This window comes from Stenotrophomonas sp. 24(2023), from assembly GCF_030913365.1.
Lineage (GTDB): Bacteria > Pseudomonadota > Gammaproteobacteria > Xanthomonadales > Xanthomonadaceae > Stenotrophomonas.
In genome coordinates this window covers 2,164,252-2,220,037 of the sequence record NZ_CP133160.1, presented here as the reverse complement: position 1 = coordinate 2,220,037, position 55,786 = coordinate 2,164,252, and the positions used below count along the sequence as shown (strand labels likewise).

Genomic DNA, 55,786 nt, shown 5'->3' with positions numbered 1-55,786 from the left:
ACCCTCGACCTCGACGACACGCTGTGGCCGTTCGCCCCGATCGGCGCCCGCATCGACCAGGTCCTGCACGACTGGATGCGCGAACACAGCCCGGCCACCGCGGCGATGTACCCGGTACCGGCCATGCGCGAACTGCGCGAGCGCTCCTTCCGCGACAACCCGCACCTGCACTTCGACCTGAGCGCGCTGCGCCGGCTGACCCTGCGTGAAGCGCTGGAGAACAGTGGCGCCGACCTGGCGCTGCTGGAACCGGCCTACGAGGTGTTCTACGCCGCGCGCAACCAGGTCGAATGCTATCCGGATGCCCTGGATGCCCTGGCCCGCATCGCCGCGCGCGTGCCGGTGGCGGCGCTGAGCAACGGCAACGCCGACCTGCAGCGCATCGGCCTGGCCCATCACTTCACCTTCCAGCTGGGCGCGCGCGAACACGGCGCCGCCAAGCCGGAGGCCAGCATCTTCCATGCCGCCTGCCAGCGGCTGGGCGTGGCGCCGGCCCAGGTGCTGCACGTGGGCGACCACATCGAGATGGACGTGGCCGGGGCGATCGCCGCGGGCCTGCGGGGCTGCTGGATCAACCGCGACGCGGCCACCTGGAACCACCCCACCCTGCAACCGGACCTGCAGTTCGACACCCTCACCGGCCTGGCCGACTGGCTCGATGCCAACGCCACCGAACCCGGAGCACCTGACGCATGAGCGAGATCACTGGTTTCACTTCCGAAGCCGCACAGGCCCTGCCGCTGTATGTGCTGGACCGTCACCAGTACGACGCCTGGCACGCCGCCCAGCCGGCCGCGGTGCAGGCCTGGCTGAAGGCACAGGGGTTTGCCGGCGGCCAGCAGAGCGCGGCGCTGCTGCCGGGCGAGAACGGCATCGCCGGCGCGGTGCTGGGCATTGGTGACCGTGCCGATGCCTACAGCTACGCGCATGGCCCGCACGCGCTGCCGGCCGGCACCACCTGGCAGCTGGCCAATGACCTGCCCGAGGCCGAGCTGGCCCTGCTGCAGCTGGGCTGGGGCCTGGGCAGCTACCGTTTCGACCGCTACCGCAAGCGCAACCGCGCGCCGGCGCAGCTGGTCGCCCAGCCCAGCGCCGAGGTGGCCGACCTGATCGCCGCCAGCCTGCGCGTGCGCGACTGGGTGAACACTCCCACCGAGGACATGGGCCCGCAGCAGCTGGAAGACGCCGCCCGCGCCCTGGCCGATGCGCACGGCGCGCAGATCGAGGCGATCACCGGTGACGCCCTGCTGGCGCAGAACTTCCCGGCCATCCACGCTGTCGGCCGCGCCTCGCACCGCGCACCGCGCCTGATCGTGCTGCGGTGGGGCAAGGACACCGACCCGGCGCTGGCGCTGGTCGGCAAGGGCGTGTGCTTCGACACCGGCGGTCTGGACATCAAGCCGGCCGACGGCATGCGCAACATGAAGAAGGACATGGGCGGTGCGGCCCACGCGCTGGCCCTGGCCGGGCTGGTGATGGCCCAGCAGCTGCCGGTGCGCCTGACCCTGCTGATTCCGGCGGTGGAAAACGCGATCGGCCCCGATGCCTTCCGCCCGGGCGAGATCATCGCCACGCGCAAGGGCCTGAGCATCGAGATCGACAACACCGATGCCGAAGGCCGGGTGATCCTGTGCGATGCCCTGACCTTTGCCGGTGAACAGAAGCCGGACCTGGTGCTGGACTTCGCCACCCTGACCGGCGCGGCGCGCATCGCGCTGGGCCCGGACCTGCCGGCGCTGTTCAGCAACGACGATACCGTGGCCCACCAATGGCTGCAGGCCGGCGATGCGACCCGCGACCCGGTCTGGCGCATGCCGCTGTGGCGTCCGTACCTGCGCTACCTGAGCAGCGGCGTGGCCGATCTGGCCAACGCCGGTTCGCGCATGGCCGGTTCGGTCACCGCAGCGCTGTACCTGGAACGCTTCCTGGAAGACGGCCAGCGCTGGGCGCACCTGGACGTGTATGCCTGGAACGACGGCGAACGCCCGGGCCGCCCGGCCGGTGGCGAAGCCCTGGCACTGCGCTCGGCCTGGGCGATGCTGAAGGCACGCTACGCCTGAGCAGCGCTGCCGCCTCGGCGGGGCCGCAGCAGGCGCGGCCCCGCCTGCTGCGGCAATCTTGACGGAAATTTGAATACCGCCCCCCGCACGGTTCTGCGAGGATGGACCTGACCCGACCCACACACCATGTGAAGGCAGGTACCCGACCATGTCGCTCTTCCGCTATACCCGCGCCGGGCAGGAGCCCGGGGCACCGCGCCCGACATCGCCGCTGCTCTGGATTGGATTGATCGCCCTGATCCTCGGCGCCCTTGCACTGACCTTCGCCTGGCTGGCCGGCTGGATCGGCCACCGGCTCACCGCCCAGCGCTTCACCGACACCATCGAAGCCACCGGCGCCAACCATCCCGGCTTCCGTCGTGCGCACAGCAAGGGCGTATGCGTGGCCGGCTGGTTCACGCCCAGCCCGCAGGCGGCGGCGCTGTCCAGCGCGCGGGTGTTTCGCCAGGCACGCGTGCCGGTGCTGGGGCGGTTGTCGATCGGCGGCGGCGACCCGCATGGCGCCGACGGCAGTGCGCGGGTGCGCAGCATCGCCGTGCAGCTGGTCAGCGATGACGGCCAGCAATGGCGCATGGCGATGAACAGCTTCCCGTTCTTTGCCGTGCCCACCACCGAAGCGTTCTTCGAGCAGACCCGTGCACAGCTGCCCGATCCGGCCACCGGCAAGCCCGACCCGGCGAAGATGGCCGCGATCCTGGACCGCTACCCCAGCGCGCGCGCGTTCCAGCAGTGGGCGAAGACCGCGCCGTGGACCGACAGCTGGGCCAACACCGAATTCAACAGCGTCAACAGTTTCTGGTTCACCACGGCACAGGGCGAGCGCCGCGCGGTGCGCTGGCGCTGGCAGCCGCAGGCGGCCGTGCGCGAACTGGATGCCGCGGCACGCGCGCAGGCCGATGTCGATTTCCTCAGTGCCGATCTGGCCAAGCGGTTGGCCGAGGGCCCGGTGCGCTGGAACCTGGTGGTGACCCTGGCCGGCCCGGGTGATGCCATTGATGATCCTTCGGTGCCCTGGCCCGCCACGCGCGAGCAGGTCACTGCCGGCGTCCTGCGCCTGGAACGCATGCAGCCGCAGGACGAAGGGGCCTGTGGCGAACTGAACTTCGATCCGCTGATCCTGCCCAGCGGCGTGGAAGGCAGCAACGACCCGATCCTGGCCGCGCGCTCGGCGGTGTACTCGCAGTCCTTCAACCGCCGCGAGCGCGAACGCGCCAGCGGTGCGGCCGCCCAGCCGAAGGAGCCCGCACGATGAGCCACGGCCACTTCAACCTGCTTGCCCGCGTGCTGCACTGGACGATGGCGGTGATGATCCTGGCGATGCTGTTCATCGGCGTGACCATGGTCGCCTCGCTGCACCTGCGGCCGCTGCTGATCGACCTGCACCGGCCGCTGGGCGCGGCCATCTTCGTGCTGGTGCTGCTGCGTCTGTACAACCGCCTGCGCCACCGCGCGCCGCTCCTGCCGGCGGACCTGCCGGCCTGGCAGGTGCTGGCCGCCAAGGCCTCGCATGGGCTGCTGTACGCGCTGATGCTGGCGATGCCGCTGGTGGGCTGGGCGATGCTGTCGGCCGGCGGCTACCCGATCGTGCTGTGGGGCGATGTGCACCTGCCGGCGATCGTGCCGCATACCCCGGCGCTGTACACCGCCCTGCGCAACGCGCACAGCCTGCTGGCCTACGTGCTGTTCGCCACGGTGCTGATGCACGTGGGTGCCGCCCTGTTCCACCTGTGGGTGCGGCGCGACGGGGTGTTCCAGGCGATGGCGCGCGGGAAGGAATGAGCGGGACTGCGAATCAGCAGCGCCCGCCCCCATGCTCGGGCGGCGGCGCGCAGTGCCGAAAGGCAGCCGGGCGTGGGCTCGGCTGTACAAGAGCAACACTGCTCAGCCCGGAACACCTTCGCCGCTGAACTGTTCGACCAGGGCGCGATAGCGCTGCGCATGTTTCGCGCATTTGGCCAGCACGCCGGCCGATCTGCCCTGGGCCATGCGCTCGCCCTTGCCCAGCAGGTAGGCACTGTCGACCAGATGCTCGCGACGGCGGCCCTGCGCATCCACCCAGAATCCCGGCACCGCCAGGAAGGCTTCCAGCGGCAACGCAGCGGCGTCCTCGCGAGGGTCGATGACGCGCTGATTCTCACCGCACAGTACGAACGGCTCACGCACCGCACCCTCGACTCCAGGCAGCCACGCCTGGATGCGCGCGAAATCCTCCAGCGGCAGCTCGGACATGCTGAAGTGCACCTTGCGCAGCTTCGGTACGCGCAGCAGTGCACCGGGCATGCCGGACAACAATGGGCTGCGGAACCAGGTGATGCTCACCGCCTCCAGCGCCGGCAGTTGCGCCAGGAAAGCCGGATCGGCAACCGGCTGGTTCCAGTCCAGCGTGCCCATCACGGCCAGGCTGCGCAGCGCGGGCGCGCCGGCCAGACCGGAAAAATCACTGACCCGACGCAGGTTTTCCAGATGCAGTGCGCGCAGCGCAGGCAGCCGCCCCACGGGCGAAAGATCGTTGAACCCCGACACGTACTCCAGCACCAGCTCGCGCAGGGCCGACAGACCCTCCAGCATCGCCAGCGATGTCGGACGCGCATGACTGATGCGCAACGCGGTCAGTTGCGGCATCTGGGCCAGCGCGAGAAGCTGATCCGGGCGGGGCTCGTGCAGAGTCAGTTCGCGCAACTGCGGCAACTGCAGCATCCGCTGCCAGTTGCGATCGCCTGCGGTGACGGTCAGACGCTCGGTGTCCTCCGGCACGTCGGCCAGGTCATCGACATGGCAGGACCAGCGCTGCGCGTTCGGCGTGATGGTCCAGGTATCGCCGGTGCGATCCAGGAAATCGGCAAAGTGGTGTTTCAACGTGACAGCCCCGTCCATGAGAGGGCCAAGAATACGGCAGCAGGCGAAGCCGCGCCGGGCATCGCCCGGCGCTACCCATCGTGCCCTACAACCACCCCTTCTGCCGTGCCAGCCGGTAGGCCTCGATGCGGTTGGCCACGCCCAGCTTGCCGATGCATTCGGACAGGTAGTTGCGCACGGTGCCGTGCGAGAGCCCCAGCTGCTCGGCGATCTCGCTGGCCGAGCGGCCTTCGCCGGCCAGGCGCAGCACGCGACGCTCGCGGTCGGTCAGCGGATCGGCCTGTGACCATGCATCCAGCGCCAGCTGCGGATCGATCGCACGCACGCCCTGGTTCACCTTGCGCAGCGCATCGGCAAGATGCTCGGCCGGTGCATCCTTGAGCAGGTAACCCAGCACCCCTGCATCCAGTGCGCGGCGCAGGAAACCGGCGCGGGCGAAGGTGGTGACGATGACCACGCGGATCGGCAGTGCCTGGCGGGCAATGCGCTGGGCCAGTTCCAGCCCGGTCAGGCCCGGCATCTCGATATCCGTCACCAGGATATCCGGCGTGGTCTGCTGCAGCAGGCGCCACGCGGCTTCGCCATCGGCGGCGGTGCCGACCACCTCGATGTCCGTCTCCAGGTTCAGCAACGCCGACAGCGCGCCGCGCACCATCGCCTGGTCTTCGGCCAATACGATGCGGATCATGCCGGGTCTCCGGGTGGGGCGGCCGGTGCCGCTGGAACAGGAATGCTGGCGGCGGCCAGCGGAATGCGGGCACCCAGGCGGGTGCCCTGGCCACGTGGGGAGTCCACACTGAACACGCCGCCCAGCGCGGCCACGCGCTCACGCATGCCGGCCATGCCATTGCCATCGGCCTGCACCCCGCCCCGGCCATCATCGCGGATCTGCATCACCAGCTGTTTGCCCTCGCGCAGGAACTCAACGTGCGCCTGGGTGGCACGGGCATGGCGGGCGATGTTGGTGGCGGCTTCGCGCAGCACCAGCGCCAGTCCGCGTTCCACATCGGCCGGCATGGCCGGTGGCGGCGCGTAGTGCAGGTGCACCTGCTGGCATTCCAGCAGCAACCGTGCCGAGGCCAGTTCACCGGCCAGGTCGCTGGCACGGATGCCGGTGACCGCGCTGCGCACCTGCGCCAGCGCCTCGCGGGCGATCGCCTCGGCCTCGCCCAGCTCCAGCCGCGCGCGCGCATCCTCACGGTCGTACAGCTTGCGGGCCAGCTCCAGCTTCAGCGTGATCAGCGACAGCGTGTGGCCGAGCAGGTCGTGCAGGTCACGGCCGATGCGCTCGCGCTCGGCGGTGGTGGCCAGCCGGCGCAACTCGTCCTGCGACAGCTGCAGGGCCGCATCTTTCTGCGCATTGAGGTTTTCCACGTTGACGATGATGCCCACGATGTAGGACAGCACCGGAATCCACACCAGCGCCTGCCAAGGATACCCGTTGAGCACGGCCACCAGGCTGAAGACCACGTTCAAGCCGGTCAGCTGCAGCAGGTAGCGCCACCAGCCTTCGCGGCCACCAACGCGCAGCATCACGCAGCCGAACACGAAGTAGCTCAGCCCGGCCGGATACCACGGCAGCAGCACCAGCGCCATGGCGATCATCCCCAACGCATAACGCGGCCCGTGGTGGCGCGGCGCCAGCAGCACCCGTGCGAACAGGAACAGGAACAGCGGGTAGGTGACCAGGGTGATCAGCCCCCAGCGCAGGTCGAAACCGCGCCCCAGCAGCGGGGTCAGCACGATCCACACCGACCACAGCAGGTGGATGGCGTGGATCCATGGCGACTTGCCACGGCGCAGGGTGTCGGCAACGGTCGAATCCGGCGCTGGGCGCAGCAGGGAAGGCCAGTTCGATGGCACGGGAGCGTCCAGGCGTGGGGGATCGGTGCCGATCATGCCAGTTCACCCGATGCGGCGCAGGCGCCGGCGTGCCAGCGACAGGGCAACGCCGGTGATGGCCAGCAGCACCAGCACGTGGCCGGCGAAGCTGCCCGCTGCCGGCTGGCCGACCACCGGCAGCGCCAGCTGTGCCAGGTGCCAGGTCGGCCACAGCGGGGCAACCGCGGAAAACACCGGGGGCAGCGCCGCCAACGGCAGCCACAGGCCCGACAGCAGGGCCAGCGGCAGGTACACCAGGTTGATCACCGCCGGTGCCGCGCTGCCACTGACCAGGCTGCCCACCCACAGGCCGATGGCCCCCAGCGGCAGTGCGGCAAACACCGCCACCGACAGCAGCTGCGCTGCCTGCAGCGGCAACAGCACCACACCGCCCAGCACCACCGCCACGGCCATCAGCAGCAGGCAGACCACCGCCGCGAACAGCGCCGCCATCAGCAGGCGCGCCAGCAGCGGTGCCGCCGGTGGCAGCGGCAGCGCGCGCTTCAGGGTCAGCAGGCCGTTTTCGCGGTCCAGGGCCAGCTGCACGCCGAACCCGAACAGCGCCGGTGCCATCGCACCGAACACCGTGTAGGTGCCCAGCAGGTACTGCGGTGCCTGGCCATGGCCCAGCAGTACGCCGAACAACAGGTAGAACAGCACCGGGAACATCAGCGAGGGCAGCACGAACGCCGGGGTACGCCAGGCACGGCGCAGTTCGGCACGCAGCTCGGCGCGGTACGGGCGCAGCCAGGCCATGCGGGCCGGCGCGGTGGGCGATGCGGTCAGGGTGTTCATGCGGCCTCCCGGGTCAGATCGAGGAAGGCGTCGGCCAGGCCGGCGCCATGGACTTCCAGTTCCTGCAGTTGTGGATCGCTGGCCAGCAGGCGCGCCACCACGGCCTCGGCCGGTTCGGCCAACAGCTGCAACCGCTCGCCATCGTGTTCGGCCTGCTGCACGCCCGGCCACTGCCGCACCTGCTCGGCCGCCAGCGCGGTGCGGCAGCGGATGCGGCGCGGGCGGCTGCCCTGGCGGAAGGCGGCGATCGGCTGGTCGGCCAGCACCCGGCCCTGTTCCAGCACCACCACCTGATGGGCCAGCGCGTCGGCCTCTTCCAGGTAGTGGGTGGTCAACAGCACGCCCACGCCTTCGCCGACCAGTTGCCTGACCGCCTGCCACATCGTCTGCCGCGCATCGATGTCCAGCCCGGTGGTGGGCTCATCCAGGAACAGCACGCGCGGCCGGCCGCAGATGGCGATGGCGAACTGCACCCGCCGCTGCTGGCCGCCGGACAGCTGGCCGTAGCGGCGCTGGGCGATGTCCTGCAGGCCGGCCAGCGCGAGGGTCTGGGCCAGCGGGCGCGGGTCGGGATAGCTGGCACTGGCCTGTTCCACCAGTTCATCCACCTGCAACATGGCCGGCAGCGTGGTGCTCTGCAGCATCACGCCCAGGCCCATGCGCTGGCGGCGCTGCTGCGGGTCGCCGCCCAGCAGCTGCACAGCGCCCGCATCGGCCCGGCGCAGGCCCAACAACACGCTGATCGCGGTACTCTTGCCTGCGCCGTTACGGCCCAGCAATGCCAGCACCTGTCCGGCACGGACCTGCAGGTCGATGCCTTTCAGCGCAGCATGCCCGGCGTAGCGCACCTGCACCTGCCGCAGGCAGGCCAGGGGGAAAGCAGTGTCGTCCATCGTCGCGCCCTCCAGTGGGAATGGCTGCAGCGTGCGCCGCGCCGGTCACATCCGGCAGTCGCCCACGTCAGGTGCTTGGGATGACAGCTGTCACTGCCCGCCCCGTGGCCTGCGGGTCATGCTGTCGCCGTGCCCTGAATCATCTGCCGCCCCGGTACCGCACTGCCTGCCGCTACCGGTCACAGTCCGCTTGATCCGCCGTGATGGAACGCAATGAACGCTTCTGCAGAGCTGTTGAAGGAACTCCGCATCGACCGCACATCCGCACCGCCGCCGTCTTCGGGCGGGGGCCGCAAGGGGCTGTGGATCGCCCTGGCCATCGTGGCGCTGCTGGTGCTGGCCGTGGTGGCCTGGCTGCTGCTGGGCCGCGACAGCGCCATCGAAGTGGACACCGCGCCGGTGGTGGCCATCCAGCAGGGCAGCGCCAGCAGTTCGGTGCTCGATGCCAGCGGTTATGTGGTGGCCCGGCGCATGGCTACGGTGTCGGCCAAGATCACCGGCAAGGTGCGCGAGGTGATGATCGAGGAAGGCATGCGCGTGGAGCAGGGCCAGGTGATGGCCACGCTGGACCCGATCGATGCCGACGCGCAGCGCAGCCTGTACGCCTCGCAGCTGCAGGCCGCGCGCAGCCAGGTGGCCGGGCTGGAGGCACAGCAGCGACAGGCCAGCGCCGAAGCCGCGCGCCTGCAGGCACTGGTCGGCCAGCAGCTGGTCTCGCGCTCGCAGTACGACCAGGCCGTGGCACAGCGCGACAGCCTGCGTGCGCAGCTGGACACCGCGCGCCGCAACGTGAAGGTCGCCCACGACCAGCTGTCCATCGCCGACCTGGGCGTGGACAACAACATCGTGCGTGCCCCGTTCTCCGGCGTGGTCACCGCCAAGGCCGCGCAACCGGGCGAAATCGTCTCGCCGCTGTCGGCCGGCGGTGGCTTCACCCGTACCGGCATCGGCACCATCGTCGACATGGATTCGCTGGAGATCGAGGTGGAAGTGGGCGAAGCCTACATCGGCCGCGTGCAGCCGAAGATGCCGGTGGAAGCCGTGCTCAACGCCTACCCGGAATGGAAGATTCCAGCCGAGGTGATCGCCATCATCCCCACCGCTGACCGCGGCAAGGCCACGGTGAAGGTGCGCGTGGCGCTGAAGACGAAGGACCCGCGCATCGTGCCGGAGATGGGCGTGCGGGTGAGCTTCCTGGAGAATGCCGCCGCGCAGGATGCCGCGGCCAAGGCACCGCAGGGCGTGCGCGTACCGGAGACCGCGCTGGTTGAACGCGCGGGCAAGCGCGTGGCCTTCGTGGTGGGCGATGAGCAGCGCGTGCAGCAACGCACTGTCGAGGCCGGCCAGGCGATGGGCAAGGACCGCCAGGTCAGCACCGGCCTGCGTGCCGGCGAGCAGGTGGTGGTCAACCCGCCCGAGACGCTGCACGACGGCAGCAAGGTCAAACAGAAGACGCAGTAAGGCGCCGCCGCGCGCCTGCGCGCGGCCCGCCGGCAGCACCGTTCCACGTTCCGCCCGGGCCCCGCCCGGCGCGTATCCCCGTACCTGCCTTCCGTGGAGAAGCACCATGTCGACCCTGGTTTCACTGCGCAACATCACCAAGACCTACCAGCGTGGCCCTGAGAAAGTGCAGGTGCTGCACGGCATCGACCTGGACATCGCCCGGGGCGATTTCGTCGCCCTGATGGGCCCGTCCGGCTCGGGCAAGACCACCCTGCTGAACCTGATCGGCGGCCTGGACAGCCCCAGCGGCGGCGAGATCAGCATCGAGGGCGACCGCATCGACCAGATGAGCGGCGGCCAGCTGTCCACCTGGCGCAGCCACCATGTCGGCTTCGTGTTCCAGTTCTACAACCTGATGCCGATGCTGACCGCGCAGAAGAACGTGGAGCTGCCGCTGCTGCTGACCCATCTCAATGCTGCCCAGCGGCGCCGCAATGCGGAGATCGCGCTGACCCTGGTCGGCCTGGCCGAGCGCCGCAACCACCGCCCGAACGAACTGTCCGGTGGCCAGCAGCAGCGCGTGGCGATCGCCCGCGCGATCGTGTCCGACCCGACCTTCCTGATCTGCGACGAACCGACCGGCGACCTGGACCGCACCTCGGCCGAGGAAATCCTGCAGTTGCTGCAGCAGCTCAACCGCGAGCACGGCAAGACCATCATCATGGTCACCCACGACCCCAAGGCCGCCGAGTACGCCACGCACACGGTGCACCTGGACAAGGGTGAACTGGCCGACGCGCCGCTGGCGCACTGACGGAGGCCACGGCGATGAAATACTTCTCCCTGGTCTGGGCGCAGCTGTTCCGCAGCCGCACCCGGACCCTGTTGACCCTGCTGTCGGTGGTGGCCGCGTTCCTGCTGTTCGGCATGCTCGATTCGGTGCGCGTGGCCTTCAATTCCGGCGGCAGCGTGGAAGGCGCCAACCGGCTGGTGGTGGCTTCGCGGCTGTCGATCACCCAGACGCTGCCGATCCGCCTGGAAGACCAGATCCGCCAGGTCGATGGCGTGCGCGATGTGACCTACGGCATGTGGTTCGGTGGCATCTACCAGGACCCGAAGAACTTCTTCCCGAACTTCTCGGTCGCGCCCAACTACTTCGATGTCTACCGTGAACTGCAGATCGACCCGGCGCAGCTGAAGGACTGGCAGCAGACGCGTACCGGCGCCATCGTCGGCGAAACGCTGGCCAGGGAGTTCGGCTGGAAGATCGGCGACACCATCCCGCTGCAGGCCACCATCTTCCCGCGTGGCGGCAGCAACGACTGGCCGCTGGAGCTGAAGGGCATCTTCCGTTCCAAGGACCCCACGCAGGCGGCCAACGAAGAACGCCAGCTGATGATGAACTGGAAATACTTCGACGAATCCAACGACTACATCAAGAACAAGGTGAGCTGGTACACGGTCACGCTGGACACCCCCGACCATGCCTCGCGCGTGGCGCAGGCCATCGACGCGATCTCGGCCAATTCGGACCATGAAACCAAGAGCCAGACCGAATCGGCCTTCCAGCAGGCGTTCCTGAAGCAGTTCGCCGACATCGGGATGATCGTCACCTCGATCATGGGCGCGGTGTTCTTCACCCTGCTGCTGCTGACCGGCAACACCATGGCCCAGGCCGTGCGTGAACGCATTCCCGAACTGGCCACGCTCAAGACGCTGGGGTTCAAGGATGGCACGGTGCTGGCGCTGGTCATGGTCGAATCGCTGCTGCTGATCGGGCTGGGCGGCGTGCTGGGCATGAGCCTGGCGGCCGCGGTACTGCCGGTGGTCGCCGCCCGGGCACGTGGCCTGCTGCCGCCCCAGGTCCCCACCGCCACCTGGTTGACCGGTGCTGTCCTGGTCGTGGTGATCGGCATCGTGGTCGGGCTGCTGCCCGCACTGCGCGCCAAGCGCCTGAAGATCGTCGATGCGCTGGCCGGCCGCTGAGGAGAACCCACTGATGAACAACAGACTGAAGAAGTGGCTGGGCAACGCGCTGAGCGTGCTGCTGCTGGCCGTGGGCCTGGTGGTGTGGATCGGCCTGCCCTGGTTCGGCGTGCTGGCCGCCGCGGTGCTGATCGTGCTGTGGCTGCTGCTGGCCCGTACCGGGCGCCTGGCGCTGGCCGCCACGCGCATCGGCGTGGCCAGCCTGCCGCAACGCTGGGGCGCGTCCTCGGTGATCGTGGTCGGCATCGCCGGCGTGGTCGGCGTGCTGGTGGCCATGCTGGCGATGGGCGAAGGCTTCCAGACCACGCTGAACAACACCGGCGATGACACCACCGCCATCGTGCTGCGTGGTGGTTCGCAGGCCGAAACCAACTCGGTCATCACCCGCGACCAGGTGCCGTTGCTGTCCACGCTGCCCGGCGTCACACGCGATGCACAGGGCCGGCCGATGCTGTCCCCGGAGCTGTCGCAGGTGGTGAACCTGGTGTCCAAGGCCGATGGCACCGACGTCAATGCACAGTTCCGCGGCGTGGGCGAACAGGCCTGGGCCGTGCATGACAAGGTGAAAGTGATCGAAGGCCGCACCTTCGGCACCGGCCTGCGCGAGATCGTGGTCGGCCAGGGGGCCAAGGGCCAGTTCCGCGACCTGGAGGTCGGCAGGACGCTGACGCTGGGCAACCAGGCCTGGACCGTGGTGGGCGTGTTCGCATCCGGCGATGCCCACGATTCGGAGCTGTGGACCGACGCCGATACGCTGGCCACTACCTACCAGCGCAGTGCATGGCAGTCGATCAGCGTGCGTACCGATGGCAAGGCCGGCTTCGAGCAGTTCAAGGCGGCCGTGGCGGCCGACCCGCGCCTGAAGCTGGATGTGGAAACCACCCGCGCCTACTACGGCAAGCAGGGCGGTGGGCTGACCACGCTGATCGGCATCCTGGGCAAGGTGATCGGCACGATCATGGCGGTGGGCGCGGTGTTCGGTGCGCTCAACACCATGTATGCCGCCGTGGCGACCCGCGCACGCGAGATCGCCACCATGCGCGCGATCGGCTTCCGTGGCCTGCCGGTGGTGACCGCGGTGATGCTGGAAACCATGCTGCTGGCCCTGCTGGGCGGCCTGCTGGGGTGTGCCATCGCCTGGCTGCTGTTCAACGGCTACAGCGTATCGACCATCGGCAGCAACTTCAGTGCCGTGGTGTTCAAGTTCCACGTCTCGCCGGAACTGCTGTGGAGCGGGTTGAAGTGGGCGCTGGGCATCGGCCTGGTGGGTGGCTTGTTCCCGGCACTGCGCGCGGCGCGGCTGCCGATCACCACGGCGCTGCGGGAAACCTGACAGACCCCATCCGGCATGGCACGCCGGCAAAGGGACGGGGCCAACGCTCCGTCCCTTTTTTTATGCGTGCGCTGCAGGCAGGACAGCGCCCTACAGAAAACGGACAGGCCGCCGCTAACGCCTCCTGCGCAGGCCAACCGGGGCAGGTGTGGCCAGCTGTGGATTGTTGGTTGGCATTCATTTTCAAGCCATTTCGAGCATCGCGCAGCGGACAGTTGCCGATGAAAACACTCTAGAATCGCGCCCCCCACGTTGGTTTGCAGTACCGCGCCCGGTATGGGCGATTGTTCGTCTTCGCAATACGAGATCCACGGATGTCCCTGAAAACCACCCCGCTGCGCAACGCGATCGTCTTCGCGCTGGCCACCACTTCCGCCGCCCCCGCCTTCGCGCAGAACGCCGGCGATACCCCCACCAACCTCGACCGCATCGAAATCACCGGCTCGCGCATCCGCCAGGCCAGTGTCGAAACCGCACAGCCGGTGGTCGCGCTCAACCGCGCCGAGATCGAGAAGAAGGGCTACGTCAACGTCGCCGACATCCTGCAGGACGTCACGGCAGCCGGTTCGCCGAGCATGAGCCGCGCCTCCTCGCTGACCTCCTCGCGCGACTTCGGTGGCATGTATGTCAGCCTGCGCAACCTGGGCCCGGAACGCAGCCTGGTGCTGATCGACGGCCGCCGCATGGGCGTCAGCGCCGGCGGTTACTCCGACCTGGCTTCCATTCCCTCGGCGATTGTCGAGCGCGTGGAAGTGCTGACCGACGGTGCCTCGGCGCTGTACGGCTCGGACGCCATCGCCGGCGTGGTCAACATCATCACCCGCAAGAATTTCGACGGTGGCGAAGCCAGCGTCTATGTCGGCCAGTACGGTGAAGGCGATGGCCAGAAGCGCGCCTACAGCGCGACCTTCGGCAAGACCTTCGAGCGCGGCTGGTTCAGCGTCGGTGCCGAGCGCACCAAGGAAGACGAAGTGCTGGGCGGCGAGCGCGAGTTCAGCCGCTACACCAACGGCCCGCGCCACCCCACCGAAGGCCTGAACGGCAACACCCCGTGGGGCACGGTGACCGTGGGCGGCAGGAACCTGACCGTGGGCCCGGGCGGCGACCCGACCCAGGCCGGCAACTTCCGTGCACCGGACCCGGCCAACGGCGCCAACACCAAGACCAACATGAGCCTGCTGACCGGCCTGGAGCGCACCTCGGTGTTCGCCAACGGCGGCTTCTCGATCACCGACAACCTGCGCATCGTCGCCGATGCGCTGTACAGCAAGCGCGAATCGACCAAGCACCTGGCCGGCTACCCGTATTCGGTCACCGCCGCGCAGGCGCGCTCGGGCAGCCGCGTCGCCCTGTCCAAGGACAGCATGTTCAACCTGTGGGGCCAGGACGTGACGTTCTCGCACCGCACCGAGGAACTGCCGCGCGGTACCGAGAACAACCTGGAAACCAAGCGCGCCAGCCTGGGCCTGGAAGGCACGTTCGAAACCGGTTCGCGTTACTGGGACTGGAACGTGAACTACATGTACAACCGCAACGAAGGCGAGCGCATCGGTACGGGCAGCATGTACCAGCCCAACGTCAACCTGGCGGTCGGCCCGTCGTTCATGGATGACAACGGCGTGGCGCGCTGCGGCACCCGCGACAACGTGATCGCCGGCTGCGTGCCGTGGAACCCGGCCGCGCCGATGGGCTACAAGGGCCCCGGTTCGCTGAGCAACCAGGATGTGCAGGACTACCTGTTCACCCGCTACGTGGACAAGAGCCGTACCACCACCAAGGTGGCCAGCGGCAACATCTCCGGTTCGCTGTTCACCCTGCCGGCCGGTGACATCCTCGGCGCGATGGGCTTTGAACACCGCAGCGAGCAAGCCAGCTACACCCCGGACCTGATGGTGCAGAAGGGCCAGATCGCCGGCACCACCGGCCAGTCCACCAACGGCCGCTATTCGCTCAACGAGGTCTACCTGGAACTGCAGGTGCCGGTACTGGCCGACCTGCCGTTCGCCCGCGAACTGTCGCTGGACGTGGCCGGCCGCTACTCGGACTACAACAACTTCGGTTCGACCACCAACAGCAAGTTCGGCATGAAGTGGAAGCCGATCGACAGCCTGCTGGTGCGCGCGACCTACGGCACCGGCTTCCGTGCGCCGACCGTGGATGACCTGTACGGCGGCAACGTCAGCAGCCGCGATGCGTTCACCGACCCGTGCGATACCTCCTTCGGTACGGCCGCCACCAGCGCTGCCGTCGCCGCACGCTGCCGCGCCGCCGTACCGGCCAATTTCCGCCAGCTCAACAGCGATGGCACGGCCGCCAGCAAGCCCGGCCAGCAGGCCACGGTGGACTTCAACTCCGGCTCCAACGCCGCGCTGAAGCCGGAAACCGCCAAGACCTGGACCGTGGGCCTGGTCTACAGCCCCGACTTCGTGCCCGGCCTGGATGCCAGCCTGGACTGGTGGAAGATCCGCATCAACAACGCCATCGTCGGCGAATCGGCCACCGACATCCTCAACCAGTGCTACGTGCAGGGTGTGGATGCGGCGTGCAAGCGCTTCACCCGCGCCGCCAACGGCCAGGTCAACAGCCTGGACCGTTCGCTGGTGAACGCTGGCTACCGCGAAACCGCCGGCTATGACATCAGCCTGCGCTACCGCCTGCCGGAAACTACCTTCGGCAAGTTCGCCGTGGTCTGGAACACGACCTATACCGACTACCAGGAACAGCGCAACGACAACGCGGCCACCACCCCGGTCGAACAGCGCACGGGCTGGGCGGGCGACTTCCGCGTGCGTTCCACCTTCAACCTGGACTGGCAGTACGGCGACCTGGGCATCGGCTGGACCGCGCGCTACTACTCCAGCATGAAGGAGAAGTGCTCGTACCTGGACGAATGCAACATGCCCGGCTTCATCTCGTCCTACACCGACGCGTCGCCGACCAACAAGGTGGGCTCCAACACCTTCCACGACGTGCAGGTACGCTATGTCCTGCCGTGGAATGGCACCGTGTCGCTGGGCGTGAACAACGTGTTCAACCACCAGGGCCCGATCATGTACAGCCAGCCCAACAGCAGCTTCACCTACTACGGTGGCTTCGACATCGGCCGCTTCATGTACATGAAGTACCAGCAGCGCTTCTGAGCCCTGCCCCCCATTCCTGCCCCGGCCATCCTCTCTCCTGGCCGGGGATGGAAGCAGGACGGCGCCCTTCGGGGCGCCGTTCTTTTTTGTTCACTGCCCTGTGCCCGGCACGCCGGGCGCTACCGCCTGCGCAGGGTGCGGAGGTTGTCGCCGATGAACAGCACCAGGCCGGCCCAGATGGCGGCAAAGCCGATCGCCTTGCCGGTGTCGAAACCTTCCTGGAAGAAGAACACGCCCAACAGCAGCTGCAGGCTGGGCGCGATGTACTGCAGGATGCCCACCAGCGACAGCGGGATGCGCTTCACGCCGTAGGCGAAGCCGATCAGCGGCACGGCGGTGACCACGCCACCGAAGACCAGCAGCAGGTCGTTGCGCCAGCCCCAACCGCCGAAGAAACCTCCCCCATGGCCACTCTCGGCCCACAGCGCGAAGCCCAGCGCCGGCAGGAACAGGTACAGGCTTTCCACGCCCAGGCCGGCCACCGGGTCCACCGACACCAGTTTGCGCAGCAGGCCGTACAGGCCGAACGAACAGGCCAGGCCCAGCGCGATCCATGGCGGCGTGCCGGCATCGATCGTCAGCCACAGCACGCCCACGGCCGCCATCGCCACGGCCACCCACTGCAGGTTGCGCAGGCGCTCCTTCAGCACCAGCACGCCCAGCAGCACGTTCACCAGCGGGTTGATGAAGTAGCCCAGGCTGGTCTCGATCACATGGCCTGCGTTGACCGCCCAGATGTACAGGCCCCAGTTGAAGGCGATGGTCAGGCTGGACAGCGCCAGGATCGGCAGCGCGCGGGGCTGCGCGGCGATCTTCTTCCACCACTGCAGGCGCGCGGCCAGCAGCAGCCAGGCCACCACCAGCACCGTGGACCAGATGATGCGGTGGGCGATGATCTGGAACGATGGCACCTCGATCAGCAGGTGCCAGTACACCGGCACCAGCCCCCACAGCACGAAGGTGGAGGCAGTGACCAGCAACCCGCGGCGCTGTTCCTGCGCGGCATCCAGGGCAGGGTTCATCGGCGCGTCCTCGCCAGGGTCAGCACCAGCACGCCGACCAGGATCACCGCCATGGCCACCATGTCGCGCCAGCCGAAGCGCTCGCCATTGAGCAGCGCGCCCAGCAGCACGGCAATGACCGGGTTCACGTAGGCATAGCTGCCGACCAGTGCCGGGCGCACGTTGTGCAGCAGCCAGACGTAGGCGGTGAAGGCCACGATGGAACCGAACACGCACAGGTAGGCCATGGCCAGCAGGCCGCTGGTATCGGGCAGCGTGGTCGGGCGTTCGCCCGTGAGCAGGCCGATCACCACCAGCAGCACGCCGCCGCAGAGCATCTGCCCGGCCGCGGTCATGAACGGGCCCGGCAGGTCCAGCCCACGTGCCCAGACCGACCCGAAGGCCCAGCCGATCGGTGCGATCAGCAGCAGCACCAGCCCGGTGGGCGTGCCGGTCAGGCTGCTGCCGGCGTTGAGCCACACCACGCCCAGGAAGCCGATGGCGATGCCCAGCCATTCACCACGGCTGGCATGCTGGCCGCGGAAGGCTGAAAACAGCGCCATCCACAGGGGTACGGATGCCACCGCCGTGGCCGCCAGCCCCGAGGACACCTCACGCTCGGCCAGCACCACCATGCCGTTGCCCAGCACCAGCATGGTCACGCCCATGATGACCAGGTTGCGCCACTGGCGCAGGGTGGGCCGCGGCATCTTCCAGAACAGGCGCAGCGTGGCGTACATCAGGGTACCGGCGATGATGAAGCGGCTGCCGGACACCATCGTCAGCGGCAGCGCGCCCCCGTGCAGTGCCTTGGCGATACCCAGATAGGTGGACCCCCAGACCACGTACACCAGCAACAGTGCCAGCACGACAAGGCCGCCCCGTGGGGCAGCCGTGGACGAAGGGGATGCAGCAGACATGTGCCACCAACAGAACCGGGGGAACAGGGATTCTAGGGGCTGGGGCCAAGTGAAATCACTCCGGATCACGGCAAGCTGATTTTCACCACCGGCGCAGACGGCAGCTCCCGCCCTTCCCGGCCATGGGACCTATGGGTTATGGCCCTGCCGCGCCTGCGCTGCCACCCTGTCCTGCCCCGCCCGCCAAGGTGCCCCGGCACCCGGCGTTGACGTGGAATGCAGTACCTAGGAGGCTGGCGGGCGACGCCTGCGCGCGCCCGGCACCGAACGTTCCCGCAAGGATGCGCCCGTACCGAGGATTTCCGCCCCGATGAGCACCCCGTCCCCCCACGCTGTCCCCAGCACCGACGGCGCCGCCCTGCGACGCTCGATCTCCAACACCCTCAAAGGCTCCGCCGGCAACCTGGTGGAGTGGTACGACGTCTACGTCTACTCGGTCTTTGCCGTCTATTTCGAATCGCAGTTCTTCTCGGCCGAAGACAAGAACTCCACGATGTATGTCTGGGCGATCTTCGCCGCCACCTTCCTGATGCGCCCGATCGGGGCGTGGTACTTCGGCCGCTTTGCCGACCGCTACGGGCGACGCCTGGCCCTGACGGTGTCGGTGACGATGATGGCCACCTGCTCGTTCCTGATCGCCATCACGCCGACGGCCGAATCGATCGGCCTGTGGGCGGCGGTGGTGCTGCTGTTCGCACGCCTGCTGCAGGGCTTCGCCACCGGTGGCGAATACGGCACCAGCGCCACCTACATGTCCGAAGCGGCGCTGCCCGGCCGGCGTGGCTTCCTGTCCTCCTTCCACTACGTCACCCTGGTCGGTGGCCACGTGCTGGCGCAGCTGACCCTGCTGCTGATGCTGACCTTCTGGGACAAACCGCAGATTTCCGAATGGGGCTGGCGCATCGCCTTCGGCTTGGGCGGGGTGGCGGCCATCGTGGTGTTCTGGCTGCGCCGGACCATGGATGAATCGCTGGAGCAGTCCTCCATCGATGCCGCCCGCGAAGGCAAGGCCAAGGCTTCCGGTTCGATGTACGAACTGTTCGTGCACCAGTGGCGCCCGCTGCTGCTGTGCTTCCTGATCACCGCCGGCGGCACCGTGGCGTTCTATACCTATTCGGTGAACGGCCCGAAGATGATCCAGAGCGCCTTCGCCGGCGATGACCCGATGACCGGCACGCTGATCAACCTGGGCGTGCTGGCGTTCCTGATGGTGCTGCAACCCGTGGGGGGCTGGCTGTCGGACATCATCGGGCGCAAGACGCTGCTGGTGTTCTTCGGCGTGGGAGGCGTGCTGTACAGCGGCTACCTGATCACCCAGCTGCCGCACCAGCATGACGCGGTGCTGGCGTTCCTGACCCTGGCCCTGGCCTTCGTCATCCTCACCGGTTACACCTCCATCAATGCCGTGGTGAAGGCCGAGCTGTTCCCCACCCATGTGCGTGCGCTGGGCGTGGGCTTCGGCTACGCGGTGGCCAATTCGCTGTTCGGCGGCACCGCACCGCTGCTGTACCAGGGTGCCCTGAAGACCGGCCACGTGGACTGGTTCGCGATCTACGTGACCGCCACGATCGCGGTATCGTTGGTGGTCTATGTCTTCTTCCTCACCAACAAGGGCCCGAACTGGCTCGACGGTACCCGCAGATAAGGGTGCTGTCCTGATGGCGGCCACCGGCGTGATGCCGGTGGCCGCGGTGTCGCCCGCTTCGCCCCTGATGGGCATCGCGGTGACGATTGCGGCAGCCACGGTCCTGGCCTGGCTGCTGCGCCGCCCCAGCGCGCAGGCCACCTGGCCACGCATCGGCCTCGGGAGTGCACTGGCGGTGTTCTGCGCCGCATTGGCGCTGCAGCTGGCGGTGGACCTGGGCAGCGGCCACAGCTCCCTGCAGCTGCGTGCAAGCACCCGCCCGGGCCCCTTGCAGGCCGTGGGCATGCGCACGATGGTGGTGTGCTACCTGGCCGCGATAGCCGCCAGCGGCTGGGGGGCGTGGGCGCTGTTGCGCCGGCGTGGGTAACCTCGACGGGGCAGCGTCGTTCCCGACGTCACCCCCCGCCCATCAGCGGCGCGTGCCTTCGCTCTTCTCGCGCGCGCCGTGGAATTCCGATTCCTTTTCCCAGTGCGGCCAGCGCCGGCTGTTGGCCAGCTCAGCGCCCAGGTCGTAGACCAGCAGGGTATCGGCGGCATGGCCGGCCGGGTCCCAGGCCGGGGTCCAGGCATCGCAGGCCTGGTGGTAGCAGTTGGCGAAGTACTTCTCGCGCAGCGCGCGGCCGGCCTCCACGCCACCGTCCAGCTTGTCCAGGCCCGGGCCGATGGTGATCGCCGGCACGCCCAGGCGGGCGAAGGCGAAGTGGTCGGCGCGGTAGAAGAAGCCCGCTTCCAGGTTCGGGTCGGGGCTGTAGCTGCGGCCACGGGCCTTGGCCACGCGCTCCAGGTCGCCTTCCAGCGACACGCGGCCCTTGCCCCACGAGGCGATGTCGCGGGTCGCCCCATCCGGGCTGAACATCTCGATGTTCAGTACCGCAGCGGTCTTTTCCAGCGGCGCCAGCGGGTGGGCGGCGTAGTAGCTGGCCCCCAGCAGGCCCTTTTCCTCGGCCGTCAGCGCCACGAAGTACAGCGTGCGCTGCGGCCGCGGGCCGGCGGCGAACACCCGGCCCAGCTCCAGCACGGTGGCCACGCCGGTGGCATTGTCGATGGCACCGTGACGGATGCGGTCGCCCTGCGCATCAGGCTGGCCGATACCGAAGGCATCCCAGTGCGCGGAGAAGATCACCGATTCATCGGCATGGGTGCCACCGGGCAGCTTGGCCACCACGTTGCGGGTGACCACCTGCTCGCGCTTGACCTTGAAATCCACGCTCAGGCGGGCATTGTCCAGCGCCACCGGGCGGAAGTCGGCGCGCATCGCCTTGCGCTTCTCGGCTTCGAAATCCAGCCCGGCGTCGGCGAAGATCGCCTCGGCCAGCGAGCGCTGCATCCAGCCACGCAGCGGCGTGTGCTGGACCATCGCCTCGCGGTCGCTGCGCTCGATATCGAACAGCGGCGAGGTGCCCGAACTTTTCACCGTGGCCCAGCCGTAGGCGGCCGGGGCGGTCTCGTGCACGATCAGCACGCCCTCGGCACCGCGGCGCGCGGCCTCCTCGAACTTGTAGGTCCAGCGCCCGTAGTAGGTCACCGCCTTGCCATCGAATGCGCCGGCAGCATCGCTCTCGAAATCGGCATCGTTGATCAGCACCACGGCGATCTTGCCGTGCAGGTCCACATCCTTGTAGTCGTTCCAGTGGCGCTCGGGGGCATCGATGCCGTAGCCGACGAACACCAGCGGCGCATCCTTGATCTGCACGCGGGCACGTGGCTGCAGGCTCTGCAGGGTCACGTCCTCGCCATTGGCCAGGGTACGCCTGCCCGCCTTCAGCTGCAGGCTGGCCGTGGCCGGGCCATCGAGCTGCGCGCGCACCAGCGGTACCGGCTGCACCCAGCTGCCATCCACGCCACCGGGCTGCAGCCCGTAACTGCGGAACTGCTCGATCAGGTACTGCACGGTGCGCTCTTCGCCAGGGGTGGCCGGTGCGCGCCCCTCGAAGTCATCCGAGGCCAGGATCCGCACATGCCGCGACAGTGCCTGCGGGTCGATTCCGCCCCCGGGCAGGTCATTGGCCGCCTGTGCAAGGCCGCCGACGAACAGGCAGGAAGACAGCAACAGCACGCGCATCGGATTCACGGCAGCACCACGGCACGACGGAAGAGAAGCCTGAAGTGTAACGTGACAGCGCGATGACGGCGCGCCGTGCGGTTCAGCGCCGGGCGCGGTCCAGCCAGCAGGCCAGGCCCTGTGCGTTGAGCTCGATGTCCATGGCCAGCACGGCGGCCACCGCCTCTTCATCCAGGCCACACCCATGAGCCTGTGCCCGTTCCAGGTACAGCGCGCGCAGTGCCGCCAGCAGGCAGCGGTGGCGGTCGGCGCGGCCATCGCACTGGCGGCCGATGGTGGCCATGGCATCGATCTGCTCCAGCAGGTCGGCAGCCAGCTTCGGCACCTGTTCAACGCGGTCGAAGTGGGTCACGTACATCGCCTGCGGGCCGTAGGCCATCAGCCGCTGGATCGAGGCCTTCATCGCTTCCGGGTCGAACTGCACCGGCGAGGACGTGGGGAAGATGAAGGCCCCCTGCGCACTGTCCAGTTCACGGTAGGAAATACCGAAGGTATCGCCGGTGAACCAGCTGCGGCTGCGTGCATCCCACACGCAGTAGTGGTGCAGCGCATGCCCCGGGGTATGCAGCAGCAGCAGTTCACGGCCGGCCAGGTCGATGCGGTGCCCATCCTCGGCCACCACCACGCGCGCAGCCGGAATGGCCTCGATGCGGCCATAGCTGCGGGCGATTTCCTCGGCACCGTAGACCTGCGTCGCACCGGCGATCAGCCGGGTCGGGTCGATCATGTGCGGGGCACCGCGCGGGTGCAGCACCGCGCGTGCATTGGGCAGGTGCTGCATCAGCAGGCCGGCCCCCCCGGCATGGTCCAGGTGCACATGGGTCAACAGCAGCCAGTCCACGGCTTCCACCCCCAGCCCGGTATCGGCCAGGGCCTGCAGCATGCGTGGCACGGCCAGCCCGGTACCGCAATCGACGAAGGCGGCACGACCGTTTTCCACGATCAGGTAAGCGGCATCGAAGCGCTCACGCTGGAAACCGGTATCGATGGTGTGGATGCTGGGGTCGGCGGTCATCGGCGCGCACCTGGCGGAATCGGAGACGGACCCCCATGGTAGGCGCGCCAGCGGCACCGGTTCGATGCGGCTTTGGTCGGACGCCGCCCGCCTGGCACCGGGACGGATCGCGGCAGCGGGCTGCGGTGGCAGCAGCGGCTGTCAGTCGCGCGGGGCGCGGGGTGCTGCACGTTACCGGCACGCGTTGCCGCGCAGCAGCACCGCCAGTACCAGCACTGCCAGGAACGCGCCATAGGCGTACAGCACCGCCAGCACCTGTGGCCAGATCGGCCCAGCGCCCTGCTCGGCCAGGCCCATGCGGTAGCCCCAGTGCATGGCCAGTACGCTCAACACCAGGGCCAGCAGCAGCGTGCCCCCGTCGAACAGGCGCCGCCGCGCGGTGCGCGGCTGGCGCGGGAACAGCCAGAACAGGCTGCCCAGCAGCAGGAACCAGGGCAGGAACAGCAGCAGCGACAACCAGGCCATCGCAGACTCCATGTCAGCACGCCATCGGCGTGCCGGCATCATGCCATGGCCCCTGCTGCCCGGGTGTACCGGCCCCGGCCGGCACCCTCACCTCAGGCGTCTTCGCGCAACACTGCCAGCGCCGCCAGCACCGCATCCACCTCGGCCTCAAGCGTGAACAGCTCGCTCTGCAGGGCATCGCCGTGCTCGGCCTGCTTGAGCACGGCAATCAGCTGGCCGGCATCACGCGGCGAATCGAAGCCTGCGCTCTGGATCAGCAGCGTGCCATCGCCAGCGGTCAGCTTGAAGTAGAAGCGGCCGTCCTTTTCGCGGTACTGCTTGAACAGCGGCGGCGCCACGCGGGCCACGCCGGCATCGTCGCTGGCGATGTCACCGGCACTGGACAGGTCGCGCAGGCCCACGGCCTGACGCAGTTCCGCCAGCAGCGGCACCGCAAAGGTTTCGCGCAGCTGCTGGCCACGGCGCTTGAGCAGCGCTTCGATCTTTTCCGGCTCGGCCATCAGCGCGTTGTAGCGCTCGCGCAGCGGGGCCAGTTCGCTGTCGATGCGCTCGAACAGCTGCTGCTTGGCATCGCCCCAGCTGATGCCCGCGGCGAACGCCTGGGCGAAGGCCGCCGTCTGCTCGGCCGTGGCGAAGGCCTGGTACATCTGGAACAGCGCCGAACCTTCGGTGTCCTTCGGCTCGCCCGGTGCGCGCGAATCGGTCAGGATCGAGAACACCAGTTTCTTCAGTTCATCGCGTGGGGTGAACAGCGGAATGGTGTTGTGGTAGCTCTTGCTCATCTTGCGGCCGTCCAGGCCCGCCAGCGTGGCCACCTGCTCATCGATCACCACCTCCGGCAGCGGGAAGTATTCCTTGCCGTACACGTGGTTGAAGCGCTGGGCGAAATCGCGCGCCATCTCGATGTGCTGGATCTGGTCACGGCCCACCGGCACGTGGTTGGCCTTGAAGATCAGGATGTCGGCGGCCATCAGCACCGGGTACATGAACAGGCCGGCGCTGACGCCCGCATCCTCGTCCAGGCCTTCCTCGCGGTTCTTGTCCACCGCCGCCTTGTAGGCGTGGGCACGGTTGAGGATGCCCTTGCTGGCGATGGCGGTCAGGAACCACATCAGCTCGGTGGTCTCGCGGATGTCGCTCTGGCGGTAGAACCACACGTGTTCCGGGTCCAGGCCACAGGCCAGCCAGCTGGCGGCGATTTCCAGGGTGGCGCGCTGGGTGCGTGCCGGGTCCTGCGACTTGATCAGGCTGTGCAGGTCGGCCAGGAAGAAGAAGCTCTCGATGCCAGCGGCACGGCTGGCGGCGATGGCCGGACGGATCGCGCCAACGTAGTTGCCCAGGTGGGGCGTGCCGGAGGGGGTGATGCCGGTAAGGACTCGGGTCGTCATGACTGCGTGAGGAAACCTTCGATGAACGGGTCCAGTTTACCCTGCATGCCGCCAACCCCGCCTGCCGTGCTGGCCCGTTGTACCGGGCAACCCCGCCGGAGAACGCCCATGAAACGCCTGCTTGCCCTGCTGCTGGTCCTGCCCCTGGCCGGCTTCCGCCCCGCGCCGATGCCCCCGGCACCACTGCCCGAAGGCCAGCCGGTGCGGTTGTCCCTGCTGGACCGTGACAGCGGCCAGCTGCTGCCGGCCTACCCGGCCCAGGGCCAGTACTGGGTACCCGGCGAACGGGGCCACCGCTACGCGGTACGCCTGTACAACGACAGCCCGCGCCGGGTGCTGGTGGTGCTGTCGGTGGATGGGGTGAACGCGATCAGCGGGCAGACCGCGGCCCCGGACCAGACCGGCTACGTGCTCAACCCATGGCAGAGCGCGGATATCACCGGCTGGCGCAAATCGCAGGATGAGGTGGCCCAGTTTGTGTTCAGCACCCCCGGCGGCAGCTATGCCAGCCGCACCGACCGCCCCGACAATGTCGGCGTGGTCGGCATCGCGGTGTTCAACGAGCGGCCGCGCTCGCGCCTGGACTATGCCCCCATCGCGCCCGCCGCCCCGGCACCACCGGCACCGGTGGCCGAAGCGGCCGTCATCAGCGACCGCGCCGCCGGCACGATGGCCCGCGCGGCGCGGCCGGCCCCCTCGCTGGGCACCGGCCACGGCGAGCGCGAGGCCTCATCGGTACGCGATACCGATTTCCAGCGCGACACGCGCCAGCCCATCCAGGTCGCCCAGCTGCGCTATGACAGCGTGCGCAACCTGCGCGCGCGGGGCATCATCCTGACCCCGCCGCGCCCGGCAGACCGCACGCCGCAGGCCTTCCCGCAGCGTTATGTGCCGGACCCGCCGCTGCGCTGAGTGCAGGCATGAAAACGCCCGGGCCTGACCGGCCCGGGCGCTACTGCACTCCGCTGACCCGGGGGATCAGTGGAAATCCGGGTAATCCTTGCGCATGGCCTTTTCGAAGTCGCGCACTTCGGTCTCGGCCCGGTCGCGCGCCCAGCCATAGCGTTCCTGCAGGCGGCCGGCCAGATATTCGGCGTTGCCTTCGGCCACATCGAAGTCGTCATTGGTCAGGTCGCCCCACTTGGCCTTGGCCTTGCCTTTGATCTGCGACCACTTGCCGGAAATGATGTCTTTGTTCATTGCTGGGCTTCCTTCATTGCAACGGCGTTGTTACCGCACGCACAGGATCGCGCGGGGGCCGTTGGATCGCAGTCAACCGGCGATGAAAACCGCGATCACCTGCTTGAATGGTTCACGCCCCCTGTACGTGCGGGCCGCAGCCCAGGCAAAGAAAAAGGCCGGGAAACCCGGCCTTTTCCAGCGTTGCACAGCGCTTGGCGTCAGTTGCGCTTGGCAGCGCCTTCCACCTTCTCGCCGGCCTTCTGCACATCCTTGCCGGCACCGGCAACGGTGTTGCAGCCGGCCAGCATGGCCACCGAGAACATCGACAGCAGCATCAGGGCAATTACACGCTTCATCTGGTTTTCTCCTAGGGGTTCGCCACTACACCGTTTCAATCACACGGTCCCGCTGAGCAGGGCGATGGGATCAGCACTTTCCGTCGCGGCAATCGTTGGCCGCGCCTTCGACGGCCTGCCCGGCACGCTGCACATCCTTGCCGGCACCGGCAACGGTGTTGCAGCCACTGAGCACACCGGCCGAGAACAGGGCCAGCAACAGTACGGGGATGATCCGCTTCATCGTCTTCTCCTCTTCGTCGCGCGGCGCGCCCCGGAACGGGACGGCAGCCGCGTGAAGTGCAATCTGGCGGCTGCCACGTGGAGCGGGCGTGAACGGCCCCCGGGTTCATTCAGCCAGCGAGCAGCAGGATCAATCGCGCATCAACGTGGACTTGCCGAACAGGCTCTCCACCAGATCCACGGCCAGCTCGGCGGTGGCGTTCTGCTTGTCCAGCAGCGGGTTGAGCTCGACGATGTCCAGCGACCCCATGCGTCCGCTGTCGGCGATCATTTCCATCACCAGCTGCGCTTCGCGGTAGTTGACCCCGCCCGGCACCGTGGTGCCCACGCCCGGGGCGATGCTGGGATCCAGGAAATCCACGTCGAAGCTGACATGCAGGTGGGTGTTGGCATCGATGCCCTCCAGGGCCGCCTCGACGGTGCGTTTCATGCCGTTCTCGTCGATGTAGCGCATGTCGTAGACATCGACCCGGTGGGTCTTGATCAGGCGTTTTTCCTCCGGGTCCACCGAACGGATGCCGATCTGGTGCACCTGGCTGGGCTGGATCGCCGGGGCATCGCCGCCCAGCCGGGTCAGTTCATCCGGCCCCAGGCCGCACAGGCAGGCCACCGGCATGCCGTGGATGTTGCCCGAGGGCGTGACATCGCTGGTGTTGAAATCCGAATGCGCATCCAGCCACAGCACGCGCAGGTCCTTGCCCTGTTCGCGGCACCAGCGCGCCACGGCGGTGATCGAGCCGATGCCCAGGCAGTGGTCGCCGCCGAGCATGATCGGCAGCCGCCCGGCCTGCAGTTCGCCGTAGGTGGCCTCCATCAGCGCGCGGTTCCACGCCACCACTTCATCCAGGTGGCGGTAGCCGGCCACCGGTGCGGTCCACGGGTTGCGCGGGCCATCCAGGTTGCCCAGGTCGCGCACGTCCACGCCACGGCCCACCAGCGCCTCCGGCAGGCCCGCCACGCGCAGCGCCTCCGGCCCCAGTCGTGCGCCCCGGTGGCCGGCACCGATATCCGTGGGAACGCCGATCAACGAGACGGCATGCTGCGGGGACTGCGTGGCCATGGGGGCCTCCTGTTGTTGCGGAAAAAGAAGCCCAGTCTAGCCAGCGGCATGTGACACCACTCGCGGCGTTGCAGCAGGAAAATGCTCAGGGCAGCGCGCAGGCCTGCTGCACCTGGCCGATATGCTGCTGGCAGAACGCAAGGTAGGTGCGCACCAGCGTGGACGGTGGGCGCCGCGGCGGGTGCACCAGATGCAGCGCCCAGGTTGGCAACGGATGTGCGGGCAACAACGGCACCAGGCGGCCGCTGCGCAGGTGCGGCGCGGCCAGGAACGGCGGCAGTTCGGTCACCGCGTGGCCGGCCAGCGCCCGTTCGCACAGCTGGTGGTAATCGTTCACCGCCAGCACCGGGCGCGGCCGCACCTGCTGCGTACCTAGCTGCCATTGCGCGCGGCTGTCCACCCGCGTGGCCCACACCGCGCACGGGTAATCCAGCAGTGCCTGCGGGCTGGCCGGCGCGCCCAGCCGTGCGATCAATGCCGGGCTGGCCACCAGCACGTTACGGAACTGCATCAGCGGCAGCGCGATCACGTCCTCATGCAGCAGCGGACCCACGCGCAGCGCCACGTCGATGCCATCTTCGACCAGATCGACCCGGCGCTCGGTGGCCAGCACATACACCTCCACCTGCGGGTAGCGCTGCTGGAAGGCATCGAGCAGATCCCACCAGGGCCAGAACGTCTGCGGCAGCGACAGCCGCAGGCGGCCGCTGGGCTGTTCCTGGCGGTTGCGCAGGGCCTGTTCGGCCTGCAGCAGTGATTCCACCCCCGGCTGCAGCTGCGCGTGCAGGCTGGCACCGGCGTCGGTCAGGGCGATGCCACGGGCCGAGCGCTCCAGCAGCTGCACCTGCAGGTCGCGTTCCAGCTGGCGCATGCGCCGGCTCAGCGTCGGCAGCGGCAGGCCCAGCCGCTGGGCGGCGGCAGACAAGCTGCCGGCCTGCGCCACGGCCACGAACAGGCGGGCATCGTTGAAGTCCATGACCCTTTCGGAATTGAGAGGACAACTCTCATTTTCCGCGCTTCGCAGGCGGGAATGGAAGACCTAGGCTGGCTCCCCGTTTCCGCTGGAGTTCCCGGTGTCCCCCACGTTTGCCCCCCTGCCGCCATTGCTGGCCCTGCTGCTGGGCATCAGCCCGGCACCGGCGTCGGCTACCCCCGCCGATGCCACCGCGCGCCTGCAGGCGCACTCGGCCCAGTTCGAACCGGCGGTCATCCCGATGGGTGAAGGCGTGTTCGTGGCCGTGGGCTATTCGGCCGCCAATGTCACCCTGGTGCAGGGCCACGACGGCGCAATCATCGTCGATACCGGTGCCAATCCCAGCGATGCACAGGCCATCGTGGCCGCGTTCGGCGAGCGCCTGCGGCCGCCGGTGAAAGCCATCATCTACACCCACCGCCACCCCGACCACACCGGCGGGGCCAGCGTCTTCGCGGCACTGGGCACGCCGGCCATCTACAGCCACCAGCTGCTGCTGGATGCGCCGCCGGAAACCGCGCGCGGCCCGCGCGAGGGGGGCGATGCGTTCGGCACCCACGTCGCAGCGGCCGACTACATCAACGCCGGCGTGCAGCGCGACTATGGCCGCCGCGTGCCGCACACCCGCAGCGGCTACCTGCCACCGGACCACACCTTCACCGGGGCAACGCTGGACCTGCAGATTGCCGGGGTCACGCTGCAGCTGCTGCACACCCCCGGCGAAACCCCGGAAAACACCGCCGTATGGCTGCCCGCCACGCGCACCCTGCTGGCCGGTGATGACTACTACCCCACCTTCCCCAACCTGTCGCCGATCCGCGGCACGCGGCTGCGCCCACCCCAGGACTGGATCGCCAGCCTGGACCGCATGCGCGCCCTGGGCGCCGAGCACCTGGTACCCGGCCACCTGCGGCCGATCAGTGGCCGCGCGGCGGTGGACAGCGCACTGCGCAACTACCGCGATGCCATCGACAGCGTGACCACGCAGACCCTGGCCGGCATCGCACGCGGTGCAACGCCCGACGAACTGGCCGCGCAGGTGGCACTGCCACCGCACCTGGCCAACGACCCGCGCCTGCAGGAGTACTACGGTGGCGTGGCCTGGACCGTGCGCGGCATCTACGCCGATAGCGTGGGCTGGTTCGATGGCAACCCCACGCAGCTGTTCCCGCTGGGGGCACGGGACCGCGCACAGCGCCTGCTGCCGCTGCTGGGCGGTGCCGATGCGGTACAGCGCCACGCCGGGCAGGCACTGCAGGCCGGCGATGCGCAATGGGCTGCCGAACTGTGCGACCTCCTGCTGGCCATCGACGCGCGCAACACGGCGGCGCGGCAGCTGAAGGCGCGCGCCTTGCGCGTGCTGGCGCAGGCGCAGATCAACGCCACGGCGCGCAACTACTACCTGTCCAGCGCGCAGTACCTGGAATCGGATGCGCCGTTGGGTGTGGCGCCGTGAGCGGTTGCCAACGCCGCGTCATGTGGCGTGCCCCTGGCCTCTTCGCCCGCGCACCGCTGCGGGCGAAGGGCCACTCACCGGGCTACTTCTCCGCTCCGGTCACGGCCTGGCCCACATCCCGGTCCAGATGCAGCACATCCAGCATGGCCACCAGCGAGACCAGTGCCACCACCGCGAACGCCAGGCGATAGGCCATGCCCGGCACGCAGTCCAGCGCCAGCAGGGGCGTGATCCATTCCCCCAGCCGCAGGGCGATGGCACCGAGCGTGACGCCCAGGCCCAGCGCCAGCTGCGAGGCCGTGGAGAACAGCGCATTGGCCGTACTCATGGCCGCCTTCGGCATGCCGGCAAAGGCCAGCGTGTTCAACGCGGTGAACTGCAGTGAACGCGACAGCCCACCGATGAACAGCACTACCGCCATCTGCCAGAAGGCCAGATGCGGGCCAAGGAAGGCACACGCCGCCAGGGCCAGCGTGTTGATCAGGCCATTCCAGACCAGCACCGGGCGCAGCCCGAAGCGCCGGAGGATGCGCGTGGTGAACAGTTTCATCGCCAGGTTGCCGGCAAACACCACCAACAGCAGCTGCCCCGCGCGGAAGGCATCCAGACCGTAGCCCACCTGGAACATGAGCGGCAGCACGAACGGCACCGCGCCCACCGACATGCGGAACAGCGAGCCGCCAAAAATATTGGCCGCGAACGTGTCCTGTTCCAGCGGCTGCAGCGACAGCATCGGGTGCGGATGGCGCTTCAGGTGCCTGACGCCCAGGACCAGCAGCGCCGTGCCCACCCCCAGGCCCAGCGCAATCTGCTGCACCGGCAGGACCGGCTTGGCGCACAGTTCGGCAGACCACAGCACGCAGGCCACCCCGGTGCCGATCCACGCGAACCCTTTCCAGTCGAACGGGCGCCGGACGTGGTCCTCTTCGGCGGGAATCAACAGCCACGCGGCGATGAGCGCGGCGACACCGATCGGGATGTTGAGGTAGAAGATCCAGCGCCACGACGCATGCTCGGTGATGAAGCCGCCCAGGGGCGGGCCCAGCACGGGAGCGAACAAGCCAGGCCAGATCAGCATGGACGTGATGCGCATCAGGTCGTGCTGCGGCGTGCTACGCAGCAGCACCAGCCGCCCGACGGGCACCATCATGGCGCCGCCGACGCCCTGCAGCACGCGCAGGGCGACAAACACCGGCAACGTATCGGCCAGGGCACAGGCCAGCGAAGCCACGGTAAACAACAGCAACGCCGCGCAGAACACCCGGCGGCTGCCGAAGCGTTCGGCCACCCAGCCACTGATGGGAATGAACACCCCCAGGGTGAGCAGGTAGGCACTGATGCCCAGGCCCAGGTCGGTGGGGGCAACGGCAAAATCGCCCGCCATCGAAGGGATGGCCGTGGTGATGACGGTGCCATCCAGGTTCTCCATGAAGAACGCGGTGGCCACCAGCAGCGCCGTGAGGGTATTGCGACGCCGGCCCTCGTACCCGCGCGGGGGCGCAGGCGAACGCACGGCATGGGAAGGGACTTGGGACATGAACAGCAGCTCCAGAAGGAACCGCCGGCTACGACGAGGCTCGGCCGATACATGCACGCACGCGCACCCGTCCGCAGCGAAGGCGGATTGAGTGCGTTGGTTGACGTGAACGCTTACGGCGCAGGGCAGAACGCCCGGTGCTGGCGAGGAAATTACCACGGGGCGCGGCGGGATGCCAACGGGCCGGTGGCGGTGGGTCGGCTGGGGTTCGGGTTGCCATCGGGCCGGGGCGGCCCGCCTGCCCTGCTCCGTGGAGGCAGGCCCCATTGCGGTGCATGTGTTCACCGTTGATCGGCAATCAGATGCACGTCACGGACGCCGGGAAGCGCCTACTCTGGATTTCCCAACGGCGTCACCATGGCTGCAACCGCTGCTTACACAACTCACGGGGGTGGAAATGAAAATCCAGAAGGCCGGCGGTGCGGTGGTGATGGCAAGCGATGCCCTCGGTTGGGGGGGTGGACAAGGAGCTCAGGCAGCTGGTGACTGCCTGCCCGGTTGATCTGGTGTAGGGATGGGTGCCTGGGGTGCATGAGCAGTAAGCCAGGGCGCACGCAGACCGGAAGCAGCTGACGCAGATATGCGGTCGAGATCCGCCCCCCGGTCAAACGCCGGGCATCATGGGTGAAGCGGCTTCGCCTTGAACGAGCGGTTCGGCGTGCTTCCACAGGCCTGCCCGATGTTCCTCATGACGGAAACCACGCAGGCATCAGCACCGTCCGAACACCTCGGCGCATCAGCGAACAGAAGTTTCCCCTGTCGATCGATCAGTACGAAGAACAGCCGGAACGGCGTCGCAGCAGAGACATCACGTGGCCTCTCTGACGGGGCACTGACAAGACGGAACGCGACATCGTAGTTTTCTTCATGAAGTGCAAGGGACAGGCGGGTACTGGCTTCGATGGCACGTTCAACACGCACCATGACGTTCTGGGAAATCGAGCTGTGGTCTTCATCGGTAGACACCTGCACACGGCAGGTATCTGCGTGCGCAGGAACACAGCCCATCGCCATGAACAGAACGACCAATGGCATTCTCATTGGAGGCCAATCCCCTGTCAGACCAATCCCTGGCCCGATTATGCATTTTGTCAGAAGAGCGCGTTATGGCGTCTTCTCCCCTTGATACAGCGCGCCCCCGGAGCGACAGCAAGCTGACGTACAACCGGGTCGGACATACGGCCAGAACCATGAGCAGTCGGGGTATGTGAGTATCCGCCTTGAGCCGACCACGGCCTTCCCCTGCCACCGATAAAACATTCCTCTCTGGAACAGGCTTTCCTTCCGCCCAGCCGGACGCCGCCACCGCCCGGTCAGCAGGCATGTCATGAATGGTATTGTCTGCCGCGGACGGGGTGCGCCTGCTCGCGTGCATTCCTGACCTGCCCTGCAGTGCGTCGCCCCACTCTTCGGCCCCAGGAGATGTCGTGCAGTACTCGATACGATTCGTTGCTACGTGCGTCCTGTCTGCGCTGGCGTTCGCCTGCGCAGCTGCTCCTGCTGCAGAGGCACAGCCGTCCTACTGGCCGACGCAGGGATGGCGCCATTCGTCCCCGGAAGCCCAAGGGATGGATTCGGCCGAGCTGGCCAATGCGTTCGACTACGTGCGCGACCATCACACGCCCATCCACAGCCTGACCATCGTTCGTAATGGCCATGTGGTGGTGGATGCCTATTTCTGGCCCTTCCAGCAGGGGCAATCCCACGATGTCGCCTCGGTGACGAAGAGCGTTACGTCCACGCTCACCGGGATCGCGATCGGCAAGCACGCCCTGGAGCTGCAGCAGCCGCTGACATCCGTCTTCGCACGGCAGAAGATCGCCAACCTGGACGAACGCAAGCGGCGCATGACCATCGCGCATCTGCTGGCGATGTCCTCCGGGCTGGACTGCGATGGCGGCCACGGGGAAATCACGCTCTCGCAGATGCGGCAGAGCACCGACTGGGCCCGGTTCATGCTGGACCTGCCGATGCGTGATGAGCCCGGCAGCCGTTTCGAGTACTGCTCCGGTGGCATGCATCTGCTGTCTGCTGCGATCACCCAGGCAACGGGCAAGAGTGCTCTCGACTACGCCAGGCGTGAGTTGTTCGGCCCGCTCGGCATCCGCGATGTGGCCTGGCCGGCCGATGGACAGGGCGTTTCGTATGGCTGGGGCGACCTGCACCTGCAACCGCTGGACATGGCGAGGCTGGGCTATCTGTGGTTGAACGAGGGTCGCTGGGAAGACCGGCAGCTTGTACCGAAGGCATGGATGCGTGCGGCCGTGCAACCGCAGTCCCAGCCGGAAGGCGGCGACGAGAAATACGGGTACGGCCTGTGGCTACAGCCCGACAGACGGCCCTCGCTGTTCGAGGCGAATGGCCGCGGCGGGCAGCGCATCAGCGTCTCCCCGGAGAAGAACATCGTCGTGGTATTCACCGGTGGCGAGTTCGAGCCCGGCGACGTCGGCGCGTTCATCCTTCGCGCCCTGAAGTCCGACCAGCCGTTGCCGGAGAACCCATCGGCCACGGCGCGCCTGGCCGCCGCCGTGGCAGACGCGGCCACGCCACCGCACCCGGTGTCCTTCCTGCCACCACGGGCCCGCACGATTTCCGGCAGGCGCTACACCCTGGCCGATAACCCGCTGGGCTTGAAATCCTTCGTGCTGACGTTTTCGGGAACGGACGTCGCCCAGCTTCAGCTCACCCTGGCCAACCGCCACGACCCCGCCCGACCGATCGGGCTGGACGGCGTTCCGCGCGTGTCGCCCGGCGGCAACTTCGGCCTGCCCGTCGCCGTGGGCGGCCGGTGGGAGAGCGACAGCACCTTCCTCATCGACTACAACGAAGTGGGGAACATCAACGCCTACCGGTTCCAGCTGACGTTCACCGGCAATGACGTCGATGTCGAATTGAGCGAGCGCTCGCGGGTGATCCAGGACACGCGTGTGCACGGCACGTCGGCGGACTAGGGAATCCCCGGGGCAGGTCCTGCAGGATCGAAGGCTCTGCAGGCATCGAGATAGGCCGCCATTTCTTCAGCGGTACGCAGATGCGAAACGACATCGAATGTTTCCAGCTGGATCTTTTTGGAGGTCACGATGACGATGCTCCTTCGATACTTGCTGGATGCCGGACTGCAGCCTCCTGGCCTGGCTACACACCATCAAGCGTCGTGATGGCGCGTTATTTGCTGATGCATCCGCTGCACACAGCGCACGGCCATGCGTCCAGCCAACGCCAGACGAGGACGATATGGGCGCATGGGGAGAGAAGATGGTGCCGCTTATCCGAATCGAACGGATGACCTACTGTTTACAAGACAGTTGCTCTACCAACTGAGCTAAAGCGGCATGGACGCGCTCGCGGCAATCCGGCGAGGCGGGGTGATTCTAGCGCAGGCGGGTGCACTCTAGCGACCGTTGCCCGGCCGCGCCGCTGCGCTGCTGGGCCTGGGCCGGTTGGGCATCGCTGGCCAGGCGGGCATCGACCCACCATTGGCCGGCCTCGCCGCTGGCCACCAGACGCGGCTGGAAGCCGGCGGCCTGCACCGCCGCCATGCGCCGCTCGGCGCCTTCACGGTTGCGGTACTGGCCCAGCGCTACGGCATTGATGTCCTCGCCCTGGGCAATGACGTAGTAGTCGCCCAGGCCGGCGGCAACGATGCGCTGCGCGTTGGCCTGGACCTGCTCGCGGCTGGCGGCAGCGGGCAGCAGCACGCGGTAGCGGGTGGTGCCACTGGCGGCGGGCTGCTCACGCAACCGTGCCTGCGCCAACAGGGTACCGGCACGCGCCTGTGCAGCCGCGGCGGCGGCACGGTCGGCAAATGGGCCCAGTGCCAGGCAACGGGCCGGCGCTGCCGGCGGGGGGGCAGGTGCCGGGGCGGGTGTCGGCGCCGGCACAGCCACCGGTGCCGATGGCGTCACCGGCGGTGCGGCTGCTGCAACCGACTCGGTAGGCGGCGCGGCAGCAGCGGTGGCCTCGGCCTGGCGGTCGGTCAATGCCGGTGCGGCCGTCGTGGCGGCCACCGGCGCAGGCGCAACGGGCGTGTCGCCACCGGGCAACCATTGCAGTTCGGCCACGCCGGCAGGCAACGCTGGTGCCGGTTCGGCCGGGTCCTGCCGCAGCAACCACCAGGCGGCAACGCCAAGATTGAGGATGGCCAGGACGACGATCAGTGCGCGGGTCAGCATGCGGCCGATGTTAGCGTGCGGCCGCAGGCTGGTGAACCGCCCAGCGCGCCAGCCCGTCCAGCACCAGCGAGGGATGGTAGTCGGCCCCGGGCAGCAGCGGCAGCAGGGCCGGCGCACCCCCACCATGGACCAGCAACGCCGGCGACGTGCCCAGCTGTTGCCGTGCCTGCGCGGCGCTGCGCTCGATCAGCGCCACGGCTGCGCCATCGCAGCCCGATGCCAGCGCATCGTCGGTGTCGTTGGCGAATTCCACGTACTCCCCGCCCTGCGGGGGCAGCTGCACCGCACGTGCGTGCAGGGCTTCGCGCATGGTGGTGGGCGAGGCGGCAATGCGGCCGCCGTGGTGCTGGCCGTCCGCATCCAGCAGATCGATGGTCAGTGCCGTGCCCACGCCGACCACCAGCACCGGGCGGTGTGCGGGGGCAGCGGCCAGCAGTGCGAGGAAGCGATCAACGCCGAATTTTTCCGGGCGTGCATAGGCGATGCGCACGCCGGCGCACTGCGCGCTGGTACGCACCACTTCCACGCGGGTGAAGCGGGCCTGCAGCTGCTGCAGCATGGCGCTGGTCAGCGACGGCGCGGCCACGCTGGCAACATACGCGGTGCCGCCTTCGGGCAAGGCATGGTCGGGCTGCCCGGCCATCGCTTCGGCACCGTGGGCCCAGGCCTGCACGTCACCGGCGCGGTCACCGTGCAGTGGTGCGAACTTGAAACGCGAATTGCCCAGGTCGAACAACCAGTCGCTCATTGCGCCCTCACGCTCACTTCGCCGGCATGCACCTGCTGCTCGCGGCCGTCGATGACCACGCGCAGTGCGCCGTCCTCGGCCAGGCCCAGTGCGGTGCCCTCGCGCCACACGCCGCCCTGCTCCACGCGCACGGCACGCCCGGCCAGCACGTCCAGCGCGGCGTAGCGCGGCAGGAACGGGGCCAGCCCTTCGCGGTCGAACAGATCCAGTGCAGGCAGCAGGCGCGCCAGCACGGCGGCGGCCACCACATTGCGGTCCACCGGCGCGCCGGCCATCGTGTCCAGGTCGATCCAGGGCTGGGTGATCTGCTCGGCAAATGCGGGCGGCATGTGCACGTTGATGCCGATGCCGATCACCGCGCGCGCCGGGCCCGCATATTCACCGCCACCTTCGGCCAGCAGGCCGACCAGCTTGCGGCCATCGACGATCAGGTCGTTCGGCCATTTCAGACCGGCGCGGGTGTAGCCCAGGTCGTGCAGGCCCTCGGCCACGGCAATGCCGGCCACCAGGCTCAGCCCGCTCAGCCGCACCAGCCCGCCCTCGAACCAGCGCAGCACCGACAGGTAGACATGGGCCGCCAGCGGCGAGGCCCAGGTGCGGCCCCGGCGACCGCGGCCACCGGTCTGGCGCTCGGCCAGCCGGACGCTGACACCCCGCTCAGGCGCGCTGCAGCGCAGCAATTCGGCGTTGGTGGAGTCCACCGTCCACAGCACCTGCAGGTCGTGCAGCTGCCCGGCGGCGGCCGGCGGCAGGGCGGCCTGGATGCGCTCGGCGTCGAGCAGTTCCAGCGGCCGGGTCAGCCCGTAGCCGTCACCGGCGCGGCCTTCGATCTCCACGCCGGCAGCTCTAAGTCCTTGAATCCGCTTCCAAATGGCGGCGCGGGTCTGGCCCAGCTCACGCGCCAGGGCGTCGCCGGAAAGGCGTCCGGCAGCGAGTTTGGCCAGCAGTTGGCGGTCGTCCACGGCAGCTTCCATCAGGTAAGAGACGAATTATGCGGGAAAGCCCCCGGGGCTGCCCGCCGGCGGGGCTTCCATTGACAGCCCCGGATCGGGCTAGAATCGGGAACTCACCCGCCCTTCACCATGGATGTCGACGATGCGCCGCTATGCCCATTGCCTGGTCCTGCTGATGGTTCCGTACGCGGCCTCCGCGACGGATGCGCTGAGTGATGCCCGCGGCCCCTGCGTGTATTCGCCGGGCGATGCCGCCTCGCAGCGCCAGGGCAACGCCACCACCACCGCTTCGGCGGCGGCCCCGGTGAAGCCGGCCACCACCACGGCCACCAGTGCCGGCGGCGGTGGCGATGATGACGTGCTGCAGCGCATCCGCGCGCCGAAGTGGCACAGCTTCCTGCCGGGCATGTTCCGCTGATCAAGTCGTTGTTGCAGTGGCTGCGCCCCGCGCCGCAGCCGATCGATGACACGCTGTGGCAATCGGCCTGTGCACGCGCGGCATGGCTGCACGGCCTGGACGCGCAACGCCGCGACCGCCTGCGCACGCTCAGCGCGCGCTTCCTGCATGAAAAGACCATCACCCCGCTCGGCGGCCTGGTACTGCAACCGGCCGATGCCGTGCTGTTGGCCGCACTGTGCTGCCTGCCGCTGCTGGAACTGGGCGAGGCGGGCCTGCGCGGCTGGTCGCAGTTGATCGTCTACCCCGATGCCTTCCGCGTGCAGCGCAGCCACATGGATGCGGCCGGCGTGCTGCATGAGTGGGATGACGAGCTGATTGGCGAGTCCTGGGACAGCGGCCCGCTGATCCTGTCCTGGGCCGATGTGCAGGCCGACCTGCAGGCGCCGGACGAGGGTTACTGCGTGGCCGTGCACGAGATGGCGCACAAGATCGATGCGCTTGACGGGGCGATGGATGGTACCCCGCCCCTGCCGCGCGCGTGGCAGCGCACGTGGGCGCAGGATTTCCAGCAGGCCTACGATGCGTTCTGCGCGCAGGTGGATGCCGGCGAGGAGCTGCTGATCGATCCGTATGCCGCCGAAGCGCCGGAGGAATTCTTCGCGGTGGCCAGCGAGTACCACTTCACCGCACCGGATCTGCTGGCGCAGGCGCTGCCGAGCGTGGCCGCGCATCTGCGGCGGTTCTATGGCGAGCCACCGGTGTTGTCGGCGCAATAGCGGCAATGCGGAATGGGGTGCACCGGCCGGATACCGCGCCAGGGCGCCGTTACGGCCCCGGTGGCATCCGGGCTTCAAAGCGCGCGCCGCCCAGTTCGGCCGAACGCGCCACCAGCAGTTCGCCGCGGTAATCCTTGATCAGGTCCTGCACGATCGACAGGCCGATGCCGTGGCCCTGCACGCGCTCGTCGCCGCGCACGCCACGCTGCAGCACCTTGGCGATGTCGTCCTGGGCGATGCCCGGGCCATCATCGTCCACCGCCAGCAGCAGGCCGGCGCGGCGGGCGTTCGGGGCCGGCAGGGCCTGCACGGTCAGCAGCACGCGGCGGTTGGCCCACTTGAAGGCGTTTTCCAGCAGGTTGCCCAGCAGTTCCTGCAGGTCGCCCGGTTCGCCGTGGAAGCGCGCGGCCGGATCGATATCGAATTCGCACAGCACGCCCTTGGCGGCGTAGACCTTTTCCAGCCCGCGCACGATTTCCTCGGCGCTGGGCTCGATCGGCAGCGGTGCGGCAAACAGCTTGTGGCCCGACGAGGCCGCGCGCGCCAGCTGGTAGGACACCAGGTTGTTCATGCGCTGCAGCTGCACGTTCAACTCTTCGCGCAGCGCGCCATCGCCGGCGCCGCTGTCCATCTGCGTGCGCAGCACGGCAATGGGGGTCTTCAGGCTGTGCGCCAGGTCGGCCAGCGTGTTGCGCTGCCGCTCCAGGTTCTCGCGCTCGCTTTCAATGAAGGCGTTGATGCTGTCGGTCAGCGGTTCCAGCTCGCGCGGGTGGCGTTCGCTCATGCGCGCGGTCTCGCCGCGCTGCACCTTGGTCAGCTCGGTGATCACCCGGCGCAGCGGGCGCAGGCTCCACTGCAGGATGACCGTCTGCAGCAGCAGCAGGATCAGGCCGATGCCACCCAGGTAGAACCAGACCCGGCCGCGGAACACGCGCAGCTGCGCGCCCATCGCGCGGGAGTCTTCCATCACGTAGATGGTGTAGGGGAATTCGGTGGCCGGATCGGCGTCGGCGTCCCACACCAGGCCCAGGCCGTAGCGGTAGACCGAACCGGGGCTGCCGTCGATCTGGATCATCGGCAGCGGGCCTTCGAACACTTCCTGGTTCGGGCGCAGCAGGCCACCGCCCTGGGTGGGCAGCATCGGACCTTCGGCCGACATCGAATTGCCCTTGCCGTCCGGCATCACGACCTGCAGGTACAGGCCGCTGCCGGGACGGTCAAAGCGCGGGTCCGGCGGCTGCTCGCGGATGTACAGCGAGCGGTCGCGGGTGAAATCGATACCCGCCGCGTAGGCGGTGGCGTAGTTCTTCAACCGCTCGCGCAGGTTGGCGCGGGTGGTATCGGCAAAGGCAGCATCCAGCGCGTACCCGGCCAGGGCCAGGAACGCGACCAGGCCCACCGAAGCGGCGAGCAGCTGGCGCGCCTGCAACGAGCGCGGCCGCCAGCGTCGGAAGAACCACAGACGGCCGGACATCGTGCTATCGCCTTGCGAAGGGCTCAGCCCTCGTTGCGCGGAATGGCGAAGCGGTAGCCGCGGCCACGCACGGTTTCGATCGGCTTGAGCTCACCGTCCGGATCCAGCTTCTTGCGCAGGCGGCCGATGAACACTTCCAGCACGTTCGAGTCGCGGTCGAAATCCTGCTGGTAGATGTGCTCGGTGAGGTCGGCCTTGGAGACCAGTTCACCGGCATGCATCATCAGGTATTCGAGCACCTTGTACTCGTAGCTGGTCAGGTCCACGTTGCTGCCGGCCACGCTGACGGTCTGCGCGGCCAGGTCCAGGGCGACCGGGCCGCATTCCAGCGTCGGCTTGCTCCAGCCGGCGGCGCGGCGCAGCAGCGCATTGACGCGGGCCAGCAGCTCTTCGACGTGGAACGGCTTGACCAGGTAATCGTCGGCACCCTGCTTGAGGCCTTCGACCTTGTCCTGCCAGCTGGAACGGGCGGTCAGGATCAGCACCGGGAACTTCTTGCCTTCATCGCGCAGGGCCTTGATCAGCTCCATGCCCGACATCTTCGGCAGGCCCAGGTCGATGATGCCGACATCGAACGGCACTTCGCGGCCCATGTACAGACCTTCCTCGCCATCCTGTGCAGCATCGACGGCAAAGCCTTCGCGCTTGAGCCGGGCTGCCAGGGTCTCGCGCAGCGGGGCTTCGTCTTCGACCAGAAGGATACGCATGAACTCTCCCTAGTGTCCTGGGTGTGGCCCGAGGGCCGGTGGGTACGGTTTATGGCGACAACTATCCCTGTTCAGGGGTTATCGCCGCGTAGTGAAGACATATCCGATCGCGGCTGGCGGGGCTGTGAACGTGCCGGCGCCGGGTCGTCCATGTAGCGGACGCGGCCACGGTCATCCATGTATTTGACCCGGTTGATGTCACGGCCATCGAAGGGCACCCGCTCGGCGCCGAGGATGCGGCCACCGGTGGTGCGCTGCACGCGGCGCACGGCATCGGACATGGAACGCTCGTTGTCGCTGGCGCCCCGGCCACCGCGGTTCATCATTTCCGCCCGTGCCTGGTCCAGCTGCGGATCCTGCGCCCGCGCCTGGAACATGGGGACAGCCGCCACCATCGCCACGGTGGTGGCCAGGGCAATGCGGCAGGGGAAGGAAGCGGAAGACATCGATTGATCCTAGCCGAGCACGGCGATTCGTTCAAAAGTCGTAAATCCGGATGCCGGGGGATTGGACCCGGCGCTTTACAAATCCTTTGCAAATTCTTGGTTTTAGGCAGTGAATCCGGTCTGAACTTTTCCGGCGATGTGGCCGGGCCGTTCATCTAGGTGAACATTCGGGACCAAAGCGGAGCCCATGTCAAGTCAGGAATGTGATCTGGTTCACGCTGCAGAACGGTCAACGTCGCGCTCGGTCAGCGCCAGTGCCTGTTCCACCAGCGTCCAGTCCGCCCCGGGGCGATGCGCGCCCTCGCTCAGGACCTGGCGGAAGGCACGGCCACCGGGCTGGCCGTGGAACAGGCCCAGCAGGTGGCGGGTGATGTGCTTCAGGGCCAGGCCCCGTGCCAGCTGGGCCTCCACGTAGGGGCGCAGCGCGCGCAGCAGCGCCTGGCGGCTGCGCAGCGGCGCACCGGCCTGCACGGCCTCCAGCTGATGCAGCAGGTAGGGATCGTGGTAGGCCGCGCGGCCGAGCATGACGCCGTCGACCTTGCCGGCCTGCGCCTGCACCGCTTCGACGCTGGCCAGGCCGCCGTTGATCACCACCGGCAGCGCCGGTCGCTCGGCCTTGAGCCGGTAGGCCCAGTCGTACCGGAGCGGCGGCACTTCGCGGTTCTCCTTCGGCGACAGGCCCTTCAGCCAGGCATTGCGCGCATGCACGACCACCATTGCCGCGCCGGCGGCAACCTGCCGATCGACGAAGGCAGCGAACACGTCGTAATCATTGTCCTCGTCCACACCCAGCCGGCACTTCACCGTCACCGGGATGTCCACCGCCGCGACCATCGCCGCCACGCACTCGCCCACCAGCTCGGGTTCGCGCATCAGGCAGGCACCGAAGCGCCCGGCCTGCACGCGGTCGGACGGGCAGCCGCAGTTGAGGTTGATCTCGTCATAGCCCCAGTCCGCCGCAATGCGTGCGGCCTGGGCCAGCAGCGCTGGATCGCTGCCACCCAGCTGCAGCGCCAGCGGATGCTCGACGGCATCGAAGCCGATCAGGCGCTCGCGGTCACCGTGGATGACGGCGTTGGCGTGCACCATTTCCGTGTACAGCCGCGCACCCGGCGCCAGCAGCCGGTGGAACACGCGGCAGTGGCGGTCGGTCCAATCCATCATCGGGGCGACGGACAGGCGCAGGGAATCGGCGTAGCGGGCAGCGGCGGACGGCATCGGGCGGTTGATCGTGGAGCCTGGCATTGCCAGTGAGATCAATAGTTTACACCGGCCGGCTGAATGGCGGCGGGCGGACCAGCCCGGGGGCGCCAGCCCCGGGCAAAGCGCTCAGTAGTTGGTCACGTCGATCACCGCGAGCGCGGCGTTGTGGGTGTTGTAGGAAAAGCCGGCCGGCGGACGCGTTCCAAAGGCGGGGCCATAGGTACGCCGGCTGGACGGGGTCATGCCGAAGGTGACGGTGCCCCCGTTGACCGCTCCCCCGGACACGCTCACATCTTCGTACTGGTAGTACTCATCGGGCGCGCCCCAGCGCCGGAACGTGTTCACCGAATCGATGGCCGATGCCAGCGGCATCACGGCCCAGGCACGGGACCCATCGAACGAGGCGGTCCCCTGCCAGCCCGGCCGGCTGCTGGCCGAGCGCAGCCCCGCCACGCGCGCGGCTTTCCGGCCGGCATCGAACATCAGCCGCCCCGCGCCATCCCTGATGATCAGGCCGACGTTGCTCGGTGGCTCCTGCGGGGGGGCATACACGTACCACTGCACGACAGCGCCTGCCGGCCCGAACAGGTAGAACCCGGCCGGGTAGCCGTCGATCTCGTTGAAGTACTGGTAGCCCGCCACCGAGGAGGAGCGCACAGCAACAACGCCGCTGTAGTTGCCGATGTAGGCGCTGCCCCCCGGGTCGGTGACATTGTCGCTGCGGACCAGCGTCGATGTTCCCTGGGCCACCATGGCCAGGGTCGGGAAGGTGTCATCGATGAGCACCGTGCCCCAGTCGTTGATGATCTTGATGCCAGCGGTCATGTCAGCGTGCCCAGATTTCGACGAAGCCGCCGTAACGGCGGTTGGCCGGTACGTTGGCGAAATCCCAGCTGATGATGCTGGCCGCGGTGTTGATGGTGAAGACGGGCGAATACTGGCTCAGCGTGACCGGCGTCAGGTCGGTGTCTTCCGGCTGGCGCGAGAAACCCGCGCTGCCGTTGCCCGATCCATAGCTGATCCTGGCCAGCACCCGGAACAGGCGCCCCTGCGGGTCGTAGCCCAGACTGCCATCGGCATTGAATACCTGGATTCCTGCTGGCATTACCGTACTCCCTTGTGTGCACGCAGCTCCTGGCCGCGTTGAAGATGCGAATGAAGGATTGGCCGATGCACCGCGCGTTGTCGGCGCTCTTCGCCCAACGCCGCGCCCCAGCCCTGGCGATCAGTAGGTGTAGGCCGCCAGCACGTAGCTCGGCAGGCGCGAGGCGAACGTCTGGTAGGACGCCCCGCTGAGCGAGCGCTGGCGGTTGGCGGCACGCCTGCAGAAGTTGACGCGCAGATGTGATGCGGTTGGCGTGCTGATGGCCGCCATGTAGCGCATGTTGGTACGGATGGTAGGGCCACCGCCCTGTACGGCGTACACGTCGTGGCACAACCCTACATCTGACAGCAGGTAGGCAAGGTTGTTGCCCGGACCGTTGACCAGATCCCCGACCAGGATGTTGTCGTTGGACGTTTCGCTGGGAATGGGGGCCCTGGCACCGGACATGTTCACCAGCCCCGCCATGCGCAGCGGTCGGCTGCTCATGTCCCACTGCAGCGAACCATCGGCATTGACGACCTGCATGCCGACCCGGTTGCTGGGCACCGCGCGGCCCCAGGCCCACCACTCAAAGCTTGTCGTTCCCTGTGCCATGTTCCAGGAAAAACCAGCATTGCCTGAACTGATCCGCGTGGAACCACCATTGCAGCGGATGAACACCAGGTACGGAACGCTCTGCTGCGGCAGGCTGACCGACCCGCTCTCGCCGAGCGGGGAGGTGTTGCTGCCGATGGACTGAACGCCCTTTCCCGCGGCGAAGAATGCGAACGCGTGCGCGTTCACAAGGACAGGCACGCCACTGTCGTTGATGACTTCAAGACCGACAGACATCAGAAGCACCCGTAGAAAAGATAGGCATTCGGGTTGGACGTGGTAGCGAAGGTGAAGTTGATGTTGAGGTAGTCGCCATCAACCGCACCAGGCCGGGAGAAATTCATGAAGCCCATGGTCGGCGCGGAAAACTGGTTTCCATTCTGGTCCTGCCAACTGTCCCAATAGGTGGATGGAAGAATGGCGAACGGCTGCCCCATGCCCCCCATGCCGACAAGGACAGATGTGTTCCCACTGACCCGCAGGTCCCCCATGACCTTGCCTGCACGGTCATTGGTGTCGAACCACATCTGCCCATCCGCGCCGAAAATCTGCATCCCCGCTGCCATTACCAGATCCCCATCCGGACACGCACCTGCCCGTTGCTGTCGTACACATTGATGACGTTGTCGTTGATCGTCAGGCGCCCGCCATTGCCCGCACCATTCATTGTCAGCGTGCCGTTCTTGTCCAGTTTCCAGCGCGGCTGGCCATCGATGCCCACGGCATTGGACTGGATGACATCACCGATCATCGCGTTCTGGATCGTGCCGTTGGCGATGAAGGCCTGGTTGATGAACGTCTGCCCGCCCTGCACCACGAACGGTGCGCTGACCTGGCCACTGTTCTTGTTGAACAGCGCGAAGCGGTCGGCCTGCATCAGGATCTGGCTCTGGTAGCTGCCATCGGGCTGCTGTTCCACCCCCAGGCCCATGCCGGCCATGTAGATCTGGCCGGCACTGGTGATCTGTGCCTTGACGGTGTACGTCGCACTGACCTTGCCATCCAGGTTCACCACCGCCTGCGATACCTGCTGGACCGCCGCACTGACCCCTTCGATCTTGCCGGGCACGCCATCGATCTGCGCTTCAACGGTATCCACGCGCCGCGCCAGCGCGGCATCCTTTTCGGCCATCACGCTGTAGACGGTGATCGCGCCCGAACTGGCATCGTTCTCGCCGACGTTGTAGTCCTCTTCGCCGGCACTGTGGTCACTGACCTGCGCGAACAGGCCATCCACCTTCTCGCCCTGCGCGGTGACCTTGCCATCGATGGTGGCCACATCCAGCGCCAGCGAGTCCAGGCGGCCGACGACGGCACCGGCCTCGGCAACGGCCTGACCGATGTCCTTCCAGCGCGTGCCGGGCGGGGTCTCGTTGCCGGCCGCCGTGCCCTGCCAGCTCCAGATGCGGCCAAGGTGGATGACCGTCTGCCCGGGCGCATAGCTGGCGGCGGCATCCCAGACCAGGGGAGCCACCTGGCCCACCCGCTGCAGGGTCTGCTGCAGCTGCTGGCCCAGGGCACTTTCGTTGATGCGCCCGGCAAAGTACGCGTCATAGTCGGCGGCGTTGCTGCTGGCTTCGCCCATCACCCCTGCAGCGGCCGGATACCACGGCCCGACGTTGCCGCTGCGATCAACCAACCGCCCCCAGAACCAGAAGCGTGCACCGGCGGCCAGGCCATTCATCTGGTGCGTGGCCTGGGGGTAGGCGAAGTCGCCCAGCTTGGTGGCCTGGCTGCGGTCCGGGCTGGTGGCGTGCCACAGCTCGGTGCGTTCGGTATCCCCCGCGCCGGTGGGGAAGGCCCACGCCAGGTCGATGCCGAAGACCCGGCTGCGGCAGGCCAGCGACGCCAGTGCCGGAGGCGGCGTGGTCTTGCCTGCAATCGCGGTCAAGGCACTGAGCGCAGGCTGGGATACCGCCCCCAGCGCGTTCACGGCACGTACCCGGGCCAGGTACTGGCCGGCGTAGATGCCACGGACTTCGGCGCTCTGGGTCCCGACCCGCCCGATGCGGACCCAGTTCAGATCGCCACGGCGCCATTCCACGTCATAGGCGATCGCCTTGTCGGCGGCATCCCATTCAATGGTCAGCACCGAGGTGGCGATACCCTGGTCGACCACCGCGCGCGATGCCATGCGTACGTTGGCCGGTGGCGGCTGCACGCTCGGTGGCACGATGCTGATGGGCAGCGGCTCCAGGCGCGTGCCGTCATCAATGGCCGCGAACTTGCCCGGCACATGCTTGAGCGCGGTGATTTCATAGGTGACACCATCACCTTCGGTAATCGCCAGCACACGGAACTGCTGCAGGGCCAGTTCGGGTGATTCCAGTGCCCATACCGACTGCGCCACCGGCACCGCGGACCACGGTGCTGTCACGGTGAGGGTGTCGCCGCTCACCGACTGCACCGTGCGCGCTTCGGAATGGCCATTGGGCAGCGTCGCACGCAGGATGTCGCCTGCCGCGACCTGGTCCGGCGCCTTGTCCAGCACCAGCGTGCGCGGGCCTGCACTGCGGATGCGGCCGCCATTGCGCCGGCCTGCACGGTTCGCGTCGGCCACCTGGATGATGTCCCCGGGCATGCAGCCCAGGGCATCCAGCCCGACCGAGAAGCTGACCGTTTCGGTTTCCAGCATTTCCGTGTACAGGATGTGGTTGCCCACGCGCTGCGCCTGCGAACGCGAGTGGCAGCCCACGGCCGTCACCTCCATCTGGTTGATGCCGTAGCGCGCCACACCGGGCAGGTGCTGTACCACTTCCACCTTCTGCCGGCCGAAGTCCTCCGGATCGCTCCAGGACACCAGGGCAACCGTGTGGCGCGCCTTGCGCCCGCTGCCGGAGTAGCGGAAACGGCCATCGACCACGTTGGCCTGGCTGTAGGTCTGCACCGGATCCTTGGGCATGTCCGCCGCCGCCATCACCTGGCCACTGGCGTAGAAACTGATGCCGCGGAACATGCTGGCCATGTCCTGCAGCACGCGGTAGGCCTCGGCGCGGGTCTGCAGGTACAGGCTGCAGGTGAAGCGCGGCTCCTTGCCCCCCTGCCCATCGCTGACCGGCTCATCGCAGTAGCGCGCGATCTGGTACAGCCGCCACTTGTCCACCCAGTCCAGCGGGATGCGATGGCCCAGGCCGAACCGGTCGTTGGTGACGATGTCGAAGAACACCCAGGCCGGGTTGTTGGTCCAACTGCTCTTGAACGTACCGTCCCATACACCGGTGTAGCTGCGGGTGAGCGGATCGTAGTTGGACGGCACGCGCACCACGCGGCCCCACAACTGGTAGGCGCGGCTGGGGATGTTCTGGAACTGGCTGGCATCGACCTGCACCGCGGCCAGTGCGCAGTTGGGGTAGCGCAGCTTGGCATCGATGATCTCGGTCATCGACAGCACGTTGACGGTGTCGGCAACGGTGCTGCTGTTGGCATTGGCCGTCAGCCGGCGGATCCGCACCTGCCATTGGCTGCCGCTGGGCAGGTCGATACGGCGGCTGCGCTCGTACTGCGAGGTGGTCTTGCCGCTGAAGGCATCGGTCAGCACGGTGCTGAACGGTCCGCCGTCGGTGGCCAGGTCAACCGCATAGACGATGCGGTAGCCCTCGGTATCGCCGTTTTCGGTGTTGGTCTTCTGCAGCGCGGGCACCGCAAAGCGGATGCGTACCGCCGACAGGTCGGCACCGGACACCGTCCGCACGATCGGGGAGTCGCTGCGCAGTTCGACGTTGACGCCGACTTCGTTCTCGATCGAAGGGAACCCGGCGATGTGCTCCTGGTCCTGGGTACCGGAACGCGTTTCGACCTGGACGCCGGAAAAGTTCAGCGTGCCATCCGGGTTCTGTACCGGCACCTGGTCAAGGAACACCGACTGCTGGCCGGCCACCAGGCCGCGGATCTCGCCTTCGCTGGCCAGGTCGATGACGCGTGCCACCGCCATGGACCGCAGGCTGTCCGGGGTCTCCACCGGCGTGCGGGCGTTGCTCTTGCCTTTCTTGGCACCGGCCAGTGCCGCTGCTGCCACGCTGTGCCCGCGTGGCTGGGTCTGGATGATCGGTTTCAAAGCTGGTCCTCCGCCAGGATGCCGCCGCTGATCACGGCTGAACCCACGAACATGCCCTTGCTGTCATGGCCGCCGTAGGCGATGGGTACGGGATTGCCCTGTGCCTGGGTATTGATCGTGCCATTCATGCTGTAACTGGGCTGGTTTTCCGGGCTGTCCCTGGCCCCCACTCCCCTCGGTTGAGGAGACAGCAGCTGGGTGACACCACCGAACACCAAGCCCCACCCCAGCTTCATCATGGCGGTGCCTACCGGCCCGGCCCAGCCATAGCTCAGCCCGTTGATGATGTTGCCGGCCACGATCAGCACAACGCCCGCGATCGTCTGCAGCAGGCCACCACGCTTGCTGCCGAGCAGCACCGGTGCAATGCGGATGTCGTCCTGGCCGGGCGGGTCATGCAACTGCTCGGCGGACAGATTCTGCCTGCCGGCAAAGACGGAAAATTCCATGCCCTTGGCCCTGGCCCCCAGCAGGTACTGCTGGAAGCCGGGCAGCATCACGCACAGGGCATGCACGGCCTCAGCCGGGCTGTTGACCGCCAGCCGGAACCGGCGCCCGAAGCGGGCGCCCAGCTTGCCGTACAGGCGGATCGTACGCAGGCGGTCAGTCATGGCGCACCTCGCGATGGCGCACGATGCAGCGGGTGCGCTCGGCCCACATGCCGCCATAGGGCACGATCTCGGACAGGCGCCCGTGCAGGTGGTGCAGCATCTGGCCATCCCCCAGGTAGATGCCGGCATGGTTGGTGACCGGTGCCCGGATCTGCATCAGGATCATGTCGCCACGCCGCGGCGGGCCCTGGACCAGGTCGAAGCCTTCAGCATGCAGGCGCTCCAGGCTGTACAGGTCCTGGCCGCGGCTCCACCAGTCGTCTTCGCGGGCGTGGTCGTGCAGCGTGATGCCCAATTGGCGGGCATGGAAGTCGCGCACCAGGCTGTAGCAGTCCAGCACGCCGTGGGCGAACTGGCGGCCGACCAGCGGGGCCAGATAGCCACTGGGCTGGAGGGTCTGCAGATCGCCGCACTCCGGCGGCTGGCCCGCGACCTGGCCGACGCTGATGATGTGCCAGGCCAGGCCGCTGCGCTCGCACATCACCCGGTCAGCATCCGAAGGCGTGGCCGCAGCATCGGGATGGCTGTGCACCAGTGCCAGCACTTCGCCCTGGTCCTCGGCCGCGGCATAGTCCTCGGCGGGCAGGCGGAAGTGCTCGCTGGGCGTGCCGGCCGTGTTCCGGCAGGGCAGGTAGCACTCCTGGCCATCAATGGCCACGATCAGCCCGCAGCACTCGCGCGGGTACTCGGCCACGGCATGCGCCTGGATGGCCGTCAGGGTTGTCGGTTGCATGTTTCACCCATAAAAAAGGCCCGCGCGAGCGGGCCGGGAAGAAGGAAATGGCGCTGCGCTCAGGAGCGCAGCAGGCCAGCGGCGGGGAAGCCGCCGTAAGGCAAGGGCTTGTCCTGCCCGAAGCGCAGCTTGCAGCTGCGCACGCGCCCGCCACACTGGTCGCGGGCCGGATCGCTGGTGGCCACATCGTCGGCGTCGGCCACCGGCGGGCCGTTGTAGCCGCAGTAGGCACCGCGGTAGCCGCCGCGCACCAGCCAGCCGCACATGCCGGCGATGATCTGCCGTCCGGGCAGCTGCTCGCCGTTGAGGTCGATGGCCGTGGTCAGTTCGAACTCCACCATTTCCTTGTCTTCACCGATCTTGCGTTCGATGAACCAGACTTCATCCGGGAAATGCTCGTTGGGGTCGGCACTGGGATTGCCGTCCTCGAAGTTGGCTGCATCCAGGTACCGGGCCAGCGTCTGCCGGCGGATGAGGCGGGCACCGACCAGGTCGTCGAACATCAGGCACATGGCGGTGATGCGGCCATCGATGTTGCTGACCCGCAGGCGCGGGCTGGGCGGCTGGTCGCTGGTGCGCTCGAAACCGGAGGCTTCGATGGGCCAGGCGCCGTACTCCTGCCCCTGCCACCAGATCACACCGGACTGCAGGTGCGCATGGAAGTAGAGCTGGTCGGCACCGAAGCTGCTGGCATCCAGCTCGAAGACGGTGATGCGGCCACCCGGCTCAAGCTGCTGGGCGTCGGCGGTAATCATGGTTGTCGCTCCTGTACGGCAATGCGGTGTAGGGTGCCTGTCCGCGGAAGACGACGACCTGGTGGCCGGGCCGCAGCGAGGCATTGGTGGTGAAGCAGCGGATGGGAAGGGGCCGGTCGCCTGGCGCGGGCATCACTCACAGCTCCGCATCGGCCTGGACCAGGACCTGCGAAGTGGTGGACCAGACAACGACGCCGCCCCAGCCCTGCATGTCGTTCGGCAGCGAGGCGATGACCGCCGCGTCCACCGTCGATTGCCAGCCGGGGTTGCCGGCGTTGAAGTTGACCACCACGCCCCCGTTGCCGAAGCCCACGATGTTGAGCGCGTTCGAGGGCGAGGTGACCTTCGGTGGCACGCGCTTGGATACCTTGAACGGAACGCTGGCACGGGTATCGCCATTGGCGGTGTAGGTGATGCCCAGCACGCGGTTCGTATCGACCTGCTCGTAGTAGCGCTGGCACAGCAGCAGCTCCAGTGCCTCGGCACGGTATTCGAAGGCGGTGGCGGTATCGCCCTCCTCGATCTGGATCTCGGCCAGCTGGACCGTGCCGCTTTTCTGGCCGGCACCGAAGGCCCGCCCCGCAAAGCTGGCACCGGCATCCAGCCAGACGCTCAGCTGCAGGTAGTCGCCGGGGCCGAGGGTCTTGCCGGTGATGGCCGGAACATCGACGGTGACCTGATGCCAGCGCCACACCGTATCGAGCGTGACCGCCGCGCCGATGCTGTCCAGGGCGGTGGAGCCCCCGGTGCCATAGGACTGCTGGAACTCCACACCGACCCGGAAGCCGTCCACGCTGGAGCGTGCCTTGAAGCTGATCGTGGCCTTGCGGCCCGACAGCGTCCGCACACCTTCGATGCGCTGCTGCACCAGGGCCATGTTGCCTGCACCGGCAGTGCTCTGGACGTCCAGCCGGAGTGCGAAGCGCGAGCCGGCCAGCAGGTTGCCCGCAGCACCACCGCCGGCCGGAATGTCCTCGCGGGTGACCGCCACCGTCGACCCGATCGCGTTCACCAACCAGCGATCGGCCCCATAGCGGGGGCCGCTGGCGGCGGGCAGCGTGGTACCGCGCTGCCAGACCTGGAAACCACCGTTGATGAGGCGGTTGCGCCCGGTGACGCGGCCGTCCAGATGCAGCAGCGCCGACTGCGCCGCCTCCAGGCCGGCATAGAGCTCGGCGAAATTGTCGTTGACCTTGGTGAAGGCCGGGCGCTGTGTTTCACCCCGCTTGCCGTTGGGCTGGACAGTGTCGAGGTCGATGATCTTGCGTGTCATGTTTCAATCCTTTTCTGTAGGCGCCGGCATAGGGCGGCAGGCTGATACCCGGGCATCAGCGTCCAGCGGCTGCCTGCCAGACAGGGCTGGAACGGCGGCAGGCCGGAACTGGAATGCTGTTTCACGATGACGATGTCTGGACGAAGCAGGGCGACTGCAGCCACGCCGCACGGCCGGACTGCGCCGTTCAACAGCCACCTGCAGCACTCACCAGGGCCGCATCACCTTGAAGGACGGGATCAGCACTGGCGCGACAGGCCCGTGCACGTTGAATGGCCCCCGATCACCGCACGCACGCCCCGATGAAGACGCTGCAGTACCGCCAATGGCATGCGGGGTATCAGTAGATTTCCGCGTCGGCGGTGTAGTGGAACCAGGCACCGAAGTTGTTGGTGCTGTTGTTCCAGTTCAACTCTGCGCCGCTTGAGGCGGGGTTTCGCAACGCCACGACATTCACATCGGAGTTGTCATTTTGCGTGACCTTGCCCGCCACGCCACTCACCGCCGAGTAGATGGTGACAGTGGGTGTTGCCCGCATCGATACCGGGAAGCGGATGGGATACGCACAGAAGCTGGGGGTTGCCCCCTGCTGGAAGCCGATACCGATCCGGCCTGCATCGTTGGCGGTGCCTGGCGCGATATCCAGCGGGTAGCTCTTGTTGAAGTAGCGCTGGCACAGGTCCAGTTCCATGCCAAGCGGGCGCAGTTCGAATCCGGTCGCCTTGCTGCCGGCTTCCAGCTGCACCATCGCCAGGCCGAAGTTGCCGTTCTGGCCCCTGATCGCACCGCCATAGCCATCGGCACACAGGTCGATGACCACCCACAGGAAGTGGCTGCCGGCGTTGCTGCCGAGTGTCTTGTTCTTGACCGATGGCAGCTGCACCGTGAACTGGAAGTAGGTCCAGCGATCCGGGCGGACATCCACCGTACCCAGTTCGATGCTGACCGGAGCCGATGGCGAGCCACCGGTACCGAAATGCTGGATGAGGCGGGCACCGATCTTCGTTCCCGAACTGCCATAGACGAAGCCGGAGAGGGTTGCGGCGGTACCGGACAGTGTGGTGACGCCCTCGACCTTCTGGGCGACGTAGGCGCTACTGGTCGAGGTGGTACCTGAGACAATGCTGTTCCAGAAGCGCGTCGATTCCGGCTGTGCACCGCCATCGGGCAGGTTGGCCCCGCGGTTGACCTGGTGGGTGCAGCCCAGTGCCGCCCCCGCCCAGCGATCGGCGACATAGACCTCACCACCGGCGGTCGAGCCGGTGATGCCCCGCTGCCAGAAGTCGAAGTTGCCGTTGATCAGCCGGTTCCGGCCCGGAATGCGCCCGTTGATCGCCAGGTCCACGGCCGCCGGAATGGTGCCGATGGCGGCCTGCACGTCGGCCTTGGCCCTGGCCACGTCCTGTTCGATTTCGTTCTTGAGCTCGCTGACCGTGTCCACGATGGTCGTCACGCTGCCGAGGGCGTCATACACCTCGGCGAAATTCTCGTTGACCTTGGTGAAGGCAGGCCGCTGTGTTTCGCCGCGCTTGCCGTTGGGCTGGACGGTATCGAGATCGATGATTTTCCTTGCCATCTTTTTCTCCTACGGCTGGAAGGTCTGTTCAAAGGTGGCGGTGATGCTGGAGACCGTTCCGCCCAGATGGCTGTCGGTGTAGGTAGTGCAGTAGTACAGGCCGGTTCCCAGCGGCCCGTGCCAGAGGAAGCTCTGGCCCACGTGGCCATCCAGGAAGGCGACGATGTCGCTGATCGTGCTGCGCGTGCCGACGAACTGCAGCTGGTAGCTGCGCGCGGTGGCATTGAGGCCATCGGCAACGGACTGCCCGTAGCCATCGCCGAAGCGCACGCGCTTGACCGACGCGGTGGTGGTGCCGGTGCTCTGGCTGGTGGCCGGCCAGGTAAAGGTGTCGCTCATCGCATTGCACTCCTGCTGAGGATGCCGCCGGCCTTCAGGTCGCGGGCCTGGAGCTCGCGGTACTTGCGCTCCACGAACTGGCCGATTTCGTTGCCGAACTGCTGCAGCGTGCTTTCATTGCTGCTCACTTCCTTGCCGCCGTTGTTGTCGATGCGGATGCTGACCCCCACGCCGCCACCGCCACCGGCGCCATGTGCGGCCACGCCCAGGCGGCCATCCGGGCCACGCTGCAGCGGCATGATCGCTTCCGGGCCGGCTTCGCCGAACACGCCGGCGCCCTTGGCGAACGCGAACAGCTGCGGCGTGTCATAGACACCGCCGGAGTAGGCCGACAGGCTGGGCGACTGGTAGACACCGCCCTTGGCATTGGCCTGTGGCGCCGCCCCGCCCAGGCCGAGCAGGCCCGTGATCTGCTTGACGCCCCAGACGATGGCCTGCTGGATGGCGATCATCTTGAGGTCGGCGATGATCGACTTGGCCAGTTCCTTGTAATTGGATTTGCCCTTCGTCACGAAGCTCTGCAATGCCGCCTCGGCTCCGGTGAATGCCTTGGAAAATGCTTCCTTGGTGGCCTTGGCGGAGTTCTCGGTCCTTTCCATGTATTCGCCAAGCGCGCTGCCGAAGCCCTTGCGGAACCCCGAGAACCCCTTGGTGTCCTTACCATCCTTGGCGTCCTTGGCATCGCCCTCCTTGGCATCGCCGGCCTTGCCGTCCTTGGGGGCGGCCAGGCCCGCGGCGCCGGCCTCGTCCTTGGTCTCGTCCTTGGGCGTCAGGTCGACCCCCATCAGGCCGGCGATCTTCCTCGCCCCCCAGACCAGCGTCTGCTGCACGGCAATCAGCTTCAGGTCGGACAGGATGGACCGGGCCAGTTCCTTGTACTTGGACTTGCCGGTGGTCACGAAGCTCTGCAGGGCTTCCTCGGCGCCGGTGAACGCCTTGTCGAAGGCCGCCTTGGCGGCGGCGGCGGTGTTTTCGGTCTTGCCGATGTACTCGCCGAGCGCGCTGCCCAGGCCCTTGCGGATGCCCGCCCGGCCCATGTCGTCCTTTTCCGTCTTTTCTTCTTTCTTCTTGTCCTTGCCGGCGTCACCGCCCGCGGCGGCCGCACCGCTCTTCGCCGCCGCCTGCAGCTGCGTGTTCAGCGCGGTCAGCTGCGTGGACAGTGCCGTGACCAGCGAGGCGCTGGTGGTCAGCACGGCATTGAATGCCTGCTGCACCGTATTGATCTTTTCCAGCTGCCGCTGGAATTCCTGCGTGGTGCTGGTCATCTCGGTCATGCTGCGCCTTGCTGCCTGCATGGCCGTTTCCAGTGCGTTGCTGGCCTCCACGGTGGCCCGTGTGCTGCCAGGCGATGTAGTGCTCATTGAGTGTTCCTCGGGAGAGTCGGCTCCGCATCGGCGGAGTCGGGACCGGCCATCGGCGTTGCCGCGATGGCCGGCTCATTCCTGTTGCATCTGCTCCAGGGCAGCGCGTTCGATGACGCGGATGGCCGCCATCACCTCGTCGTACCGGTCGCCGTCGAGCGCTTCGCGCTCCAGCTCCCGGTAGACCACGTTGTAATCCAGCCCGATCGGGCCACCTGCGCCGACGCGCCACTGGGTGGCAACCCGCGAGAAAAGCGCGATGGGAAGCACGCACTCCGGCCACAGCTCGACCTGTGGCGGCGGAAAATGCTTTGCCTTCAATCCAAGCTGCATCAGCTCGGATTCGGTGGGGGCCCGCCAGTACAGGGCCCCCACCGCCTCGATCAGTTTCCCTTGCGCGCGACCTGCAGGGCCTGGGTGTAGCCACCGATGATGGCGCCATCCAGGCCGGCCTGCTGCTGCAGGGCCAGTTCGACACCGGCCGTGTCCAGGGTGACGTCGGCATCCCAATCGACGACGATGTCCAGGATTGCCTGGGCCACGCTCAGCGTGTCATCGCCCAGGCGCTCGAGCAGCTGCGCATAGTCGGCCACCGGCAGGTGCCGGTAGGTCAGGTTCAGCTTCTGCTCGCGACCGTGGCCGACGATGGTCAGGGTGCTCTTGAACGTCTCCGGCGCCTTGACCTGGAACATCAGGCGCCCTCCACCAGGATGGAATCGGCCAGTGCGGTGAAGGTGGCGGTGGTGCCCATCGGGGTGTTGGCCGCCATGCTCGGGTCGCCGTTGTAGCTCAGGTAGCCGTACCAGTACAGGACGTCGCCGCCGACCAGCTTGGCGC

57 protein-coding genes and 1 tRNA gene (2 of these 58 running past the window's edge) are annotated in these 55,786 nt (G+C 67.7%); 16 read left to right on the top strand and 42 right to left on the bottom strand.

Annotation, left to right across the window (positions count from 1 at the left end; translation table 11 throughout):
- The 4 genes from Q9R17_RS09800 to Q9R17_RS09785 all read left to right on the top strand — a co-directional run.
- On the top strand, nt 1-696 hold the 3' portion of the coding sequence (locus Q9R17_RS09800) for an HAD family hydrolase (RefSeq protein ID WP_308158222.1). The gene continues 24 nt to the left of window position 1, outside the view; the window shows 696 of its 720 coding nt (coding positions 25-720); its start codon lies off the left edge, out of view; the stop codon is at nt 694-696.
- Complete coding sequence (locus tag Q9R17_RS09795; protein ID WP_308158221.1) at nt 693-2,060, top strand: M17 family metallopeptidase; 1,368 nt, start codon at nt 693-695, stop codon at nt 2,058-2,060. The genes Q9R17_RS09800 and Q9R17_RS09795 overlap by 4 nt, the downstream gene beginning before the upstream one ends.
- 148 nt (nt 2,061-2,208) lie before the next feature.
- Complete coding sequence (locus tag Q9R17_RS09790) at nt 2,209-3,312, top strand: catalase family peroxidase (protein WP_308158220.1); 1,104 nt, start codon at nt 2,209-2,211, stop codon at nt 3,310-3,312.
- Nucleotides 3,309-3,839, top strand: coding sequence for a cytochrome b (locus tag Q9R17_RS09785; protein ID WP_308158219.1), 531 nt, complete (start codon nt 3,309-3,311; stop codon nt 3,837-3,839). The genes Q9R17_RS09790 and Q9R17_RS09785 overlap by 4 nt, the downstream gene beginning before the upstream one ends.
- A gap of 102 nt (nt 3,840-3,941) precedes the next feature.
- Here Q9R17_RS09785 and Q9R17_RS09780 read toward each other — a convergent pair whose 3' ends face one another.
- From Q9R17_RS09780 to Q9R17_RS09760, 5 genes are all read right to left on the bottom strand, one after another.
- A complete protein-coding gene (locus Q9R17_RS09780) occupies nt 3,942-4,814 on the bottom strand; it encodes a hypothetical protein (protein WP_308158218.1) in 873 nt (290 codons plus the stop codon).
- Nucleotides 4,815-5,001: 187 nt separating this feature from the next.
- Complete coding sequence (locus tag Q9R17_RS09775) at nt 5,002-5,604, bottom strand: response regulator transcription factor (protein ID WP_308158217.1); 603 nt, start codon at nt 5,602-5,604, stop codon at nt 5,002-5,004.
- Nucleotides 5,601-6,815: a sensor histidine kinase gene (locus Q9R17_RS09770; RefSeq protein WP_308158216.1), complete on the bottom strand. Its 1,215-nt coding sequence runs from the start codon at nt 6,813-6,815 to the stop codon at nt 5,601-5,603. The genes Q9R17_RS09775 and Q9R17_RS09770 overlap by 4 nt, the downstream gene beginning before the upstream one ends.
- A gap of 6 nt (nt 6,816-6,821) precedes the next feature.
- A complete protein-coding gene (locus Q9R17_RS09765) occupies nt 6,822-7,592 on the bottom strand; it encodes an ABC transporter permease (protein WP_308158215.1) in 771 nt (256 codons plus the stop codon).
- Nucleotides 7,589-8,485 carry an ABC transporter ATP-binding protein gene (locus Q9R17_RS09760; RefSeq protein WP_308158214.1) on the bottom strand — a complete coding sequence of 299 codons (897 nt, stop codon included), beginning with the start codon at nt 8,483-8,485 and terminating at the stop codon, nt 7,589-7,591. Before Q9R17_RS09760 ends, Q9R17_RS09765 begins: the two co-directional genes overlap by 4 nt.
- Before the next feature lie 213 nt (nt 8,486-8,698).
- Here Q9R17_RS09760 and Q9R17_RS09755 point away from each other — a divergent pair, with 213 nt between their 5' ends.
- From Q9R17_RS09755 to Q9R17_RS09735, 5 genes are all read left to right on the top strand, one after another.
- Nucleotides 8,699-9,946, top strand: coding sequence for an efflux RND transporter periplasmic adaptor subunit (locus Q9R17_RS09755; RefSeq protein WP_308158213.1), 1,248 nt, complete (start codon nt 8,699-8,701; stop codon nt 9,944-9,946).
- Nucleotides 9,947-10,052: 106 nt separating this feature from the next.
- Nucleotides 10,053-10,742, top strand: a complete 690-nt coding sequence (locus Q9R17_RS09750; protein WP_308158212.1) for an ABC transporter ATP-binding protein — start codon at nt 10,053-10,055, stop codon at nt 10,740-10,742.
- 14 nt (nt 10,743-10,756) lie between these two features.
- A complete protein-coding gene (locus Q9R17_RS09745) occupies nt 10,757-11,914 on the top strand; it encodes an FtsX-like permease family protein (RefSeq protein WP_308158211.1) in 1,158 nt (385 codons plus the stop codon).
- Nucleotides 11,915-11,927: 13 nt separating this feature from the next.
- On the top strand, nt 11,928-13,247 hold the full coding sequence (locus Q9R17_RS09740) for an ABC transporter permease (protein WP_308158210.1): 1,320 nt from the start codon (nt 11,928-11,930) through the stop codon (nt 13,245-13,247).
- A gap of 314 nt (nt 13,248-13,561) precedes the next feature.
- On the top strand, nt 13,562-16,387 hold the full coding sequence (locus Q9R17_RS09735) for a TonB-dependent receptor (RefSeq protein ID WP_308158209.1): 2,826 nt from the start codon (nt 13,562-13,564) through the stop codon (nt 16,385-16,387).
- A 119-nt stretch (nt 16,388-16,506) separates the two neighbouring features.
- Here the strand turns inward: Q9R17_RS09735 and rarD are convergent, their stop codons facing one another.
- Both rarD and yedA read right to left on the bottom strand, forming a co-directional pair.
- Nucleotides 16,507-17,409: an EamA family transporter RarD gene (rarD, locus tag Q9R17_RS09730; protein ID WP_308158208.1), complete on the bottom strand. Its 903-nt coding sequence runs from the start codon at nt 17,407-17,409 to the stop codon at nt 16,507-16,509.
- Entirely contained in the window at nt 17,406-18,308 is a 903-nt protein-coding gene (yedA, locus tag Q9R17_RS09725; protein ID WP_308158207.1) for a drug/metabolite exporter YedA, read from the bottom strand. Before yedA ends, rarD begins: the two co-directional genes overlap by 4 nt.
- A gap of 298 nt (nt 18,309-18,606) precedes the next feature.
- Between yedA and Q9R17_RS09720 the strand changes: the two genes are divergently transcribed.
- Nucleotides 18,607-19,953: an MFS transporter gene (locus Q9R17_RS09720; RefSeq protein WP_308158321.1), complete on the top strand. Its 1,347-nt coding sequence runs from the start codon at nt 18,607-18,609 to the stop codon at nt 19,951-19,953.
- 67 nt (nt 19,954-20,020) lie between these two features.
- The gene (locus tag Q9R17_RS09715) at nt 20,021-20,320 is read left to right on the top strand and encodes a hypothetical protein (protein ID WP_308158320.1); all 300 of its coding nucleotides are present in this window, start codon (nt 20,021-20,023) and stop codon (nt 20,318-20,320) included.
- Nucleotides 20,321-20,362: 42 nt separating this feature from the next.
- Here Q9R17_RS09715 and Q9R17_RS09710 read toward each other — a convergent pair whose 3' ends face one another.
- From Q9R17_RS09710 to Q9R17_RS09695, 4 genes are all read right to left on the bottom strand, one after another.
- Complete coding sequence (locus Q9R17_RS09710) at nt 20,363-22,015, bottom strand: M28 family metallopeptidase (RefSeq protein ID WP_308158319.1); 1,653 nt, start codon at nt 22,013-22,015, stop codon at nt 20,363-20,365.
- Between the two features lie 82 nt (nt 22,016-22,097).
- On the bottom strand, nt 22,098-23,030 hold the full coding sequence (locus Q9R17_RS09705; RefSeq protein ID WP_308158206.1) for an MBL fold metallo-hydrolase: 933 nt from the start codon (nt 23,028-23,030) through the stop codon (nt 22,098-22,100).
- Between the two features lie 171 nt (nt 23,031-23,201).
- Nucleotides 23,202-23,495: a hypothetical protein gene (locus tag Q9R17_RS09700; protein WP_308158205.1), complete on the bottom strand. Its 294-nt coding sequence runs from the start codon at nt 23,493-23,495 to the stop codon at nt 23,202-23,204.
- A 92-nt stretch (nt 23,496-23,587) separates the two neighbouring features.
- Nucleotides 23,588-24,883 (bottom strand): tryptophan--tRNA ligase, encoded by a 1,296-nt coding sequence (locus Q9R17_RS09695; RefSeq protein WP_308158204.1) that lies wholly within the window; start codon nt 24,881-24,883, stop codon nt 23,588-23,590.
- A gap of 108 nt (nt 24,884-24,991) precedes the next feature.
- Here Q9R17_RS09695 and Q9R17_RS09690 point away from each other — a divergent pair, with 108 nt between their 5' ends.
- Nucleotides 24,992-25,795 (top strand): hypothetical protein, encoded by an 804-nt coding sequence (locus tag Q9R17_RS09690; protein WP_308158203.1) that lies wholly within the window; start codon nt 24,992-24,994, stop codon nt 25,793-25,795.
- Between the two features lie 66 nt (nt 25,796-25,861).
- Here Q9R17_RS09690 and Q9R17_RS09685 read toward each other — a convergent pair whose 3' ends face one another.
- From Q9R17_RS09685 to Q9R17_RS09665, 5 genes are all read right to left on the bottom strand, one after another.
- A complete protein-coding gene (locus Q9R17_RS09685; RefSeq protein WP_308158202.1) occupies nt 25,862-26,083 on the bottom strand; it encodes a CsbD family protein in 222 nt (73 codons plus the stop codon).
- 200 nt (nt 26,084-26,283) lie between these two features.
- Nucleotides 26,284-26,421: an entericidin A/B family lipoprotein gene (locus Q9R17_RS09680; protein ID WP_308158201.1), complete on the bottom strand. Its 138-nt coding sequence runs from the start codon at nt 26,419-26,421 to the stop codon at nt 26,284-26,286.
- A gap of 70 nt (nt 26,422-26,491) precedes the next feature.
- Complete coding sequence (locus tag Q9R17_RS09675) at nt 26,492-26,644, bottom strand: entericidin A/B family lipoprotein (RefSeq protein WP_308158200.1); 153 nt, start codon at nt 26,642-26,644, stop codon at nt 26,492-26,494.
- Nucleotides 26,645-26,773: 129 nt separating this feature from the next.
- Entirely contained in the window at nt 26,774-27,703 is a 930-nt protein-coding gene (gene rocF / locus Q9R17_RS09670) for an arginase (protein ID WP_308158199.1), read from the bottom strand.
- 85 nt (nt 27,704-27,788) lie between these two features.
- Nucleotides 27,789-28,679: a LysR family transcriptional regulator gene (locus tag Q9R17_RS09665; protein ID WP_308158198.1), complete on the bottom strand. Its 891-nt coding sequence runs from the start codon at nt 28,677-28,679 to the stop codon at nt 27,789-27,791.
- Between the two features lie 97 nt (nt 28,680-28,776).
- Here Q9R17_RS09665 and Q9R17_RS09660 point away from each other — a divergent pair, with 97 nt between their 5' ends.
- Nucleotides 28,777-30,132: an alkyl/aryl-sulfatase gene (locus Q9R17_RS09660; RefSeq protein ID WP_308158197.1), complete on the top strand. Its 1,356-nt coding sequence runs from the start codon at nt 28,777-28,779 to the stop codon at nt 30,130-30,132.
- 82 nt (nt 30,133-30,214) lie between these two features.
- On the opposite strand, the gene Q9R17_RS09655 is transcribed toward Q9R17_RS09660, so the two are convergent.
- Both Q9R17_RS09655 and Q9R17_RS09650 read right to left on the bottom strand, forming a co-directional pair.
- Complete coding sequence (locus Q9R17_RS09655) at nt 30,215-31,669, bottom strand: MFS transporter (RefSeq protein WP_308158196.1); 1,455 nt, start codon at nt 31,667-31,669, stop codon at nt 30,215-30,217.
- A gap of 618 nt (nt 31,670-32,287) precedes the next feature.
- Nucleotides 32,288-32,698 (bottom strand): hypothetical protein, encoded by a 411-nt coding sequence (locus Q9R17_RS09650; RefSeq protein ID WP_308158195.1) that lies wholly within the window; start codon nt 32,696-32,698, stop codon nt 32,288-32,290.
- 539 nt (nt 32,699-33,237) lie between these two features.
- Here Q9R17_RS09650 and Q9R17_RS09645 point away from each other — a divergent pair.
- Nucleotides 33,238-34,620 (top strand): serine hydrolase, encoded by a 1,383-nt coding sequence (locus Q9R17_RS09645; protein WP_308158194.1) that lies wholly within the window; start codon nt 33,238-33,240, stop codon nt 34,618-34,620.
- Here Q9R17_RS09645 and Q9R17_RS09640 read toward each other — a convergent pair.
- From Q9R17_RS09640 to birA, 5 genes are all read right to left on the bottom strand, one after another.
- Nucleotides 34,617-34,748, bottom strand: coding sequence for a hypothetical protein (locus Q9R17_RS09640; RefSeq protein ID WP_308158193.1), 132 nt, complete (start codon nt 34,746-34,748; stop codon nt 34,617-34,619). The two genes, Q9R17_RS09645 and Q9R17_RS09640, sit on opposite strands and share 4 nt — an antisense overlap.
- A gap of 177 nt (nt 34,749-34,925) precedes the next feature.
- Nucleotides 34,926-35,001, bottom strand: a tRNA-Thr gene (locus Q9R17_RS09635).
- A 39-nt stretch (nt 35,002-35,040) separates the two neighbouring features.
- On the bottom strand, nt 35,041-35,841 hold the full coding sequence (locus tag Q9R17_RS09630; RefSeq protein WP_308158192.1) for an SPOR domain-containing protein: 801 nt from the start codon (nt 35,839-35,841) through the stop codon (nt 35,041-35,043).
- 10 nt (nt 35,842-35,851) lie between these two features.
- Complete coding sequence (locus tag Q9R17_RS09625) at nt 35,852-36,589, bottom strand: type III pantothenate kinase (protein WP_308158191.1); 738 nt, start codon at nt 36,587-36,589, stop codon at nt 35,852-35,854.
- On the bottom strand, nt 36,586-37,563 hold the full coding sequence (birA, locus tag Q9R17_RS09620) for a bifunctional biotin--[acetyl-CoA-carboxylase] ligase/biotin operon repressor BirA (protein ID WP_308158190.1): 978 nt from the start codon (nt 37,561-37,563) through the stop codon (nt 36,586-36,588). Before birA ends, Q9R17_RS09625 begins: the two co-directional genes overlap by 4 nt.
- A 121-nt stretch (nt 37,564-37,684) precedes the next feature.
- Here birA and Q9R17_RS09615 point away from each other — a divergent pair, with 121 nt between their 5' ends.
- Together Q9R17_RS09615 and Q9R17_RS09610 are read left to right on the top strand one after the other, a co-directional pair.
- Nucleotides 37,685-37,960 (top strand): hypothetical protein, encoded by a 276-nt coding sequence (locus Q9R17_RS09615; protein ID WP_308158189.1) that lies wholly within the window; start codon nt 37,685-37,687, stop codon nt 37,958-37,960.
- Entirely contained in the window at nt 37,927-38,718 is a 792-nt protein-coding gene (locus Q9R17_RS09610) for a M90 family metallopeptidase (RefSeq protein WP_308158188.1), read from the top strand. Before Q9R17_RS09615 ends, Q9R17_RS09610 begins: the two co-directional genes overlap by 34 nt.
- A 49-nt stretch (nt 38,719-38,767) precedes the next feature.
- Here the strand turns inward: Q9R17_RS09610 and Q9R17_RS09605 are convergent, their stop codons facing one another.
- The 19 genes from Q9R17_RS09605 to Q9R17_RS09515 form a co-directional block, all read right to left on the bottom strand.
- Entirely contained in the window at nt 38,768-40,192 is a 1,425-nt protein-coding gene (locus Q9R17_RS09605; protein WP_308158187.1) for a sensor histidine kinase, read from the bottom strand.
- A gap of 23 nt (nt 40,193-40,215) precedes the next feature.
- Nucleotides 40,216-40,899, bottom strand: a complete 684-nt coding sequence (locus Q9R17_RS09600) for a response regulator transcription factor (RefSeq protein WP_004136763.1) — start codon at nt 40,897-40,899, stop codon at nt 40,216-40,218.
- Nucleotides 40,900-40,970: 71 nt separating this feature from the next.
- The gene (locus Q9R17_RS09595) at nt 40,971-41,345 is read right to left on the bottom strand and encodes a hypothetical protein (protein ID WP_308158186.1); all 375 of its coding nucleotides are present in this window, start codon (nt 41,343-41,345) and stop codon (nt 40,971-40,973) included.
- 213 nt (nt 41,346-41,558) lie between these two features.
- A complete protein-coding gene (gene dusA, locus Q9R17_RS09590; protein WP_308158185.1) occupies nt 41,559-42,590 on the bottom strand; it encodes a tRNA dihydrouridine(20/20a) synthase DusA in 1,032 nt (343 codons plus the stop codon).
- Nucleotides 42,591-42,674: 84 nt separating this feature from the next.
- Nucleotides 42,675-43,373: a hypothetical protein gene (locus Q9R17_RS09585; protein ID WP_308158184.1), complete on the bottom strand. Its 699-nt coding sequence runs from the start codon at nt 43,371-43,373 to the stop codon at nt 42,675-42,677.
- Between the two features lies 1 nt (nt 43,374).
- On the bottom strand, nt 43,375-43,653 hold the full coding sequence (locus tag Q9R17_RS09580) for a hypothetical protein (RefSeq protein ID WP_308158183.1): 279 nt from the start codon (nt 43,651-43,653) through the stop codon (nt 43,375-43,377).
- A gap of 120 nt (nt 43,654-43,773) precedes the next feature.
- Nucleotides 43,774-44,484, bottom strand: coding sequence for a hypothetical protein (locus Q9R17_RS09575; RefSeq protein ID WP_308158182.1), 711 nt, complete (start codon nt 44,482-44,484; stop codon nt 43,774-43,776).
- Nucleotides 44,484-44,801 (bottom strand): hypothetical protein, encoded by a 318-nt coding sequence (locus Q9R17_RS09570; protein WP_308158181.1) that lies wholly within the window; start codon nt 44,799-44,801, stop codon nt 44,484-44,486. Before Q9R17_RS09570 ends, Q9R17_RS09575 begins: the two co-directional genes overlap by 1 nt.
- Nucleotides 44,802-44,812: 11 nt before the next feature.
- Nucleotides 44,813-48,301: a phage tail protein gene (locus tag Q9R17_RS09565; RefSeq protein WP_308158180.1), complete on the bottom strand. Its 3,489-nt coding sequence runs from the start codon at nt 48,299-48,301 to the stop codon at nt 44,813-44,815.
- A complete protein-coding gene (locus Q9R17_RS09560; RefSeq protein ID WP_308158179.1) occupies nt 48,298-48,912 on the bottom strand; it encodes a tail assembly protein in 615 nt (204 codons plus the stop codon). The genes Q9R17_RS09565 and Q9R17_RS09560 overlap by 4 nt, the downstream gene beginning before the upstream one ends.
- The gene (locus Q9R17_RS09555; RefSeq protein ID WP_308158178.1) at nt 48,905-49,645 is read right to left on the bottom strand and encodes a C40 family peptidase; all 741 of its coding nucleotides are present in this window, start codon (nt 49,643-49,645) and stop codon (nt 48,905-48,907) included. Before Q9R17_RS09555 ends, Q9R17_RS09560 begins: the two co-directional genes overlap by 8 nt.
- A 59-nt stretch (nt 49,646-49,704) precedes the next feature.
- On the bottom strand, nt 49,705-50,400 hold the full coding sequence (locus Q9R17_RS09550; RefSeq protein WP_308158177.1) for a phage minor tail protein L: 696 nt from the start codon (nt 50,398-50,400) through the stop codon (nt 49,705-49,707).
- Nucleotides 50,401-50,536: 136 nt separating this feature from the next.
- Complete coding sequence (locus Q9R17_RS09545; protein ID WP_308158176.1) at nt 50,537-51,673, bottom strand: hypothetical protein; 1,137 nt, start codon at nt 51,671-51,673, stop codon at nt 50,537-50,539.
- A gap of 340 nt (nt 51,674-52,013) precedes the next feature.
- The gene (locus Q9R17_RS09540) at nt 52,014-53,249 is read right to left on the bottom strand and encodes a hypothetical protein (protein WP_308158175.1); all 1,236 of its coding nucleotides are present in this window, start codon (nt 53,247-53,249) and stop codon (nt 52,014-52,016) included.
- A 9-nt stretch (nt 53,250-53,258) separates the two neighbouring features.
- Nucleotides 53,259-53,588 carry a phage tail protein gene (locus Q9R17_RS09535; protein ID WP_308158174.1) on the bottom strand — a complete coding sequence of 110 codons (330 nt, stop codon included), beginning with the start codon at nt 53,586-53,588 and terminating at the stop codon, nt 53,259-53,261.
- Nucleotides 53,585-54,949: a phage tail tape measure C-terminal domain-containing protein gene (locus Q9R17_RS09530; RefSeq protein WP_308158173.1), complete on the bottom strand. Its 1,365-nt coding sequence runs from the start codon at nt 54,947-54,949 to the stop codon at nt 53,585-53,587. The genes Q9R17_RS09535 and Q9R17_RS09530 overlap by 4 nt, the downstream gene beginning before the upstream one ends.
- Nucleotides 54,950-55,024: 75 nt before the next feature.
- The gene (locus tag Q9R17_RS09525; RefSeq protein ID WP_308158172.1) at nt 55,025-55,282 is read right to left on the bottom strand and encodes a DUF1799 domain-containing protein; all 258 of its coding nucleotides are present in this window, start codon (nt 55,280-55,282) and stop codon (nt 55,025-55,027) included.
- Between the two features lie 50 nt (nt 55,283-55,332).
- Nucleotides 55,333-55,641, bottom strand: a complete 309-nt coding sequence (locus tag Q9R17_RS09520) for a phage tail assembly chaperone (protein WP_308158171.1) — start codon at nt 55,639-55,641, stop codon at nt 55,333-55,335.
- Nucleotides 55,641-55,786, bottom strand: the end of a protein-coding gene (locus tag Q9R17_RS09515) for a phage tail tube protein (protein ID WP_308158170.1). 514 nt of this gene lie beyond the right edge of the window; the window shows 146 of its 660 coding nt (coding positions 515-660); the start codon falls outside the window, past its right edge; it ends in the stop codon at nt 55,641-55,643. The genes Q9R17_RS09520 and Q9R17_RS09515 overlap by 1 nt, the downstream gene beginning before the upstream one ends.

Coding starts and splice junctions, on each gene's coding strand:
- Q9R17_RS09795 (WP_308158221.1), top strand. CDS start 693: ATGAGCGAGATCACTGGTTTCACTTCCGAAGCCGCACAGGCCCTGCCG.
- Q9R17_RS09790 (WP_308158220.1), top strand. CDS start 2,209: ATGTCGCTCTTCCGCTATACCCGCGCCGGGCAGGAGCCCGGGGCACCG.
- Q9R17_RS09785 (WP_308158219.1), top strand. CDS start 3,309: ATGAGCCACGGCCACTTCAACCTGCTTGCCCGCGTGCTGCACTGGACG.
- Q9R17_RS09775 (WP_308158217.1), bottom strand. CDS start 5,604: ATGATCCGCATCGTATTGGCCGAAGACCAGGCGATGGTGCGCGGCGCG.
- Q9R17_RS09770 (WP_308158216.1), bottom strand. CDS start 6,815: ATGATCGGCACCGATCCCCCACGCCTGGACGCTCCCGTGCCATCGAAC.
- Q9R17_RS09765 (WP_308158215.1), bottom strand. CDS start 7,592: ATGAACACCCTGACCGCATCGCCCACCGCGCCGGCCCGCATGGCCTGG.
- Q9R17_RS09760 (WP_308158214.1), bottom strand. CDS start 8,485: ATGGACGACACTGCTTTCCCCCTGGCCTGCCTGCGGCAGGTGCAGGTG.
- Q9R17_RS09755 (WP_308158213.1), top strand. CDS start 8,699: ATGAACGCTTCTGCAGAGCTGTTGAAGGAACTCCGCATCGACCGCACA.
- Q9R17_RS09750 (WP_308158212.1), top strand. CDS start 10,053: ATGTCGACCCTGGTTTCACTGCGCAACATCACCAAGACCTACCAGCGT.
- Q9R17_RS09745 (WP_308158211.1), top strand. CDS start 10,757: ATGAAATACTTCTCCCTGGTCTGGGCGCAGCTGTTCCGCAGCCGCACC.
- Q9R17_RS09740 (WP_308158210.1), top strand. CDS start 11,928: ATGAACAACAGACTGAAGAAGTGGCTGGGCAACGCGCTGAGCGTGCTG.
- Q9R17_RS09735 (WP_308158209.1), top strand. CDS start 13,562: ATGTCCCTGAAAACCACCCCGCTGCGCAACGCGATCGTCTTCGCGCTG.
- rarD (WP_308158208.1), bottom strand. CDS start 17,409: ATGAACCCTGCCCTGGATGCCGCGCAGGAACAGCGCCGCGGGTTGCTG.
- yedA (WP_308158207.1), bottom strand. CDS start 18,308: ATGTCTGCTGCATCCCCTTCGTCCACGGCTGCCCCACGGGGCGGCCTT.
- Q9R17_RS09715 (WP_308158320.1), top strand. CDS start 20,021: ATGGGCATCGCGGTGACGATTGCGGCAGCCACGGTCCTGGCCTGGCTG.
- Q9R17_RS09710 (WP_308158319.1), bottom strand. CDS start 22,015: ATGCGCGTGCTGTTGCTGTCTTCCTGCCTGTTCGTCGGCGGCCTTGCA.
- Q9R17_RS09705 (WP_308158206.1), bottom strand. CDS start 23,030: ATGACCGCCGACCCCAGCATCCACACCATCGATACCGGTTTCCAGCGT.
- Q9R17_RS09700 (WP_308158205.1), bottom strand. CDS start 23,495: ATGGCCTGGTTGTCGCTGCTGCTGTTCCTGCCCTGGTTCCTGCTGCTG.
- Q9R17_RS09695 (WP_308158204.1), bottom strand. CDS start 24,883: ATGACGACCCGAGTCCTTACCGGCATCACCCCCTCCGGCACGCCCCAC.
- Q9R17_RS09690 (WP_308158203.1), top strand. CDS start 24,992: ATGAAACGCCTGCTTGCCCTGCTGCTGGTCCTGCCCCTGGCCGGCTTC.
- Q9R17_RS09685 (WP_308158202.1), bottom strand. CDS start 26,083: ATGAACAAAGACATCATTTCCGGCAAGTGGTCGCAGATCAAAGGCAAG.
- Q9R17_RS09680 (WP_308158201.1), bottom strand. CDS start 26,421: ATGAAGCGTGTAATTGCCCTGATGCTGCTGTCGATGTTCTCGGTGGCC.
- Q9R17_RS09675 (WP_308158200.1), bottom strand. CDS start 26,644: ATGAAGCGGATCATCCCCGTACTGTTGCTGGCCCTGTTCTCGGCCGGT.
- rocF (WP_308158199.1), bottom strand. CDS start 27,703: ATGGCCACGCAGTCCCCGCAGCATGCCGTCTCGTTGATCGGCGTTCCC.
- Q9R17_RS09665 (WP_308158198.1), bottom strand. CDS start 28,679: ATGGACTTCAACGATGCCCGCCTGTTCGTGGCCGTGGCGCAGGCCGGC.
- Q9R17_RS09655 (WP_308158196.1), bottom strand. CDS start 31,669: ATGTCCCAAGTCCCTTCCCATGCCGTGCGTTCGCCTGCGCCCCCGCGC.
- Q9R17_RS09645 (WP_308158194.1), top strand. CDS start 33,238: ATGGATTCGGCCGAGCTGGCCAATGCGTTCGACTACGTGCGCGACCAT.
- Q9R17_RS09630 (WP_308158192.1), bottom strand. CDS start 35,841: ATGCTGACCCGCGCACTGATCGTCGTCCTGGCCATCCTCAATCTTGGC.
- Q9R17_RS09625 (WP_308158191.1), bottom strand. CDS start 36,589: ATGAGCGACTGGTTGTTCGACCTGGGCAATTCGCGTTTCAAGTTCGCA.
- birA (WP_308158190.1), bottom strand. CDS start 37,563: ATGGAAGCTGCCGTGGACGACCGCCAACTGCTGGCCAAACTCGCTGCC.
- Q9R17_RS09615 (WP_308158189.1), top strand. CDS start 37,685: ATGCGCCGCTATGCCCATTGCCTGGTCCTGCTGATGGTTCCGTACGCG.
- Q9R17_RS09605 (WP_308158187.1), bottom strand. CDS start 40,192: ATGTCCGGCCGTCTGTGGTTCTTCCGACGCTGGCGGCCGCGCTCGTTG.
- Q9R17_RS09600 (WP_004136763.1), bottom strand. CDS start 40,899: ATGCGTATCCTTCTGGTCGAAGACGAAGCCCCGCTGCGCGAGACCCTG.
- Q9R17_RS09595 (WP_308158186.1), bottom strand. CDS start 41,345: ATGTCTTCCGCTTCCTTCCCCTGCCGCATTGCCCTGGCCACCACCGTG.
- dusA (WP_308158185.1), bottom strand. CDS start 42,590: ATGCCAGGCTCCACGATCAACCGCCCGATGCCGTCCGCCGCTGCCCGC.
- Q9R17_RS09585 (WP_308158184.1), bottom strand. CDS start 43,373: ATGACCGCTGGCATCAAGATCATCAACGACTGGGGCACGGTGCTCATC.
- Q9R17_RS09580 (WP_308158183.1), bottom strand. CDS start 43,653: ATGCCAGCAGGAATCCAGGTATTCAATGCCGATGGCAGTCTGGGCTAC.
- Q9R17_RS09575 (WP_308158182.1), bottom strand. CDS start 44,484: ATGTCTGTCGGTCTTGAAGTCATCAACGACAGTGGCGTGCCTGTCCTT.
- Q9R17_RS09570 (WP_308158181.1), bottom strand. CDS start 44,801: ATGCAGATTTTCGGCGCGGATGGGCAGATGTGGTTCGACACCAATGAC.
- Q9R17_RS09560 (WP_308158179.1), bottom strand. CDS start 48,912: ATGACTGACCGCCTGCGTACGATCCGCCTGTACGGCAAGCTGGGCGCC.
- Q9R17_RS09555 (WP_308158178.1), bottom strand. CDS start 49,645: ATGCAACCGACAACCCTGACGGCCATCCAGGCGCATGCCGTGGCCGAG.
- Q9R17_RS09550 (WP_308158177.1), bottom strand. CDS start 50,400: ATGATTACCGCCGACGCCCAGCAGCTTGAGCCGGGTGGCCGCATCACC.
- Q9R17_RS09545 (WP_308158176.1), bottom strand. CDS start 51,673: ATGACACGCAAGATCATCGACCTCGACACTGTCCAGCCCAACGGCAAG.
- Q9R17_RS09540 (WP_308158175.1), bottom strand. CDS start 53,249: ATGGCAAGGAAAATCATCGATCTCGATACCGTCCAGCCCAACGGCAAG.
- Q9R17_RS09535 (WP_308158174.1), bottom strand. CDS start 53,588: ATGAGCGACACCTTTACCTGGCCGGCCACCAGCCAGAGCACCGGCACC.
- Q9R17_RS09530 (WP_308158173.1), bottom strand. CDS start 54,949: ATGAGCACTACATCGCCTGGCAGCACACGGGCCACCGTGGAGGCCAGC.
- Q9R17_RS09525 (WP_308158172.1), bottom strand. CDS start 55,282: ATGCAGCTTGGATTGAAGGCAAAGCATTTTCCGCCGCCACAGGTCGAG.
- Q9R17_RS09520 (WP_308158171.1), bottom strand. CDS start 55,641: ATGTTCCAGGTCAAGGCGCCGGAGACGTTCAAGAGCACCCTGACCATC.